This is a genomic window from Massilia sp. 01N410 (assembly GCF_056399665.1).
Window position 1 is genome coordinate 115,060 of sequence record NZ_JBFTRV010000012.1, and the last position, 55,565, is coordinate 170,624.

General features: G+C 66.2%; 56 protein-coding genes and 1 riboswitch (2 of these 57 only partly in view). Of the genes, 33 read left to right on the forward strand and 23 right to left on the reverse strand.

The window, feature by feature from the left end:
* Together AC1DOP_RS17010 and petA are read right to left on the reverse strand one after the other, a co-directional pair.
* A protein-coding gene (locus AC1DOP_RS17010; RefSeq protein ID WP_442122966.1) for a cytochrome b crosses the window boundary here: on the reverse strand, window positions 1–222 show its 5' portion. 1,188 nt of this gene lie to the left of the window's left edge; 222 of the gene's 1,410 nt are visible here — the first part of the coding sequence; its start codon is at window positions 220–222; the stop codon falls past the left edge of the window.
* Between the two features lies 1 nt (window position 223).
* On the reverse strand, window positions 224–838 hold the full coding sequence (petA, locus tag AC1DOP_RS17015; RefSeq protein ID WP_442122967.1) for a ubiquinol-cytochrome c reductase iron-sulfur subunit: 615 nt from the start codon (window positions 836–838) through the stop codon (window positions 224–226).
* Window positions 839–1,093: 255 nt separating this feature from the next.
* On the opposite strand from petA, the gene mscL reads away from it, so the two are divergent.
* Genes mscL through AC1DOP_RS17035 form a run of 4 tightly spaced genes read left to right on the forward strand, consistent with a single transcriptional unit; the run spans window position 1,094 to window position 3,813 of the window.
* On the forward strand, window positions 1,094–1,522 hold the full coding sequence (mscL, locus tag AC1DOP_RS17020) for a large conductance mechanosensitive channel protein MscL (RefSeq protein ID WP_442122968.1): 429 nt from the start codon (window positions 1,094–1,096) through the stop codon (window positions 1,520–1,522).
* Window positions 1,523–1,532: 10 nt separating this feature from the next.
* Window positions 1,533–2,696, forward strand: a complete 1,164-nt coding sequence (locus AC1DOP_RS17025; protein ID WP_442122969.1) for a Do family serine endopeptidase — start codon at window positions 1,533–1,535, stop codon at window positions 2,694–2,696.
* Between the two features lie 26 nt (window positions 2,697–2,722).
* A complete protein-coding gene (locus AC1DOP_RS17030) occupies window positions 2,723–3,415 on the forward strand; it encodes a DUF2461 domain-containing protein (RefSeq protein WP_442122970.1) in 693 nt (230 codons plus the stop codon).
* 14 nt (window positions 3,416–3,429) lie between these two features.
* Window positions 3,430–3,813, forward strand: a complete 384-nt coding sequence (locus AC1DOP_RS17035; RefSeq protein ID WP_442122971.1) for a cupin domain-containing protein — start codon at window positions 3,430–3,432, stop codon at window positions 3,811–3,813.
* Window positions 3,814–3,876: 63 nt separating this feature from the next.
* On the opposite strand, the gene AC1DOP_RS17040 is transcribed toward AC1DOP_RS17035, so the two are convergent.
* The 5 genes from AC1DOP_RS17040 to AC1DOP_RS17060 form a co-directional block, all read right to left on the reverse strand.
* Window positions 3,877–4,908: an NAD(P)H-dependent glycerol-3-phosphate dehydrogenase gene (locus tag AC1DOP_RS17040; protein WP_442122972.1), complete on the reverse strand. Its 1,032-nt coding sequence runs from the start codon at window positions 4,906–4,908 to the stop codon at window positions 3,877–3,879.
* Between the two features lie 13 nt (window positions 4,909–4,921).
* On the reverse strand, window positions 4,922–5,377 hold the full coding sequence (locus tag AC1DOP_RS17045) for an SH3 domain-containing protein (protein ID WP_442122973.1): 456 nt from the start codon (window positions 5,375–5,377) through the stop codon (window positions 4,922–4,924).
* Between the two features lie 99 nt (window positions 5,378–5,476).
* Window positions 5,477–5,950, reverse strand: a complete 474-nt coding sequence (gene secB, locus AC1DOP_RS17050) for a protein-export chaperone SecB (protein WP_442122974.1) — start codon at window positions 5,948–5,950, stop codon at window positions 5,477–5,479.
* Window positions 5,951–6,087: 137 nt separating this feature from the next.
* Complete coding sequence (gene grxC, locus AC1DOP_RS17055) at window positions 6,088–6,357, reverse strand: glutaredoxin 3 (RefSeq protein ID WP_442122975.1); 270 nt, start codon at window positions 6,355–6,357, stop codon at window positions 6,088–6,090.
* A gap of 19 nt (window positions 6,358–6,376) precedes the next feature.
* On the reverse strand, window positions 6,377–6,781 hold the full coding sequence (locus AC1DOP_RS17060; protein WP_442122976.1) for a rhodanese-like domain-containing protein: 405 nt from the start codon (window positions 6,779–6,781) through the stop codon (window positions 6,377–6,379).
* 93 nt (window positions 6,782–6,874) lie between these two features.
* Between AC1DOP_RS17060 and gpmA the strand changes: the two genes are divergently transcribed.
* From gpmA to AC1DOP_RS17140, 16 genes are all read left to right on the forward strand, one after another.
* On the forward strand, window positions 6,875–7,621 hold the full coding sequence (gene gpmA, locus AC1DOP_RS17065; protein WP_442122977.1) for a 2,3-diphosphoglycerate-dependent phosphoglycerate mutase: 747 nt from the start codon (window positions 6,875–6,877) through the stop codon (window positions 7,619–7,621).
* Between the two features lie 2 nt (window positions 7,622–7,623).
* A complete protein-coding gene (locus AC1DOP_RS17070) occupies window positions 7,624–9,060 on the forward strand; it encodes a murein hydrolase activator EnvC family protein (protein ID WP_442122978.1) in 1,437 nt (478 codons plus the stop codon).
* A gap of 9 nt (window positions 9,061–9,069) precedes the next feature.
* Window positions 9,070–10,566, forward strand: a complete 1,497-nt coding sequence (locus AC1DOP_RS17075; RefSeq protein ID WP_442122979.1) for a S41 family peptidase — start codon at window positions 9,070–9,072, stop codon at window positions 10,564–10,566.
* Between the two features lie 10 nt (window positions 10,567–10,576).
* Window positions 10,577–11,329, forward strand: a complete 753-nt coding sequence (locus AC1DOP_RS17080; RefSeq protein WP_477252377.1) for a HesA/MoeB/ThiF family protein — start codon at window positions 10,577–10,579, stop codon at window positions 11,327–11,329.
* Between the two features lie 150 nt (window positions 11,330–11,479).
* The gene (gspG, locus tag AC1DOP_RS17085) at window positions 11,480–11,932 is read left to right on the forward strand and encodes a type II secretion system major pseudopilin GspG (protein ID WP_442122981.1); all 453 of its coding nucleotides are present in this window, start codon (window positions 11,480–11,482) and stop codon (window positions 11,930–11,932) included.
* A 78-nt stretch (window positions 11,933–12,010) separates the two neighbouring features.
* On the forward strand, window positions 12,011–12,502 hold the full coding sequence (locus AC1DOP_RS17090) for a GspH/FimT family pseudopilin (RefSeq protein WP_442122982.1): 492 nt from the start codon (window positions 12,011–12,013) through the stop codon (window positions 12,500–12,502).
* A 5-nt stretch (window positions 12,503–12,507) separates the two neighbouring features.
* Complete coding sequence (gene gspI / locus AC1DOP_RS17095) at window positions 12,508–12,888, forward strand: type II secretion system minor pseudopilin GspI (RefSeq protein ID WP_442122983.1); 381 nt, start codon at window positions 12,508–12,510, stop codon at window positions 12,886–12,888.
* A gap of 20 nt (window positions 12,889–12,908) precedes the next feature.
* Window positions 12,909–13,565 (forward strand): PulJ/GspJ family protein, encoded by a 657-nt coding sequence (locus AC1DOP_RS17100; RefSeq protein ID WP_477252380.1) that lies wholly within the window; start codon window positions 12,909–12,911, stop codon window positions 13,563–13,565.
* A 20-nt stretch (window positions 13,566–13,585) separates the two neighbouring features.
* A complete protein-coding gene (gene gspK, locus AC1DOP_RS17105; protein ID WP_477252382.1) occupies window positions 13,586–14,665 on the forward strand; it encodes a type II secretion system minor pseudopilin GspK in 1,080 nt (359 codons plus the stop codon).
* A gap of 35 nt (window positions 14,666–14,700) precedes the next feature.
* Entirely contained in the window at window positions 14,701–15,909 is a 1,209-nt protein-coding gene (gene gspL, locus AC1DOP_RS17110) for a type II secretion system protein GspL (RefSeq protein ID WP_477252384.1), read from the forward strand.
* Entirely contained in the window at window positions 15,906–16,424 is a 519-nt protein-coding gene (gspM, locus tag AC1DOP_RS17115) for a type II secretion system protein GspM (RefSeq protein WP_442122987.1), read from the forward strand. Before gspL ends, gspM begins: the two co-directional genes overlap by 4 nt.
* Window positions 16,421–17,194 carry a type II secretion system protein N gene (gene gspN, locus AC1DOP_RS17120; RefSeq protein ID WP_442122988.1) on the forward strand — a complete coding sequence of 258 codons (774 nt, stop codon included), beginning with the start codon at window positions 16,421–16,423 and terminating at the stop codon, window positions 17,192–17,194. The genes gspM and gspN overlap by 4 nt, the downstream gene beginning before the upstream one ends.
* On the forward strand, window positions 17,194–19,560 hold the full coding sequence (gene gspD, locus AC1DOP_RS17125) for a type II secretion system secretin GspD (RefSeq protein ID WP_477252387.1): 2,367 nt from the start codon (window positions 17,194–17,196) through the stop codon (window positions 19,558–19,560). Before gspN ends, gspD begins: the two co-directional genes overlap by 1 nt.
* A 6-nt stretch (window positions 19,561–19,566) precedes the next feature.
* Window positions 19,567–20,994, forward strand: a complete 1,428-nt coding sequence (gene gspE / locus AC1DOP_RS17130; RefSeq protein WP_442122990.1) for a type II secretion system ATPase GspE — start codon at window positions 19,567–19,569, stop codon at window positions 20,992–20,994.
* A complete protein-coding gene (gene gspF, locus AC1DOP_RS17135; RefSeq protein ID WP_442122991.1) occupies window positions 20,994–22,214 on the forward strand; it encodes a type II secretion system inner membrane protein GspF in 1,221 nt (406 codons plus the stop codon). Before gspE ends, gspF begins: the two co-directional genes overlap by 1 nt.
* 11 nt (window positions 22,215–22,225) lie before the next feature.
* The gene (locus AC1DOP_RS17140; RefSeq protein WP_477252390.1) at window positions 22,226–22,963 is read left to right on the forward strand and encodes a type II secretion system protein N; all 738 of its coding nucleotides are present in this window, start codon (window positions 22,226–22,228) and stop codon (window positions 22,961–22,963) included.
* A gap of 3 nt (window positions 22,964–22,966) precedes the next feature.
* Here the strand turns inward: AC1DOP_RS17140 and AC1DOP_RS17145 are convergent, their stop codons facing one another.
* From AC1DOP_RS17145 to AC1DOP_RS17195, 11 genes are all read right to left on the reverse strand, one after another.
* A complete protein-coding gene (locus AC1DOP_RS17145) occupies window positions 22,967–23,698 on the reverse strand; it encodes a helix-turn-helix domain-containing protein (RefSeq protein WP_442122993.1) in 732 nt (243 codons plus the stop codon).
* A gap of 18 nt (window positions 23,699–23,716) precedes the next feature.
* Window positions 23,717–23,878 (reverse strand): hypothetical protein, encoded by a 162-nt coding sequence (locus tag AC1DOP_RS17150; RefSeq protein ID WP_442122994.1) that lies wholly within the window; start codon window positions 23,876–23,878, stop codon window positions 23,717–23,719.
* Between the two features lie 50 nt (window positions 23,879–23,928).
* Entirely contained in the window at window positions 23,929–25,263 is a 1,335-nt protein-coding gene (gene hslU, locus AC1DOP_RS17155) for an ATP-dependent protease ATPase subunit HslU (RefSeq protein WP_477252436.1), read from the reverse strand.
* Between the two features lie 23 nt (window positions 25,264–25,286).
* Window positions 25,287–25,823 carry an ATP-dependent protease subunit HslV gene (gene hslV / locus AC1DOP_RS17160; protein WP_442122996.1) on the reverse strand — a complete coding sequence of 179 codons (537 nt, stop codon included), beginning with the start codon at window positions 25,821–25,823 and terminating at the stop codon, window positions 25,287–25,289.
* Window positions 25,824–25,923: 100 nt separating this feature from the next.
* Entirely contained in the window at window positions 25,924–27,297 is a 1,374-nt protein-coding gene (locus AC1DOP_RS17165) for an STAS domain-containing protein (protein ID WP_477252393.1), read from the reverse strand.
* Window positions 27,298–27,490: 193 nt separating this feature from the next.
* Window positions 27,491–27,943, reverse strand: a complete 453-nt coding sequence (dksA, locus tag AC1DOP_RS17170) for an RNA polymerase-binding protein DksA (protein WP_442122998.1) — start codon at window positions 27,941–27,943, stop codon at window positions 27,491–27,493.
* A 204-nt stretch (window positions 27,944–28,147) separates the two neighbouring features.
* The gene (locus tag AC1DOP_RS17175; protein WP_477252395.1) at window positions 28,148–29,206 is read right to left on the reverse strand and encodes a CobW family GTP-binding protein; all 1,059 of its coding nucleotides are present in this window, start codon (window positions 29,204–29,206) and stop codon (window positions 28,148–28,150) included.
* 113 nt (window positions 29,207–29,319) lie between these two features.
* The gene (gene xerC, locus AC1DOP_RS17180) at window positions 29,320–30,258 is read right to left on the reverse strand and encodes a tyrosine recombinase XerC (RefSeq protein WP_477252397.1); all 939 of its coding nucleotides are present in this window, start codon (window positions 30,256–30,258) and stop codon (window positions 29,320–29,322) included.
* Window position 30,259: 1 nt separating this feature from the next.
* Entirely contained in the window at window positions 30,260–30,937 is a 678-nt protein-coding gene (locus AC1DOP_RS17185; protein WP_442123001.1) for a DUF484 family protein, read from the reverse strand.
* 100 nt (window positions 30,938–31,037) lie between these two features.
* Window positions 31,038–32,309, reverse strand: coding sequence for a porin (locus AC1DOP_RS17190; protein WP_477252399.1), 1,272 nt, complete (start codon window positions 32,307–32,309; stop codon window positions 31,038–31,040).
* Window positions 32,310–32,498: 189 nt separating this feature from the next.
* Window positions 32,499–33,563 carry a porin gene (locus AC1DOP_RS17195; protein ID WP_442123003.1) on the reverse strand — a complete coding sequence of 355 codons (1,065 nt, stop codon included), beginning with the start codon at window positions 33,561–33,563 and terminating at the stop codon, window positions 32,499–32,501.
* Window positions 33,564–34,027: 464 nt separating this feature from the next.
* Between AC1DOP_RS17195 and AC1DOP_RS17200 the strand changes: the two genes are divergently transcribed.
* Window positions 34,028–35,647: a tetratricopeptide repeat protein gene (locus AC1DOP_RS17200; protein ID WP_477252401.1), complete on the forward strand. Its 1,620-nt coding sequence runs from the start codon at window positions 34,028–34,030 to the stop codon at window positions 35,645–35,647.
* A 21-nt stretch (window positions 35,648–35,668) separates the two neighbouring features.
* Here AC1DOP_RS17200 and dapF read toward each other — a convergent pair whose 3' ends face one another.
* The 3 genes from dapF to AC1DOP_RS17215 are packed head-to-tail and all read right to left on the reverse strand — an operon-like array spanning window position 35,669 to window position 38,256.
* Window positions 35,669–36,532 carry a diaminopimelate epimerase gene (gene dapF, locus AC1DOP_RS17205; RefSeq protein WP_477252403.1) on the reverse strand — a complete coding sequence of 288 codons (864 nt, stop codon included), beginning with the start codon at window positions 36,530–36,532 and terminating at the stop codon, window positions 35,669–35,671.
* A gap of 12 nt (window positions 36,533–36,544) precedes the next feature.
* Window positions 36,545–37,408: an LpxL/LpxP family acyltransferase gene (locus tag AC1DOP_RS17210; RefSeq protein ID WP_442124470.1), complete on the reverse strand. Its 864-nt coding sequence runs from the start codon at window positions 37,406–37,408 to the stop codon at window positions 36,545–36,547.
* On the reverse strand, window positions 37,405–38,256 hold the full coding sequence (locus tag AC1DOP_RS17215) for a lysophospholipid acyltransferase family protein (RefSeq protein ID WP_477252405.1): 852 nt from the start codon (window positions 38,254–38,256) through the stop codon (window positions 37,405–37,407). The genes AC1DOP_RS17210 and AC1DOP_RS17215 overlap by 4 nt, the downstream gene beginning before the upstream one ends.
* Before the next feature lie 182 nt (window positions 38,257–38,438).
* Here AC1DOP_RS17215 and metK point away from each other — a divergent pair, with 182 nt between their 5' ends.
* The 4 genes from metK to metF all read left to right on the forward strand — a co-directional run bounded on the left by metK (window position 38,439) and on the right by metF (window position 42,524).
* Window positions 38,439–39,608: a methionine adenosyltransferase gene (gene metK, locus AC1DOP_RS17220; protein WP_442124472.1), complete on the forward strand. Its 1,170-nt coding sequence runs from the start codon at window positions 38,439–38,441 to the stop codon at window positions 39,606–39,608.
* Between the two features lie 127 nt (window positions 39,609–39,735).
* Window positions 39,736–39,807: riboswitch (S-adenosyl-L-homocysteine riboswitch) on the forward strand.
* A 28-nt stretch (window positions 39,808–39,835) separates the two neighbouring features.
* Window positions 39,836–41,251 (forward strand): adenosylhomocysteinase, encoded by a 1,416-nt coding sequence (ahcY, locus tag AC1DOP_RS17225; protein WP_442124473.1) that lies wholly within the window; start codon window positions 39,836–39,838, stop codon window positions 41,249–41,251.
* Window positions 41,252–41,338: 87 nt separating this feature from the next.
* Complete coding sequence (locus AC1DOP_RS17230) at window positions 41,339–41,692, forward strand: phage holin family protein (RefSeq protein WP_442124502.1); 354 nt, start codon at window positions 41,339–41,341, stop codon at window positions 41,690–41,692.
* Window positions 41,679–42,524, forward strand: coding sequence for a methylenetetrahydrofolate reductase [NAD(P)H] (gene metF / locus AC1DOP_RS17235; RefSeq protein WP_442124474.1), 846 nt, complete (start codon window positions 41,679–41,681; stop codon window positions 42,522–42,524). The genes AC1DOP_RS17230 and metF overlap by 14 nt, the downstream gene beginning before the upstream one ends.
* 51 nt (window positions 42,525–42,575) lie before the next feature.
* Here metF and AC1DOP_RS17240 read toward each other — a convergent pair whose 3' ends face one another.
* Window positions 42,576–43,139, reverse strand: a complete 564-nt coding sequence (locus AC1DOP_RS17240; protein WP_442124475.1) for a 5-formyltetrahydrofolate cyclo-ligase — start codon at window positions 43,137–43,139, stop codon at window positions 42,576–42,578.
* Between the two features lie 93 nt (window positions 43,140–43,232).
* Between AC1DOP_RS17240 and AC1DOP_RS17245 the strand changes: the two genes are divergently transcribed.
* From AC1DOP_RS17245 to AC1DOP_RS17265, 5 genes are all read left to right on the forward strand, one after another.
* Window positions 43,233–45,260, forward strand: coding sequence for a lytic transglycosylase domain-containing protein (locus AC1DOP_RS17245; RefSeq protein WP_477252409.1), 2,028 nt, complete (start codon window positions 43,233–43,235; stop codon window positions 45,258–45,260).
* Between the two features lie 23 nt (window positions 45,261–45,283).
* Window positions 45,284–46,273 carry a complex I NDUFA9 subunit family protein gene (locus tag AC1DOP_RS17250; RefSeq protein WP_442124477.1) on the forward strand — a complete coding sequence of 330 codons (990 nt, stop codon included), beginning with the start codon at window positions 45,284–45,286 and terminating at the stop codon, window positions 46,271–46,273.
* A 9-nt stretch (window positions 46,274–46,282) separates the two neighbouring features.
* Window positions 46,283–46,999 carry a glutathione S-transferase family protein gene (locus AC1DOP_RS17255; RefSeq protein WP_477252411.1) on the forward strand — a complete coding sequence of 239 codons (717 nt, stop codon included), beginning with the start codon at window positions 46,283–46,285 and terminating at the stop codon, window positions 46,997–46,999.
* Between the two features lie 14 nt (window positions 47,000–47,013).
* On the forward strand, window positions 47,014–48,102 hold the full coding sequence (locus AC1DOP_RS17260; RefSeq protein WP_442124503.1) for a tRNA nucleotidyltransferase/poly(A) polymerase-related protein: 1,089 nt from the start codon (window positions 47,014–47,016) through the stop codon (window positions 48,100–48,102).
* 93 nt (window positions 48,103–48,195) lie between these two features.
* Window positions 48,196–48,858 carry a GNAT family N-acetyltransferase gene (locus AC1DOP_RS17265; protein ID WP_442124479.1) on the forward strand — a complete coding sequence of 221 codons (663 nt, stop codon included), beginning with the start codon at window positions 48,196–48,198 and terminating at the stop codon, window positions 48,856–48,858.
* A gap of 5 nt (window positions 48,859–48,863) precedes the next feature.
* On the opposite strand, the gene AC1DOP_RS17270 is transcribed toward AC1DOP_RS17265, so the two are convergent.
* Window positions 48,864–49,364, reverse strand: coding sequence for an Lrp/AsnC family transcriptional regulator (locus tag AC1DOP_RS17270; protein ID WP_442124480.1), 501 nt, complete (start codon window positions 49,362–49,364; stop codon window positions 48,864–48,866).
* A gap of 165 nt (window positions 49,365–49,529) precedes the next feature.
* Here AC1DOP_RS17270 and AC1DOP_RS17275 point away from each other — a divergent pair, with 165 nt between their 5' ends.
* From AC1DOP_RS17275 to AC1DOP_RS17285, 3 genes are all read left to right on the forward strand, one after another.
* Entirely contained in the window at window positions 49,530–53,093 is a 3,564-nt protein-coding gene (locus AC1DOP_RS17275) for an indolepyruvate ferredoxin oxidoreductase family protein (RefSeq protein WP_442124481.1), read from the forward strand.
* A gap of 61 nt (window positions 53,094–53,154) precedes the next feature.
* Window positions 53,155–53,964 (forward strand): questin oxidase family protein, encoded by an 810-nt coding sequence (locus tag AC1DOP_RS17280; RefSeq protein ID WP_477252414.1) that lies wholly within the window; start codon window positions 53,155–53,157, stop codon window positions 53,962–53,964.
* Between the two features lie 78 nt (window positions 53,965–54,042).
* A protein-coding gene (locus AC1DOP_RS17285; protein WP_442124483.1) for a S41 family peptidase crosses the window boundary here: on the forward strand, window positions 54,043–55,565 show its 5' portion. Its footprint extends 61 nt past the window's final position; 1,523 of the gene's 1,584 nt are visible here — the first part of the coding sequence; the start codon lies at window positions 54,043–54,045; the stop codon falls past the right edge of the window.

The following is a 55,565-nucleotide window of genomic DNA, read 5'->3' on the forward strand; positions in this document are numbered from 1 at the left end:
GTGCATGGTCAGGAAGATGCCGGTGACGATCTGCAGCACCAGCACCAGCATGGCCAGCGAGCCGAAGATATACCAGACGTTGAAGTTCTTCGGGGCGTAGTACTTGCCCCATTGATCGTTCCACAGCTTCGACAGGGGGAAGCGGTCGTCGACCCAGGCCAGCGCTTTCTGGCTCTTCGGCGCATCGGCCGGGAGTTTGGTTTCCTTGAAAGCTGCGCCCATCTTATGCCTCGCCTTTCTCGTCTTTGCCGATCAGGATCTTGTTATCGGACAGGTACATGTACGGGGGGACGTCGAGATTGGCCGGCGCCGGCTTGTTCTTGAAAACGCGGCCGGCCAGGTCGAAGGTCGACCCGTGGCAAGGGCACAGGAAGCCGCCGTGCCAGTCGTCCGGCAGGTTCGGCTGCGGACCTTCGGCAAAGCGGGAAGAGGGCGAGCAGCCCAGGTGGGAGCAGATACCGACCGCGACCAGCACTTCCTTGTGCTCCTGGCGCGACCGGGTTTCGTTCTTGGCGTAGGAAGGCGTCTCCATCTGGTACGGCTTTTCCGATTTCGGATCGGCGACCAGATTGTCGTTCTTCGGCAGACTCGCCAGCATTTCAGGGGTACGGCGCAGGACCCAGACGGGCTTGCCTCGCCATTCCACCACTTTCAGTTCGCCAGGCTTGACGTCGGAGATGTCCACCTCGACCGGCGCGCCGGCCGCCTTCGCTCGCTCCGAAGGCTGGAAAGTACTTACCAGAACTCCGGCCGTTGAAACACCGACAACGCCGCCCGCCGCGCATGTAGCCACGAGCAAGCCTCGCCGGCCTGTATCGACCTGCTTCTCATTACTCATACCAACTCCATTCGTCAAATGCGAAATGCTGCAATGCAATAGATTGCAAATAGGTAAAAACCTTTATTGCAACAGTCGATTATATGTGAACAGTTTTGCAAATTAAAGAAAAAACGTTCTTACGGTCATGATGACTTCCAAATGTGCATTTTCCCGTCTGCCTTGCCGGGGCAAAGCGAACATTCTGAGGCTGGAGCAACCCGGCCTTTCGGGTATCATCATTGGAGGATGTCCAACACGTAAAGGGAGGCGTAAATGGGAATGATGCAGGAGTTCAAGCAATTCGCGATGAAGGGCAATGTCGTCGACCTGGCCGTCGGCGTGATCATCGGCGGGGCGTTCGGGAAAATCGTCGATTCGCTGGTGCAGGATGTGATCATGCCACCGATCGGCAAGATCTTCGGCGGTCTCGACTTCGCCAGTTATTACTTGCCTTTGAACGGACAGGCGTATGGTCTGCCGCTGGCCGAGGCGAAGAAGGCCGGTGCGGTGCTGGCCTACGGTAATTTTCTGACCGTCTTGCTGAACTTCCTGATCCTGGCCTTCATCATCTTTCAGATGGTACGGCTGATGAACCGGATGCGTAGCACCTTCGTCAGCAAGGAAGAAGCGGCGGCAGCGGCCGCCACCGCGGAAGAAATCCTGCTGCTGCGCGAAATCCGCGACTCGCTGAAGAGCCGATAAAGTAGCTGGCATGCGGCGCACCTGGCTCCTGTTCGCGCAAACCGTCACGATCGTCCTCGGCATCTATGCCGTGATCGCGGCCTTGCGTCCGGAGTGGCTGGGAGCGCTGTCGGTGCAGCGGGCGCCGACCCAGGTCGGGATCGGCGGTCCCGGCCGCGGGGTGCCGGTGCTGCAGGCGCCCAATGGCGCGGCGCCGGGCAGCTACCGCGATGCCGCGGCGCGCGCGATGCCGGCGGTGGTCAATATCCTGACCAGCAAGGCCCTGCGCGAAACCCACCCGCTGCTGAAGGATCCCTTCTTCCGCCGCTTCTTCGGCGACAAGCTGCCGCCGCAGGAACAGATGGCCAGCCTGGGCTCGGGCGTGATCGTCAGCGCCGACGGCTATATCCTGACCAATTACCACGTGGTCGAAGGCGCCGACGAGATCGAGGTCGGCCTCGCCGATGGCCGCAAGGCCGCGGCCAGCATCGTCGGCACCGATCCGGAAACGGATCTCGCCGTGATCCGCATCAAGGCGGACAAGCTGCCGGTGATCGTGCTGGGCGATACGAATGCGGCGCGGGTCGGCGACGTCGTGCTGGCGATCGGCAATCCCTTCGGCGTCGGCCAGACCGTCACCCTCGGCATCATCTCTGCGCTGGGCCGCAACAACCTGCACATCAACCACTTCGAGAATTTCATCCAGACCGACGCCGCGATCAACTTCGGCAACTCGGGCGGCGCCCTGGTCGACACCCATGGCAACCTGCTCGGCATCAATTCGGCGATCTATTCCCAGACCGGCGGCTCGGTCGGCATCGGCTTCGCGATTCCCGTCTCGACGGCCAAGAACGTGCTCGATTCCATCGTCAAGCACGGCCAGGTGGTGCGCGGCTGGATCGGCATCGAATCCCAGGACATCACGCCGGAACTGGCCGACAGCTTCGGCCTCGGGCGCGACAGCGGCGCCATCATCGCCGGCGTGGTGCGCGGCGGCCCGGCCGACCGCGCCGGCATGCGCCCCGGCGACATCCTGCTGGCGGTGGACGGCAAGAAGGTGTCCAGCACCAACGACATGCTGAACCTGATCGCCGAGCTGCCGCCCGGCGGCAAGTCGAAGATGACGGTGATGCGCAAGAACCGCCAGTCCACCCTCGACGTCACGGTCGGCCGCCGCCCGCGCCAGACCCCTTGACTCCTTTTGTTGAATAAGAAAAACTTATGCATCTGCGCGACCTGACGCAATTCCTCACCGAACTCAAGGACAACAACAACCGTCCCTGGTTCCTCTGGAACAAGCCCCGCTACGACATCCTGCGCACCGAGTTCCTCGAGACGCTGACGCAACTGATCCGGGAAATCTCGAAGTTCGACCGCCAAGTGGCGGCCTGCGATCCGAAGAAGGCGATGTTCCGCTTCCAGCGCGATACCCGCTTTTCGCACGACAAGACGCCATATAAAACGCATTTCTCGGCCGGCATCGCGCCGGGCGACAAGCGCCGTCCCAGCGAAGCCGGCGGCCCGACCTATTACTTCCACATCGAAGCCGACGGCACCCTGCTGTTCGGCGCCGGCGAATACTTGCCGCCGGCACCGCGCCTGAAGGCGATCCGCGAACACGTGGTCAACGATGCGACAGGTTTCAGCAAAATGTTGAAGAATAAACATCTGCGCGAGACCTATGGCGACCTGAACCCGGAAGACAAACTGCAGCGTCCGCCGAAAGGCTTCGACCCGAACCATCCGCTGGTCGAATACCTGAAGCTCAAGAGCTATTTCGTCTGGATCGAGGTCAAGCTCGACGTCAACGCACCGGAAAAACTGGTGCCCCAGCTCGCGCAAGGTTTCAAGGACGCCACCGCGCTGGTCAACTGGCTGCGCGGGGTGCCGCAGACATTTGACGAGACAGCGTAATTAAGGAGAACACCATGGCCTTGCAGCATGCAAGATCCGGCGAATGCATCGCACTTGAGCGGGGCGAAGACGACATCGCGAACTTCACATCGATCGCACTGATCAAGACCGATCATATGGAACTGATCCGGCTGGTGCTGCCGAAAGAGAAGCCGCTGCCCGAGCACCGGGTCGAAGGGGAAATGACGCTGCTGTGCCTGGAAGGAGAGATCGCGTTCGACGCCCACGGCCGTACCACCATCCTGCGGCCGAACGAAATGGTCTACCTGGCCGGTGGCGAGCCGCATGCCGTGCGCGCCAACCAGGACGCCGTGGCCCTGATGACCATCCTGCTGCACCCGGGCGACAACAGCGGCGGGCCGACCCACCGCGACGCACGCCCGGCGTCGAACGGCTGAATTTTCACCGAACGCGGTGGGGCATCTCAGGCCAGTGGCCTGGGATGCGTGCCCACATACCAATCAAGCCAACTCGTTGCGCGGATCGCGCGCCAGCAACTGATCCACGGTTTCCTGCACCGAGGCGCCATCGAACAGCACGCCGGCCACCGCATTGGTGATCGGCATGTCCACGCCGAGCTTCGCCGCCAGTTCGCGCACGGCCTTGGCGCAGGGCACGCCTTCGGCCACGTGGCCGAGTTCCTTGACGATGGCGTCGAGCTGCTTGCCCTGGGCCAGCGCCAGGCCGACGCGGCGGTTGCGCGAGAGGTCGCCGGTGCAGGTCAGGATCAGGTCGCCCATGCCGGTCAGGCCCATGAAGGTGGCCGGCTGGGCGCCGAGGGTGATGCCGAGGCGGGTGATCTCGGCCAGCCCGCGCGTGATCAGGGCCGCGCGCGCGTTCAGGCCCAAGCCCAGGCCGTCGGCCGCGCCGGTGGCGATGGCCAGGATGTTCTTCACCGCGCCGCCCACTTCCACGCCGACCATGTCGTCGCAGGCGTACACGCGCACGCTGCCGCCGTGCACCAGGGAGACCACGCGTTCGCGCAGCTCGGCCGAGCTGGACGCCACCGTCAGTCCGCAAGGCAGGCCGCGCGCCACTTCCTGGGCAAACGACGGGCCGGACAGGGCCGCGCCGGGCACGCTGTCACCCAGCACTTCGCGGACCACCTGGTGCGGCAACAGGCCGGTGCCGTATTCGAAACCCTTGCACAGCCAGACGACGTTCGGGATGTTGCGGCCCTTGAGCTGTTCGAGCAGCGGGCGCAGGCCGGCCACCGGGCAGGCCGCGATCAGCAGCGGCGTGGTGCCGGGGGCGGCTTCGGTCACGTGGGCCAGCGCCGCCTCGAAATCGGCGGACACGCGCAGCGACGGCGGCAGCGGATGGCCGGGCAGGTAAGCGAGGTTGTCGCGCGCCGCTTCGGTGGCGGCCATCTGCTCGGGGTTGCGGCCCCACAGCAGGACGTCATGACGGGCGGCCAGCGCGATCGCGACCGCCGTGCCCCAGGCGCCGGCGCCGAGGACAGTGATGGGTTGGGATTGTTTGGTTTCGTGCATGTGGTGGGCAGGGTCAGATTCCCCAGACGTCGGACGCCCTGACGTAGCCGGCGATGCCGTCGCGGTGGCGCACGCGCACCCACGGGCCGGCTTCCGGATCGACCAGTTCGAGCAGGACGTTCTTATCGGCCGTCATTACGACGGGGGCATTGTCTTCCGGTGCGGCGCGGACGCGGGCGGAAGCCACGCGCACGATCACATTGCGTTTGGCGGACAGGCCGCGCGCCTCGGTCCAGGCGAGATCGCCGGCGGCGTCGCGCACCTTGACCCAGTCGCCATAACTGATCATGACCTCGACCGGCATGCCGCTCGGGGCGATGAACAGCTTGCCGCCCTTGATGGACGGGGCGTCGTACAGGATCACGGAATGCGCGCCCACCGTCTTGAAGTCGAATGCCGCGGCCGCACAGGACGCCAGCATCAGGATGCTGCCTGCGATGACACGGTAAGGGAAACGGACGCAGAGCATGACAGGCCTTTGGGAAAACGACACGCGCCAAAAGGCAGGACGGGAACAACAAGCTCCCGGCTTCGCCTGGTGCAGGCAAAGCCGGAAGCCCGGGAGGTATTACTGGTTGCCAGCCGGGGTGCCAGCCGCGGCAGCCTGTTCGGCCAGCGCCTGGCGGCGCTGCTGGTAGAACACTTCGAAGTTGATTTCAGCCAGGTGCACGGGCGGGAAGCCGGCACGGGTGATGAAATCGGCGATGTTGCTACGCAGGTAAGGATAGATGATGTTCGGGCAGCCGATGCCCAGCAGCGGATCCATCTGGTCGGCCGGGATGTTGCGGGCTTCGAAGATGCCGGCCTGCTTGCCCTCGACCAGGAAGGCGACCTTGTCCTTGACCTTGGCGGTCACGGTGATGGTCACGGTCGATTCGTAGATGCCATCGGCGATCCCTTCGGCGCCGACGTCCAGCGAGACCTCGATGGTCGGCGCTTCCTGCTCGAGGAAGATCGCCGGGGAATTCGGTTGTTCCAGCGACATATCTTTCAGGTAGATACGCTGGATTTGGAACACGGGTTGCAGGTTTTCGTCAGCCATGGAACGCTTTCGTTAATTATGTAAAGGGCAAGTCTCGCCCGTGCTTGAGTGTCAAGGCGTCGGCAATTGTATCAAAACCAACTCGGATTCAATAGCGTTGCCGGCGCCCCGCCGTCAAGTGCGTTTCAGGCTCGGGTTCAGGCTGCCTCGCCCTTCAGCAGCGGATCCAGGCGGCCGGCCTGGTCGAGCGCGTACAGGTCGTCGAAGCCGCCGACGTGGGTGTCGCCGACGTAGATCTGCGGCACGGTGCGGCGGCCGGTGCGTTGCATCATGATGGCGCGCTGTTCCGGGTCGAGGTCGACGCGGATGCGCTCGATGTCGGTCACGCCCTTGGCTTCCAGCAGGCGCTCGGCGCGCACGCAATAGGGGCAGGCCGCGGTGTGGTAGAGAACGACATGTGCAGTCATCGGTAATCCTTTCGAACAGTTATTTGGTCACGGGCAGGCCGGCAGCCGTCCAGGCCGCGATGCCGCCATCCAGGCTGTAGACGTCTTCGAAGCCGGCCGCCTTGAGCTGGCGCGCCGCCTTGTCGGCACGGGCGCCGCTCTGGCAGACCACGATCACGGTCTTGGTTTTCGACTTGTCCAACTCGCCGATGCGATTGGCCAAGTCTGCCAGCGGAATGTTTTTTGCGTCGCGCAAGTGGCCTGCGGCGAACTCCTCGCTGCTGCGCACGTCGATCACGGCCGTGGCTTTGCCACGGTTCATCATCTGGGTCGCTTGCAGGTGGGTGGCGCGGCGGCCGCGCGGAGCGATCGCGGGCCACAGCAGGGCAGCGCCGGAAATCACGGCGATCGCAACAACGAAGATATGGTCAAGGATGAATTTCACGAAGTTTCCGTCGGTTGAACTGAATTGAATCGTCGCATTATAAAATAGAAGCTGGATCGATATTTCCCGCCAATTTTTTTATCTGAAGAGCCTATGTACAAAATCGTATTCATGCGCCACGGCGAATCCACGTGGAACCTGGAAAACCGCTTCACCGGCTGGACCGATGTCGACCTGACCGAGAAGGGCGTCAAGGAAGCCAAGACCGCCGGCCGCATGCTGCGCGAAGCCGGCTTCACCTTCGACCTGGCCTATACCTCGGTCCTGAAACGCGCCATCCGCACGCTGTGGCTGGCCATGGACGAGATGGACATGATGTGGCTGCCGGTCAAGAACGACTGGCGCCTGAACGAGCGCCACTACGGCGCCCTGCAGGGTCTGGACAAGGGCGAGACCGCCGCCAAGTTCGGCGACGAGCAGGTGCTGGTCTGGCGCCGCAGCTACGATACCCCGCCGCCGGCGCTGGAAGACACGGATCCGCGCACCTCGTTCAACGATCCGCGCTACGCCGGCCTGGACAAGGCACAGATCCCGCTGACCGAATGCCTGAAGGACACCGTCGCACGCGTGATGCCGGCCTGGGATGAAGAGATCGCGCCGGCCATCCGCGCCGGCAAGAAGATCCTGATCTCGGCCCACGGCAACAGCCTGCGCGCCGTGATCAAGATGCTCGACAACATCAGCGACACCGACATCGTCGGCCTCAACATCCCGAACGGCACCCCGCTGGTGTACGAACTGGACGAGAACCTGAAGCCGATCCGCCATTACTACCTGGGCGACCAGGAAGCGATCGCGGCCGCCATGGCTGCCGTGGCCAACCAAGGTAAGGCAAAGTAACCTTGCAACTTCCTGCATTGAAGTCCGCCGGCAGTGCGCTGCTGTGCGGCCTGCTCGCCTGTGCGCTGTCCATAGTGACGGCCCAGGCCGCGCCACGCCAGACCGTCCGTAGCAAGGAGAAGGCGCAGGCCGAGGCCCAGCGCGCCGGCATCCAGCAGAAGCTGAATGCGCTGAGGAAGGACATCAGCCGCACCGAGAGCGAAAAGGACGACGCGGCCGACGAACTGGCCGAATCGGAAGAGGCGATCTCGGACGCCAACCGCTCGCTGCGCGAACTGGCCGGCGAGCAGGCTGCGACCAATACCAAGCTGCAAGACCTGGCTGCCCAGCAGGAGCGCCTGGCGCAGACCATCGCCGCGCAGAAGCGGCAGCTGTCCAAGATGCTGCGCGAGCACTATATCGCCGGTAACGAAGACCGCATCAAGCTGCTGCTGTCGGGCGACAACCCGAACCGCATCAACCGCGACCTGCAGATGATGGCCTATGTGTCGCAAGCCCAGGCCAAGCTGCTGACCTCGCTGCGCGAGAACCTGGCGGCGGTCGAGGCCAACCATGCCGAGACCCAGAACGCCAAGGACGAACTCGAAGAAATCGCCCAGGAGCAGCGCGACCAGAAGGCGCTGCTGGAAAAGGAAAAGGCCAAGCGCGCCGGCCTGCTGTCGAACCTGTCGAGCAAGCTGGTGGCCCAGCGCAAGCAGGCGACCAAGCTGGAGCAGGACGAACAGCGCATGAGCGGCCTGGTCGACCGCCTGACCCGCCTGATCCACGAACAGGAACTCGCCGCCGCCGCCGAGCGCAAGCGCCAGCAGGAATTGGCCGCCGCGCGCGCCAAGGCCGCGGCCGAAGCGAAGGCGCGCGCACTGGCGCGTGCCAAAGAACAACAGGCCGAACGCGAGCGCCTGGCGCGCGAAGCGGCCAAGCACGGCAAGCCGTATAAACCGCCGGCGCCGGTCAAGGAAGAGCCGCAGGTGGCCGAAGAGCCGGCCGAAACCAAACCGGCGCCGCGCTCGGCCGATACCGCGCTGGCCGCCGACCTGCCGAGCGGCACCTTCGAGAGCCTGCGCGGCCGCCTGAGCGCGCCGATCTCCGGCACCATCGCGGCCCGCTTCGGCGCCAAGCGCGCCGACGGCCCGGTATGGCGCGGCATGTTCATCAAGGCGCCGGAAGGCACCGACGTGCGCGCCATCGGCCCGGGCCGGGTCGTGCACGCGCAATGGATGCGCGGCTGGGGCAATATGATCATCGTCAACCACGGCGGCGAATACCTGTCGATCTACGGTTTCAACGAAACCCTGCTGAAGCACGTCGGCGATTCGGTCAAGGCCGGCGAGGTGATTGCGAGCGCAGGCAGCACCGGCGGTAACGGAGAATCGGGTCTATACTTCGAACTCAGGCATCTGGGCAAACCGATCGATCCGGCCGGCTGGGTCAAATTCTAGGGAACAGGAATGGGCAAGAAACTCAAGAACCTCGGTCTGGTCGGCATCGGCATGGTGGCCGGCATCGCGGCCTCGGTCCAGTTCTCGGCGCTGGCGCAGAAGGGCGCGCCGTCAGGTATCGCAGCGCCCCTGCCGCTGGATGAGCTGCGCCAGCTGGCCGACGTCTATGGCCTGATCAAGAGCGACTACGTGGAGCCGGTGGCGGACAAGAAGCTGCTGTCCGACGCCATCGCCGGCATGGTCGCCTCGCTCGACCCGCACTCGGTCTACCTCGACGAGAAGGACTTCGCCGAGATGCGCGAAACGGTGGCCGGCAAGTTCGTCGGCGTCGGCGTCGAGGTGGCGATGGAAGACGGCTACGTGAAGATCGTCTCGCCGATCGAGGACACCCCCGCCTTCAAGGCCGGCATCAAGGCCGGCGACCTGATCACCCGCATCGACAACGTGCCGGTCAAGGGCCTGACCCTGGACGAGGCGATCTCGCGCATGCGCGGCGAACCGCACAGCAAGGTGATGCTGACCATCGCCCGGCGCGGCGCCGACACGCCCTGGGTGGTGCCGGTCGAGCGCGAAGAGATCCGCGTGGCGAGCGTCAAGGCCAAACTGGTCGAGCCGGGCTATGCCTGGCTGCGGATCAGCCAGTTCCAGGAAGAGACCGTCGACGAGCTGGTCGAGAAGGTCAGGGGCCTGTATGCCCAGAACCCGAACATCAAGGGCCTGGTGCTGGACCTGAGGAACGACCCGGGCGGCCTGCTGCCGAGCGCGATCGGCGTGTCGGCCGCCTTCCTGCCGCAGAACGAGGTGATCGTCTCCACCAAGGGGCAATTGCCGGAATCGAACGCCACCTTCTACGGCCGCCGCGATTTCTACGCCAAGCCGGGCAGCGACCCGCTGGCGAAGCTGCCGGCGGCGCTGAAGACGGTGCCGATGGTGGTGCTGGTGAACACCGGCTCGGCCTCGGCGTCCGAGATCGTGGCCGGCGCCCTGCAGGACTACAGGCGCGCCATCGTGATGGGCAGCCAGACTTTCGGCAAGGGCTCGGTGCAGACCCTGCGCCAGCTGACCGAGAACACCGCGGTCAAGCTCACCACGGCGCGCTACTACACGCCGAAGGGCCGCTCGATCCAGGCGCGCGGCATCGTCCCCGACCTCAAGGTCGACGAGACCGCGGAGGGCGACGGCCTGAACGCGCTGCGCGTGCGCGAAGCCGACCTCGACCGTCACCTGTCGAACGAGGGCGATGCGAAAGCCGTGGGCAAGAACGGCTCGGTCAGCGCCAAGCGTGACGAACTGGAGGAAGAGCAGCGCACCCTGGCCATGCTGAAGAGCGCCGCCCCGCCCGAATTCGGCGGCAAGGACGACTTCCAGCTGGCCCAGGCCATCAAGCACTTCAAGGGCCTGCCGGTCAAGCTGGCCAAGGCCGACCCGGCGGACGACGCCCCGGCGCCGGCCGCACTGCCGGGCACCGAGCAGAAGCCGCCCGAGGTGAAGGGCACGAAGAAGTGACCGGGAAGTAATGGACGACCGCCAGCTGCTGCGCTATTCGCGCCATATCCTGCTCGACGAGGTCGGCATCGAAGGCCAGCAGCGGGTGCTGGATGCGCGCGTCCTGATCGTCGGCGCCGGCGGCCTCGGTTCGCCGGCCGCGCTCTACCTGGCGGCCAGCGGCGTCGGCCACATCATCCTGGTCGACGACGACGAGGTCGATCTGACCAACCTGCAGCGCCAGATCATGCACACGACGGCGCGGATCGGCCGGCCCAAGGTCGAGTCCGGTCGCGAAGCATTGATGCAGATCAATCCCGAGATCGAAGTAACGGCCCTGCGCGAGCGCGTGCAAGGCGAGCGCCTGCGCGAACTGGTGGCCGCCAGCGACCTCGTGCTCGACTGCAGCGACAACTTCGCCACCCGCCAGGCCGTCAACCGCGCCTGCGTGCAGGCCGGCGTGCCGCTGGTGGCCGGCGCCGTGATCCGCTTCGACGGCCAGGTCTCGGTATTCGACGTGCGCGACCCGGCGTCTCCCTGCTATGCCTGCCTGTTCCCCGAGGACAGCCGCTTCGAAGACGTGGCCTGCAGCACCATGGGCGTGTTCGCGCCGCTGGTCGGCGTGATCGGCGCGGTGCAGGCGGCCGAGGCCCTCAAGCTGCTGGCCGGCTGCGGGCGGCCGCTGACCGGGCGCCTGCTGATGCTGGACGGCCGCGGCATGGAGTGGACCGAGGTGCAGGTGGGGCGCAATCCCGGCTGTCCGGTGTGCGGCGGACGCGCCTGATCGTTCCAATAATAGAGGGGATGGGCACACTGACAAGCAGTGCAGTGCCCTTGCTCCTGGCTTACAATTGGAAAGTCTTCCGAATGCGGAGCTATGCGCATTCGGCCTTATACTAGATCGGTTCTTCCGACTACCATCCAACAATATTCTATGCAGAACATTACGCATCGCATGTCGCAGCGGCGCCGCCAGGGCGGCTTCACCCTCGTCGAGATCATGGTCGTCGTGGTCATCATCGGCATCCTCGGCATGCTGGTCGTGCCCAAGCTGCTGGGCCGTACCGGCGAGGCGCGCGTGACCGCCGCCAAGACCGACATCGCTACCATCATGCAGGCGCTCAAGCTGTACAAGCTGGACAACCAGCGCTATCCGACCACCGAGCAGGGCCTGCAGGCCCTGGTCCAGAAGCCCACCACCGGCCCGGCCGCGAACGGCTGGAAAGAGGGCGGCTATGTCGAGAAGCTGCCGAAAGACCCGTGGGGCAATAACTACCAGTACCTGTCGCCGGGCCTGCATGGGGAAGTCGACGTGTTCTCGCTGGGCGCCGACGGCCAGCCGGGCGGCACCGGCGAGGATGCCGACGTCGGCTCCTGGGACAAATAAGTCAAGCTGATAAACGGGCCCGGTCTATAAGCTCATCCGATAAATCGCCGGGCCAGCAGCCTGAGGAGATCAAGCCCGATGCCTAAGCACGCGCGCGGACGCGCCGGGATGGCGGTCCGTGGCTTCACGCTCGTGGAGATCATGGTCGTGATGGTCATCATCGGCATCACGCTGGGACTGGCCTCGCTCAACGCGATCCCCAGCCCGCGCCAGGACCTGCAGGCCGAGGCCCAGCGCCTGACCCTGCTGCTGCAGCTGGCGCGCGACGAGGCGATCGTGCGCAACCGCCCGGTCACCTTCGAAGCCACGCCCGAGCGCTACCACTTCCTGGTCCGCAACGAGACGCGCTGGGAACCGATCGGCGGCGGCGACGACCTGCTGCGCGAGCGCGATTTCAAGAACGCCCCGATCACCCTGCTGCTCGATCCGGCCAGCGCCGGCACCGTCAATCCGCTGCGCATCACCTTCGGCCGCGAGCCGGTCGACAAGCCCTTCGTGCTGGTACTGGCCAGCGGCGGCAACCGGGTCGCGATCCGCGCCGACGGCGTCGGCCACTTCACGGTCGAATGAGAAGCATGAAAACGTCCCGCTCCCACGGTTTCACCCTGCTCGAAGTGCTGGTGGCGCTGGTCATCGTCGGTACTGCGCTCGGCGCCGGCCTGCGCGCGGTGGGCAGCCTGACCGCCAACAGCAGCGGCCTGCGCTCCTCGCTGATGGCGACCTGGTCGGCCGAGAACCGCCTCGTGCAGATCCGCCTGGGCAAGGAATTCCCGGAAATCGGCAAGCGCGGTTTCGACTGCCCGCAGGGCGATTTGCACCTGGTCTGCCAGGAAGAAGTGTTCGCCAGCCCGAACCCGCGTTTGCGCCGCGTCGAAGTCTCGGTATTCGACATCGACAATCCGAACCGGCGCATCGTCAAGCTGGTCCAACTTGTCCTAAGGCCGCGTCTACTATGAAACCCGGGTCCGTGAAATTCATGCGCCGACGCGGCTTCACCCTGGTCGAACTGCTGGTGGCGATCAGCATCCTCGCCATCGTCGCGGTGCTCGGCTGGCGCGGGCTGGACGGCATCATCCGCGCGCGCGTGGCGCTGACCAACCAGATGGAGTCCACGCGCGGCATGCAGCTGGCCTTCGCCCAGATGCAGAGCGACTGCGAGCACATCGCCGGACGCGACGTGCTCGACCGCCGTCCCTACCTGCTGACCGGGACCGACCGTTTCACGATGGTGCGCGAGGTGTTCACCGAGAACCAGCCCTCGCGCCTGCAGGTGGTGGCCTACCGCGTCATCAACGGCAGCCTGATACGGCGCGAGACCGCCGCCGTGCGCGACCTGGCCCAGCTCGACGGCATGTGGCAGGCCGCGATCAGCGACACCGACACCAGCGGCGCCGTCGCGCTGCAGGCCGGCGTCACCGGGATGCAGGTGCTGACCTGGGAGAACCGCGCCTGGCGCCAGTCGACCAGCGCGGCCACCACCGGCGGCGCGGCCGCCGCCGCCGCCAACGGTACGCCGCCGGCACAGCAGGACCCGAATACCGTGCCGCTGCCGCCGACCGGGCTGCAGGTGGCGCTGCAGGTGCAGGGCCAGGATGTACCGATGACCAAGTCTTTCCTGCTGGGGGAACCATGAGACGGCCACGAATCGGGGGCATGCGTGAACGCGGCGTCGCCGTGATCACCGCGCTGCTGCTGACCACGCTGGCGATCTCGATCGTCGCCAGCTTGTTCTGGCAGCAGCAGGTGCAGGTACGCTCGATGGAGAACCAGCGCCTGACCCTGCAGACCAAGTGGATCCTGCGCGGCGCCCTCGACTGGGCCAGCCTGGTGCTGTTCCAGGACGGCCTCGACCACCGTGACTACACCGCGCTCGACCACGTCTGGGCCACGCCGCTGGCCGAAACCCGGCTCGACCAGTACATCGAACGCGAGCGGGTCCAAGGCGAAAATTTCGATGCTACGCTGTCGGGCAACATTATCGACGCATGCTCGCGTTACAATCTGCGCAACCTTGCCGACAAGGGCCAGGTGGACGCCGGCCAGATGGAGATCTTCGGCCGCCTGCTGCGCAACCTGCAGATGGACCAGCAGCTGGCGGCGCGGGTCGCCGCCTTCGTCGCCGCCGGCCAGCCGCTGGAGGCGGCCACGCCAGAGGGCGGGACACCGGCCGGCGGCACACCGACGGGCGGGACCAGCGGCGAGGGCGGGAACATCGGACAGGGCGTGGCAAGCGGCGCGGCGGGAGGTACGGGCGGCACCGCCAATCCGCCGACCGGCAACCTGGCGCGCGCGTCGCGCAGCAGCGTGGCCGGCTCGCCGATGAAGTTCCTGGCGGTAGATGATTTGCTGACGGTGCCGGGCTTCACGCCGGCCATGGTCGCGCGCCTGCGGCCCTTCGTGATCGTGCTGCCGGACGTGACGCCGGTGAACGTCAACACGGCGCCGGCGGAAGTGCTGGCATCCCTGGTGCCGAACATGTCGGTGTCGGAAGCGAATTCGCTGGTCGTACGGCGGCAGCGCGCAGCCTGGCGAGACATTAATTATTTTTCGTCAGAAATTGGAGAGAGCAGGCCGATCACGCCGGGTGCTGCGAGCGTCAAGAGCGACTGGTTCCTGGTAGACAGCCGCATCCGCCTCGACCGTGCTGCCCTGGACGCCGAGGCGCTGATCCATCGCTTTCCGACCCTGATTGCCGGTGGCGGCGCGCAAGTGGTGTGGATCCGCCAATACTAAGACAAGAGCGGCGCTCTGAAAGAAAGAGAGACAGATTGACTACACTGTATATCCGGCATCCCGCCCGCGCGGAAGGCGAACATGCGCTGAGCCGCTTCGCCCTCGTGAACGACGGCGGCGTCATCGAGCAGCAGGGCGAAGGCCCGCTGCGCAACCTCGGCGACCTGGTCGGTGGTAACCGGGTCGTGCTGCTGCTGGCCGGCACCGATGTCAGCCTGCTGTCGGTCCAGGCTCCGCCGCTGACCGGCGCGCGCCTGAAGGCGGCGCTGCCCGGCCTGGTCGAAGAACACATCCTGGGCGATCCGGCCGACCACGTGCTGGTGGCCGCGCCCCAGCAGCCGGACGAGACCCGTCCGATCGCCGTGGTCGACCGCGACTGGCTGGAAGCCATCGTGCGCAGCCTGCTGGCCCAGGGCGCGCGCTCGGTCGCCGCCGTGCCGGCCCAGCTCTGCCTGCCGCTGCAGCCGGGCAGCGTCTCGGCTGCCATCCAGGGCGCCGAACTGACCCTGCGCCAGGGCCTGTTCCAGGGCTTCGGCCTGGCGCTCGACGCCGTCCCGGCAGTGGTGCTGCAGACCGCGCGCGCCTTCAGCGGCGACGCCCCGCTGGTGCTCTACGTGCCGGCCAGCCAGCTGGGCGAATACCAGGCCCTTGCTTCGGAAGCCGGTCCCGGCATCGCCCTCGAAACCGACGACTGGGCGCACTGGATCGCCGGCTCGAAGAGCACCGCGCTCGACCTGGTGAGCGGCCTCGGCGCCGCCGGCAGCCAGCCGCGCGACTGGCGCCGCTGGCGCTGGCCGATCCGCCTGGCCTTGCTGGCGCTGGCGGTCAACCTGATCGGCCTGAACATCGAATGGCTGCGCCTGAAGCGCGAAGCCGAGACCGTACGCCAGTCGATGACCCAGACTTTCCGCTCGGTGTATCCGAACCAGACCACGATCCTCGATCCGGTGGCCCAGATGCGCCAGAACATCGCGCGCGCCCGCGCCAGCACCGGCGACGTCGCGCCCGACGAATTCACCTGGATGGCATCGGCCCTCGGCGAAGCGACGCGGTCTCTCGCGCGTCAGCCCGGCATTGCGTCAATCGAATACCGCGAACGCGCGCTGTCGGTGAAAGTCAAACCCGAAACCGTCGACCCCGGTTTGACGGGCCAGTTGCGCAGCGCCCTGGCCGCCCGCAACATGAGTCTCGACGAGACCGCACCGGGCAGCTGGGTGATCCGCAGCACAGGAGTCAAGCAATGAGTTTCGCCACCACCATCGCCCAATACCGCGAGCGCGCCACCGCGCTCTGGCTTTCGCGCACCGAACAGGAACGGCGCTTCCTGGGCGTCGGCGGCGCCGTCGTGCTGCTGGCGCTGCTCTACCTGATCCTGGTCGACCCGGCCGTCGAGGGCCGCGCCCTGCTGAACCGCAGCCTGCCGCAACTGCGCCAGCAGGCCGCCGAACTGCAGGTCATGGCCCAGGAAGCGACCAAGCTGGCGCAGGCGCCGGCGATCCAGGTGGCGCCGCTCACCCGCGAGACCGTCAGCACCAGCCTCAGCGGACGCAGCCTGACGCCGCAATCGCTGTCGATGACGGGCGAGTACATCAAGCTGCAACTGAATAACGTGTCGTTCGCCAACCTGGCAAGCTGGCTCGACGAACAGCGCCGCAGCAACCGCGTGCTGGTGCAGGACGCCGTCGTGACCGCCTTGCCGGCGGCCGGCCAGGTCGATGCCAGCCTGACGCTGCGCCAGAACACCGGCAACGCTCAATGAGGCAGGCGCTGCTGTGGATCGGGCTGAGCGTGCTCGCGGTCGCCGTCACGATCCTCGTGTTCCTGCCGGCGGCGTGGCTGGGACCGATGGTCGAGCGCCAGACGGGCGGACGTTTGACTCTGGGGGATGCGCAGGGTACGCTGTGGCGCGGCTCGGCCTTCGTGGGCGGCGCCCCGGGCGAGGGCGGGGCGGTGACGCCGCTGCTGCCGGGCCGGTTCAGCTGGCGGCTGTCGCCGCTGGTGCTGTTCGGCCAGGTCAGCATGGAACTGGCAAACGACAAGGCGCTGGCGCAGCCGGTCAGGATCAGCGGCAGCTGGTCGCAATGGCAGGTCAGCGCCGGCGAACTGCTGCTGCCGGCCGAGGGCCTGGCCGGGCTGGGCGCGCCGCTGAACACGCTGGCGCCGTCGGGCGTGATCAGGCTGTCGTGGAATCTGCTGGACATCGCACGCCAGGGCCAGGCGGTGGCCGTGCAGGGACGGACCGTGCTGTCGCTGACCGATATGGGGTCGCGCATGAGTCCGGTAAAGCCGCTCGGCAGCTACGAGCTGGCGATGGACTGGCGCGGACAGCGGGCGGACTTGTCCCTGCGTACCGTGCGCGGCGCGCTTTTGCTCTCTGGTAGTGGTACGCTGGAAAACGGCCGGCTGCGATTCTCGGGCCAGGCGCAAGCGGCCGAAGGATACGAAGACTCGCTGGGCAACCTGCTCAACCTGCTGGGCCAGCGCCGAATGGTGAACGGCAAGAACATAATCGCATTAGAGTTCAGATAATGAAAAACACCCACCGTAGCACCCTGCAACTTCCGGCCCTGCGCCGCATCGTCGCCGGCGCCATGCTGTGCTGCGCCGTCGTGACGGCCGTTGCGCCCGCGCCCGCCTTTGCCCAGGAAGGCGGCGGCGCCGCGCTCAACTTCGTCAACGCCGACATGGAGTCGGTGATCAAGGCGGTCGGGCACTACACCGGCATGACCTTCATCATCGACCCGCGCGTCAAGGGTACGCTGACCCTGGTGTCGGAGCGCACCCTGAGCAAGGCCCAGGCCTTCGCCCTGCTGACCTCGGCGCTGCGCCTGCAGGGCTATGCGGTGGTCACCGGCGACGGCTACGCGAAGGTGGTGCCGGAAGCCGAAGCCAAGCTGCAGTCCTCGCCGACCCAGGTCGGGGTCGGCGGCTCGAAGGCGCGCGGCGACCAGATCGCGACCCAGGTCTACCGCCTGCAGCACGAATCGGCGGCCAACCTGACGGCCGTGCTGCGCCCGCTGATCTCGCCGAACAACTCGATCATGGCCGATCCGGGCAACAACAGCCTGGTCATCACCGACTACGCCGACAACCTGCGCCGCCTGTCGAAGATCATCGCCGCGCTCGACGCGCCGTCCACCGGCGACCTCGACGTGGTGCCGATCCGCAACGGCATCGCCAGCGACGTCGCGACCCTGGTCACGCGCCTGATGGAGCCGAGTCCGGGCGGCGACGCCGGCCGCGTCACCGTGCTGGCCGATCCGCGCACCAACGCGGTGATCGTCCGTGCGCCCTCGGCGGCGCGCGCGAACATGGCGAAAAGCCTGATCGCCAAGCTCGACCAGCCGACTGCCGAACTCGGCAACATCCACGTCGTCTACCTGAAGAACGCCGACGCCAGCAAGGTCGCGCAGACCCTGCGCGCGGTGGTGTCGCAGGATGCCTCGGCGGTGCCGGTGCAGCAGCAGGGCACCTCGGGCGGTTCGATCCAGTCCGCCGGCGCCGGCGGCACCGGTGGCGCCGGCGGGCTCGGCGGCCAGCAGGGCCAGCAGAGCAGCGTCGGCATGGGCGGCACCGGCAATACCTTCGCCCAGCAGGGCCAGGCCACGGCGGCCGGCGGCGGCGGCGGCCAGGGCTCCGGCTTCATCCAGGCCGACGCCTCGACCAACAGCCTGATCATCACCGCGCCTGACGCGGTCTACCGCAACCTGCGCGCCGTCATCGACCAGCTCGACGTGCGCCGCGCCCAGGTCTACATCGAGGCGCTGGTGGTCGAGATCACCTCGAACAAGGCGTCCGAGTTCGGCGTGCAGTGGGTCGGCCTGTCCGGCGACAACACCAGCAGGTACCGCGTGGGTGGCCTGCAGTCCTTCAACAGCGGCCAGTCCAACAACATCATCAACCTGGCGGCGGCCGCGGCCGGCGGCCTGGGCGGCACCGGCACCACCGGCGGCACCAGCAGCAGCCTGCCGTCGCTGAGCGGCCTGTCGGTCGGTATCTTCCGCCAGATCAACGGCAAGCTGGGCCTGGGCGCGATCGCCAGCGCCCTTGAAAGCGACGGCAACGCCAATATCTTGTCCACGCCGAACATGATCACGCTGGATAACGAGCTGGCAACGATCAAGGTCGGCCAGAACATCCCGATCATCACCGGTTCGTTCACGACCGGTGCGAGCGGGGCCAGCAATCCGTTCCAGACGGTCGACCGCAAGGACGTGGGCCTGCTGCTGAAGGTGCGCCCGCAGATTTCCGAAGGCGGTACGATCAAGCTCTCGATCTACCACGAGAATTCGGGGATCGACAATTCGGTTCCGACCAACTCGGGCGGCATCATCACCACCGTCCGCGCGATCGAAAGCAACGTGCTGGCCGACGATGGCCAGATCATCGTACTCGGTGGCCTGATCTCGGATGACGAAGGCCACAACGTCGAAAAGGTGCGTGGCCTGGGCGACCTGCCGATCATCGGCAACCTGTTCAAGTACCAGACGCGCAGCCGCGTCAAACGCAACCTGATGGTTTTCCTGCGTCCCGTGGTGGTGCGCAGCAAGGAACAGAACACCAGCGTCTCGATGGACCGTTATGAGCTGATGCGTGCCACCGGCGAGGCCAGCCAGCCGGTCGACGATTCGGTCCTGCTGCGCAACCTCGGTGCGCCGATGCTGCCTCCATTAACCAATGGCCAGCCGCCCGCGGGCGGTGCGATGGCCACGATGCCGCCGCCGGCGCCGGTTGCGCCGCGGCCGGGCGCCGCCACCGGTCCGGGCACCAACCAGCCGGTCCGGCCTGGGCAGTCCCAGCAGCCGCAGTACCGCCCGGTGCAGCCGGCCCAGTCTCCGGCCCAGCAGCCCGCCCAGCAGCCCGAATACCGGCCGGCATCGCCGACCCAGAATTGATGAACCATGACTAACCTGTTGCCCTACGCATTCGCACGTGACTACGGCGTGCTGGCGCGTTCCAACGGCGACCCTTCGCAGGCCGTCGAAGTGCTGGTCTCGAACGCGACCAAGCCGGCCGCGATCGCGGAAGTCTCGCGCCGTTTCGGCCGCATCGCCCTGCACCGCATGGACCGCGCCGAACTGGAAGCGGCGATCGCCGCCGCCTACGCCAATGCCGGCGGCGACGCGTCCCAGGTGGCCGACGAATTCGATGCCGACCTGGACCTCACCAAGCTGCTGCAGGACGTGCCGGCCATCGAAGACCTGCTGGAATCGTCCGACGACGCCCCGGTGATCCGCATGATCAATGCGCTGCTGACCCAGTCGCTGCGCGAAGGCGCCTCCGATATCCATATCGAGCCCTTCGAGCAGACTTCCGTGGTGCGCTTCCGCATCGACGGCGCGCTGCGCGATATCGTGCGGCCGCGCAAGGCGATCCACGCCTCGCTCATTTCGCGTATCAAGATCATGAGCCAGCTGGACATCGCCGAGAAACGCCTGCCGCAGGACGGCCGCATCACCTTGCGGGTGGGCGGCAAGCCGGTCGACGTGCGCGTCTCGACCCTGCCGACCGGCCACGGCGAGCGCGCCGTGCTGCGTCTGCTCGACAAGGAAGCGGGCCGCCTCGACCTCGGCCACCTCGGCATGAGCGAGAGCCTGCTGCCGCAGTTCGACAGGATGATCAACCAGCCGCACGGCATCGTGCTGGTGACGGGCCCGACCGGTTCCGGCAAGACCACCACGCTGTACGCCTCGCTGTCGCGCCTGAACGCGACCACCACCAACATCATGACGGTGGAGGATCCGATCGAATACGACCTGCCGGGCATCGGCCAGACCCAGGTCAACGCCCGCATCGACATGACCTTCGGCAAAGCCCTGCGCGCCATCCTTCGCCAGGACCCGGACGTGATCATGATCGGCGAGATCCGCGACCTCGAAACCGCGCAGATCGCGGTCCAGGCTTCGCTCACCGGCCACCTGGTGCTGGCGACCCTGCACACCAACGATGCCGCCTCGGCCGTCACCCGTCTGCTGGACATGGGCATCGAGCCCTTCCTGTTGTCGTCATCTCTGCTGGGCGTGATGGCGCAGCGTCTGGTGCGCAAGCTCTGTCCCTACTGCAAGAAGCAGGATGGCAACGGCCAGTGGCAGGCGGTCGGCTGCGAGCGCTGCGGCCATACCGGCTACCACGGCCGGGTCGGCGTCTACGAACTGCTGGAAACGAACGAGCAGATCCGCGCGCAGATCCACAACCAGGTGTCGGAAGCCGAGATCCGCGACACCGCGCTGAAGTCCGGCATGAAGACCATGCGCGAGGACGGCGAACGCTGGGTCCGCGACGGCGTGACCACGGAAGCCGAGCTGGTCCGCGTGACGAAGGCTGACTGATGCCGGCATTCCGCTATGAAGCCGTCGATACCGGTGGCGTCACCCGCAAGGGCGTGCTGAACGCCGACAGCCCGCGCGCCGCACGCGCCGACCTGCGCCTGCAGGGTCTGACGCCGCTGAGCGTCGAGGCCATCGCGGCCCAGGTCGATGAGAGCGGGGCGACCCGTTCGCGCGGCTTCGGCGAACGCCTGTCCCAGGTCGAGCTGGCCCTGTTTACGCGCCAGCTGGCCAGCTTGCTGGAAGCGGGCCTGCCGCTCGAACAGGCATTCACGGCCCTGCTGGAACAGGCCGAGCGCCCCTACATGCGCGACCTGATCGCCTCGATCCGTTCCGAGGTGATGGGCGGCGCCTCCTTTTCCAGCGCGCTGTCGCGCCATCCGCGCGACTTCGCCGAGATCTACCGCGCGCTGGTCTCGTCCGGCGAGCAGATCGGCCAGCTGGCGCGCGTGCTGGCGCGCCTGGCCGACTATATCGAGCGCCGCAACGCGCTGGTGCAGCGGGTGCGGCTGGCGTTCACCTATCCGGCCATCGTTACCGTGGTCGCGTTCGCGATCGTGATCTTCCTGCTCACCTACGTGGTGCCGCAGATCGTCTCGGTGTTCGCCAACACCAAGCAGAAGCTGCCTTTCCTGACCATCATGATGCTGGGCGTGTCGAACTTTACGCGCGCTTACGGCATCTATGTGGGATTGGCCATCGTCGGGGCCTGGATCATGTGGCGCCGGGCGCTGCGCAATCCCGCGCTCAAGCTGCGCTGGCATGCCTGGCTGCTGGATGCCCCGGTCTACGGCCGCTTCGAGCGCAGCCTGAACACGGCGCGTTTCGCCAGCACCCTGGCGATCACCACCGGTTCCGGGGTGCCGATCCTGCGCGCGCTGGAAACCAGCCGCGACACGCTGTCGAACGTGGCCATGAAAGGGCTGGTGGAGGACGCGACCGCCAGCGTGCGCGAGGGCGTGAGCCTGGCGCGGGCCTTGTCGGTCCAGAAGTATTTCCCGCCGATGCTGGTGCACATGATCCGCGCCGGCGAGATCACCGGCGAATTGCCGGCCATGCTGGAGCGCGCCGCCGATTCCCAGCAGGCCGACCTGGAGCGCCGTGCACTGACCATCGCCGGCCTGCTCGAGCCGGTGCTGATCCTGGCCATGGGCCTGGTCGTGCTGCTGATCGTGCTGGCGGTGCTGATGCCGATCATTGAAATCAACCAGTTGGTGCGCTGATAAGGAAATTGATGAACAAGCGTTTGCCCCTCGTTTTGAGCCTGCTCGGCGTGATCCTGCTGGCGGCCTCGCTCGCCTACTGGATCATGCAGCTGTACAAGCCAGTGCAGCGCCCGATCGCCGCGGTGCCGCGCACGAGCATGCCGGAGCCGTCGATCGATGCTGCCGCAACCTTGTTCGGTGGACAGGCCGCCACCGCCAGCGCAAGCAATTACCAGCTGACCGGCATCGTTGCCGCCGGGCGCGACAGCGTGGCCATCATCGTGGCCGAGGGCTCGCCGCCGAAGGCGCTGAAGGTGGGCAAGGAAGTGGCGCCGGGCATTACCCTGGCCGAGGTGCATCCGCGCTATGTGATGCTGTCCGATGGCGGCGTCATGAAGCGGCTCGACCTGGCGGCCGACACCAAGCCGGCGGCGTCCATGGACGGCGCCGCGGTTCCTCCGGGAGCGCCGGCGGCAACACCCAATGGGCCACCGCCGCTACCGGTCGGCGCCACGCCGGAGCCGCCAATGGCGCCGGGTGCAATCCAGCAGTCGACCCAGAGCCAGGAGTTCGGCAACCAGGCCGAGCCCACCCAGCAGCATGAGGCGCCGCCGCCGGCCAACCCGAACGCCGCGCCCGCCAACCAGAACAATCAAAACAATCCGAACGTGAACAACCCGCCCCCGCCCCCGGCGCCGGTACAGATGCCGCCGCCGACCCGCTCGACCGGCAGCCCGGCCGGTGGCGCGGTGCCGACCACGCAATAAACCTTAACGGCGGAGTGCCGTAAAGGCGGAGAATTCCCAGGAGCGGAACCCCACCAGCAAGGTAAAACCGTCGCGTTCGCGCGGCGGCAGGCGGCGGTCGTTGCGGTGCAGGCGCGCCAGTTCGCCGGCCAGTTGGTGGATTTTTTCCACCAGTTCGCCGGCGCTGGCCAGCGACAGCCGCGCCGGCAGGCACATCAGCGCTTCTCCCGGGCCGTCGAAGCGGCCGTCGAAATAATCCCCCACCACATGCTCGCGGAAATAGCGCTGCACCGGGCCGTCCGGCAGCCAGCGGAAGGCGTTCGAGACGCGCAGGCTGTAGCGGTTCAGGGGTTTCAGTTCGATCAGTCCCAGCCGGTCCAGCTCGGCCAGCAGGCCGATGCATTCGGGCTCGGTCAGGCGGTAGGTCTCGACGATCTGCTCCAGGCTCCAGTGCCCGAGGCAGCAGATCGCCATCAGCAGCAGGCGCGGATTGGCGACCAGCGAGGTTTCCTGATTGAGGGTGAGGGTGTCGGCCTGGGGCCGGGCGTCGGCCGCGCGGCGCAGCACGTCTTCGAGGGCGATGCCGGCGGCCTGGCAGATCTGGGCCAGGCGGGATAGCGTCATGTCCTTCTGGCCGAACATGCGCTTGATGCTCGATTCGCTCATCGCGATGCGGTCGGCCAGCATCTTGTAGGTGATGCCCGCGGCGCGCAGCTCGGCGCGCAGGACGTCCAGCAGCATGTCGGGTGAGCTCATGGGCTTTGTCGTTTGTGCTTACTCGTCGTCGGCTTCCAGCTTGACCTTCTTCAGCGCGCGCTTGGCGGCCAGCCTTTCGCTGGCGACCGGCTTCTCGTGGGAGCCGGCCGAGCGCTGCTTGGCGAAGCCGGCGAAGGGGTTGCGCGGCTTGAGCGGTGGTGCCGGTTGGACACGCAGCATCATTCTCTGCCGGGTTGCAAGCGCCTTGTTCGCCATCTTCGCTCCTTTGATTACAACACGTAACGCGACAGGTCTTCGTTGACCGCCAGCTTGTCGAGCCGCTCGTTCACGTAGGCGGCGTCGATGACCAGGGTCTGGCCCGACTTGTCGCTGGCCGAGTACGAGATCTCCTCGAGCAGCTTTTCCATCACCGTGTACAGGCGGCGGGCGCCGATGTTCTCGGTGCGCTCGTTGACAGAATACGCGATCTCGGCCAGGCGGTGGATGCCTTCCGCTGCGAATTCCAGGCTCACGCCCTCGGTCGCCAGCAGGGCCTCGTACTGCTTGGTCAGGCTGGCGTCGGTGGAGGTCAGGATGCTCTTGAAATCTTCGACCGACAGCGCTTCCAGTTCGACGCGGATCGGGAAGCGGCCCTGCAGTTCCGGGATCAGGTCGGAAGGCTTGGACAGGTGGAACGCGCCCGAGGCGATGAACAGGATGTGGTCGGTCTTGATCATGCCATATTTCGTGTTCACCGTCGTGCCCTCGACCAGCGGCAGCAGGTCGCGCTGCACGCCGGCACGCGAGACGTCGGCCCCGCCCTGCTCGGAGCGCGAGGCGATCTTGTCGACCTCGTCCAGGAACACGATGCCGTTCTGCTCGACGGTCTGGATCGCCTTCTGCTTCATCTCGTCTTCGTTGACGAGCTTGGCGGCTTCCTCGTCGATCAGGATCTTCATCGCGTCCTTGACCTTCATCTTGCGCGGCTTCTTGCGGCTTGCTCCGACGCCGGCGAACATCGACTTGATCTGCTCGGTCATCTCTTCCATGCCCGGCGGCGCCATGATGTCGACCTGGGGTGCGGCGTCAAGCACTTCGATCTCGATTTCCTTGTCGTCGAGGGCGCCTTCGCGCAGGCGCTTGCGGAAGGTCTGGCGGGTGGTGTCACCATCCTTCGATTCGGTGCTGGCGACGTTGAAGCCGAAGTCGCGCGCCGGCGGCACCAGGATGTCGATCACGCGGTCCTCGGCGGCGTCTTCGGCGCGCTGGCGGTTCTTCTTCATTTCGCTGGCGCGGGTCTGTTTGACGCCGATGTCGATCAGGTCGCGGATGATGGTGTCGACGTCGCGGCCGACATAGCCGACCTCGGTGAACTTGGTCGCCTCGACCTTGATGAAGGGCGCATCGGCCAGCTTGGCCAGGCGACGCGCGATCTCGGTCTTGCCGACGCCGGTCGGGCCGATCATGAGGATGTTCTTCGGCGTGATCTCGTGGCGCAGGGGTTCAATCACCTGCTGGCGGCGCCAGCGGTTACGCAGGGCGATCGCCACCGCGCGCTTGGCCTTGCCCTGGCCTACCACGTGCTTGTCGAGTTCCGAAACGATTTCGGCGGGGGTCATGTTCATGTGATGGTTGTTCATTGATCAGCTCAGTCCAGCGTCTCGACGATGTGGGACAGGTTCGTATAAATGCACAGCTCGCCGGCGATGGTGAGCGCCTTCTTGACGACGTCCGCCGGGGACAGGTCGGTGTTTTCCTGCAGGGCCTTGGCGGCCGACTGGGCGTACACGCCGCCCGAGCCGATCGCGCCGATGCCGTCCTCGGGCTCGAGCACGTCGCCGTTGCCGGTGATGATCAGGGTCTTCTCGCGGTCGGCGACCAGCAGCATCGCCTCCAGGCGGCGCAGGATGCGGTCGGTGCGCCAGTCCTTGGCCAGTTCGACCGAGGCGCGCAGCAGGTTGCCCTGGTGTTTTTCCAGTTTGGCCTCGAAGCGGTCGAGCAGGGTGAAAGCGTCCGCGGTACCGCCCGCGAAGCCGCACAATACCTTGCCCTGGTACAGCTTGCGCACCTTGCGCGCAGAGCCCTTCATGACGACATTGCCCAGGGTGACCTGGCCGTCGCCGCCGAGCGCGACTTGTTCGCCGCGCCGCACGCTCAGAATGGTCGTGCCGTGAAATTGTTCCATAGTTGCCTCGTGGTTGATTGCCAACCGCAGGTGGGGCTACTCCATACAATTACAAGGTGAAACTGTCGGGTCCGGCAGCCGGCTTACGGTTCGATATTGTTCAGTATTTGTGTGCGTACAGGCGCGCGACTTCTCCCACGCCGAGCAGGCGCAGCAGGGCGGCCACGAGGTGGTTCAGGTCGCGCAGCTCGATGCTGCGCGGCGCATCGGCGTTGCCGCTGCCCTTGCCATGCGCGGCCAGCTGGCGCAGGCGGGCGCCGAACACGGTGGCCGCCACGTAGTCCATGCGCGCCAGGCGCGAGCAGTCCAGCACGAGGGAGGGATGCTGGGCGGCATAGGCATCGATCGCCGCCAGCAGCGCCGCGCTGTCGCCCTCGACCAGGCCCGGCAGCAGGAAGCGGTCGCCGGCGGCCGCGCTGCCGTCCGTGGTGGCGCCGACGCTGACGGCGGCCCGCGCCGGCGCCTCGAAGGAGGGCGGCGAGACCTCGAAGGTGACGCAGTAATCCATGGCCGTCTCTTCGAAATCCTTTTCGCGGTTCAGCAGCAGCAGCAGTTCGAGCAGCAGCAGCCAGGGCGCTTCGCCGGAGCCGCGCTCCCCGATCGCCAGCATCGGGCGCAGCACGGCGATCAGGTGGTCGGCGCCGGCCACGGCCAGTTCGCGGCCGCTGCGGCGCAGGGTCTGCAGGGCATCGAGCAGGACCGCGCAGCCCTCCGCGGTGGCGCTGGCGACGGCGCCGAATTCCAGGCGCACCAGCGGGCCGGCGGCGGGCGCCAGCACCCTTGCCAGCTGGACGCCGGCAGTGGCGTCGAGCCGGCCCGGCAGGGTGGCGGTCGGGGTCACGCCGGCGAAGGGCTGGCCGGCCGCCTGCGCCGCCGGCGGCGCGTTCGGCGGCAGCCAGGCCGGCGGCGAGGTCTCGAAATGGCTGGCGTAGTCGATCGCGATGCTCTCGAACGCGGCCTCGCGGCCGGTGACCTGGTAGAGGTCGAACAGCATCCACCAGGGCTGGCGCTCATTGCGGCAGGGGCTGCCGAGGCAGGCGCGCAGGGCCGCTTCGGCAGCCTCGCCCTGGCCGTTGGCATACAGGATGGCCGCTTCCTCGACGGCCGGCGCGCTGGAGGGCGCCGCGGCGGGGTCCGGCGTGCCTTCCTCGGCCAGCAGGCCTTCCGTGTTCAGTTCGAGCAGGGAGGCGCTCGGCAGGCCCGCGGCGACCGCCGGCGTGCGCCGGTTGCCGGCCCAGGCCCGGTCGTCGAAGATGTCGGAAGCCATCTCCAGTTCGATCTCGTCGATCTTGGCGGCGGTGGCGCGCGCGATCTCGCGCTGGCGCTCGCGCTCGGCTTCGGTGTCGAGCCGCATGCGGGTGGACGGCGCGAAGGCGCTGGCAGGACCGGCGCTGTCGATGGCGGCGCGCGGGCGTGCGCCGGCCTGCGCCTCGGGCGCATCGTCCTTTTTCTTGAGAAAGGAAAAGAATCCCACGTCGGTCCTTGTCTACCGTTTTTCACCGGTCGAGACAGTAGCACGACGGCCTGCGGCACGTGGCGCGCACGCCTGAGCTGCGTCAATCGACAGGCTAGCCGACGCTAGTGTATCCCATGGGAAATTTATCTGGCGTCCAAATAAAAAAAGCATGCGATGGGCGCATGCTTTTTTCAGGGCAGACCGTCACGGTTCAATCACCGTACAGTTTCTGCTTCAGTTCGCGGCGCTGCTGGGCTTCCAGCGACAGCGTGGCGGTCGGGCGGGCGATCAGGCGCGGAATGCCGATCGGCTCGCCGGTTTCCTCGCACCAGCCGTATTCGCCGGCTTCGATGGAAGCCAGCGACTGCTGCACTTTCTTGAGCAGCTTGCGCTCGCGGTCGCGGGTGCGCAGTTCGAGCGCGTGTTCTTCCTCGATCGTGGCGCGGTCGGCCGGATCCGGCACCAGCACCGTTTCACGCAGGTGCTCAGTCGTCTCGCCGGCGTTCTTCAGCAGTTCCTTCTCGAGTTCCTGCAGGCGGTTCTTGAAGAACGCCAGCTGGGCCGGATTCATGTAGTCGTCGTCGCTCATGGCCCGAATTTCCTCTTCCGTCAGGAGGCGGTCTTCGGGCTGCGCCACGGTATTCGGTTTCGTTGTTTTAGTCATGACTTCACTTACCTTTGATACGACAGAGTTTCCATTTTATCAGCTTACTCAGCGGTACTTTATGACAGTGTGCGCGCTGATTCGCTGCCGTGACGGCAGGGCTTGCTGCCCCGCCTGTCCCGCTGCCTGGCGGGACTGTTCAGTCGTTTGACTACCGGCCTGCACAGTCAGCTTGGCTGACCCGCAATACAGAACCGGAGTAGTTTATACCAAACATTGTTCTAATCCTCGGATAAAGACGTCTTTTGGTAAATTTTTACCAATAAAGACCATTTTGCTCCCGCGCGGCTCCTGATCGCCCCACTTTGCACCCAGGTCGCTGCCCATGATTTGATGCACGCCCTGGAATACGACCTTGCGATCCGCGCCGGCCATCGACAGCACACCTTTATAGCGCAGCATATTCGGGCCGAACACCTGCACCATGCTGCCGAGGAACTGGTCGAGGCGTTCCGGATCGAAGGCGCGCTCGCTCTTGAACACGAAGGCGGCGATGTCGTCGCTGTGGTGGCTGTGGTGATGGTCGTGGTGATCGTGGCTGTGGTCGCAGGCCTCGGTGTGGACGTGATCGTGGTCGTGCTCATGTCCGTGATCGTGGGCTTCGTCGGCGGTCAGGAAGGCCGGGTCGAGTTCCAGCTTGTCGTTCAGGTTGAAGCCGCGCAGGTCGAGCACTTCCTGGATCGGCGCGCGGCCGAAGTCGGAGGTGGAGATCGGCGCACGCGGATTGATGCGGCGGATGCGCGCCTTGAGTTCCTCGACGGCGGCGGCGTCGACCAGGTCGGTTTTCGACAGCAGGATCTTGTCCGCGAAGCCGACCTGGCGCTGGGCCTCCTCGTGGCGGTCCAGCTGGTCCATGCCGTGGCGGGCGTCGACCACGGTCACCACGGCGTCGAGCAGATAGTGAGCGCCAACTTCCTCGTCGACGAAGAAGGTCTGGGCCACCGGACCGGGATTGGCCAGGCCGGTGGTCTCGATCACCACGCGGTCGAACTGCAGCTTGCCGGCATCGCGCTTGCGCGCCAGGTTGCCGAGGGCGACGATCAGGTCCCCGCGCACCGTGCAGCAGATGCAGCCGTTGTTCATCTCGACGATCTGCTCGCCCGAATCCTGCACCAGGATTTCGTTGTCGATGTTTTCCTGGCCAAATTCGTTTTCGATCACGGCGATCCGCAGGCCGTGGTTTTCCTGCAGGATGCGGTTGAGCAGCGTGGTTTTGCCGGCGCCGAGGAAGCCGGTCAGGATGGTACTGGGGATCAATTCCATATTTCGCTATCCGATCAAAGTGGGGCCGGACGGCCGCCGAGAATCGGGGGATTATGCCGGAATTTATCGAATGTCACCACCGAGCACGACCGTGCGTGCGCCCGCTTCGGTCCTTACTTGGCTTTGGCGCGCGGATGCGCCTTGTCGTAGACCGCCGCCAGGTGCTGGAAATCGAGCGAGGTATAGATCTGGGTCGAGGTGATGCTGGCGTGGCCCAGCAGTTCCTGGACCGCGCGCAGGTCGCCCGAGGATTGCAGCAGGTGCGAGGCAAAGGAGTGGCGCAGCACGTGGGGATGGACGTGGACCGGCAGGCCGGCCTTCAGCGCATGGGCTTTCAGGCGGTGCTGGACCACGCGCGGCGTGACGCGGGCGCCGCGCGCCGACAGGAACAGGGCCTGGCTGCCGTCGCTGCTGGGCGGACGCACCGCCAGCCAGGCCGCGATCGCTTCCAGCGCCGGGCCGCCGACCGGCACCCGCCGCATCTTGCTGCCCTTGCCGGTGACCACGACTTCTCGCGCCCCCAGCTCCAGCCAGCCGAGCGAGGCCGGCGCGCCATCCCTGGCGGCGACGAAGCCGAGGTCCAGTCCCACCAGTTCCGAGACCCGCAGGCCGCTCGAGTACAGCAGCTCGAACATCGCGCGGTCGCACAGTTCGGCCGGTTCGGGGTGGCCGCGGCGGTTCGCTTCCATCAGGCGCACGGCGTCGTCGACCGGCAGGGCTTTCGGCAGGCGCCTGGCGCGGCGCGGCGCACGCACGCCCTCGACGGGGTTGGCGGGAAGAAGCGTGTGGCGGGCCAGCCAGTTGAAGAAGCCGCGCCAGCCGGACAGCTTGCGCGCGATCGAGGTCGGGCTCTGGCCCTCGGCATGCAGTCTGGCGGCGAAGCGGCGGATCTCGAAATGGCTCAGCCTGGTCCAGTCGCTGTGGCCGGCCAATGCGGACAGTTCGGCCAGGTCGCGCGCATAGGCGGCGATGGTATGGCTGGAGAGCTTGCGCTGGATGCGCAGCTCGTCCAGGTAGCGGCCGGTCCAGTCGTCGGCGGCCGGGCTGTCCATCTCAGGCAGCGCGCAGGGGGCAGAGGGCGGCGCTGGCCGTCTCGCCGATGTGGACCAGGAAGTCGGTCGCCATGCTGGCGCCGAAGCGTTCGGCATCCGGCGAACCGAGCACCAGCAGGCCGAAGGCCGAGCCGCCGGCGCGCAGCGGCACCAGCACGGTCGAGCGTACGGAGGCGCTGTCCTCGAGCCAGCGCACGGCGTCGAAATCGCGGTTCGGGCCGCAATACGGCGCACGCAGGCCGTTGGCGAACAGGCGGACGTCGTCGGACACGTCGCTCGCATACCACTCGTCGGCATGGCCCGGACCCAGGTTCCACAGGCGCAGGGTCGCCTGCGGCACCACGAAATGCTTGATCAGGCCGTCGACCACGGCGCGCGGCATCGCGGCCGGCGCTTCGTCGGGAGCGCCGGCTTCCAGCAGCTGGCGGGTCCAGCCGTGGAAACGGTTGGCGATCGCCGCGTTTTCCTCGGCATGGCGCACCAGTTGCGACATGCGCAGTTCGAGCGCCTTGTACTTGTCGCGCATCACTTCCATCTGGCGTTCCTGCAGCGAGACGGCGCGGCCGGTCAGTGGGCTCGACAGTTTTACCTCGCCCAGCAGGCCGGCGTATTCTTCAAAAAACTGCGGGTGGTCGACCAGGTATTGGGCGATGGCAGCGGGATCCAGCGTTACGGTCATTGCACGGTCTTGCGAAAAAGGTGGACCGCTCATTTTACCTGACTGCAAACGCCGTAAGCAGATAAACATCGCCGTTCCGCCCGTCGCCGTGGCGCCGGCGTCAGAAGCGGTAGCGCATCCCCAGCTGGAAGGCGCGCCCGTCCTCGCCCGGCTTGGGCGTGAAGCCGCCCGGCGCCCCCGCCGTGGCCGGACTGTACTGGGCCTCGTTCCGGTTGCGGATGAAGGAGGCCACCGCGTAGATGTCGGTGCGCTTCGACAGGAAGTAGTTGTAGCCGAGAGCGAACAGGGTGGCATCGCTGTCGGACACCGTGCGGTCGTTCTGGTGCGCGACCGAGGCCAGGATGCGGCCCGGCCCGATGCGGTAGTGCAGCCCGACCTGGTAGCCCACCGCATCGATCTGGCTGTTGAAGCTGATGTTGTCGATGAACACGGTGCGCAGGGCGGCGGCGGTGGCCGGGCCGAGCGGCGCGAGCTGGGGCGCGATCTGAGCATCCCAGCCGGCGATATAGGTGGGCAGCAGGGTCGAATGACGGTTGCGCTGGTCGTGCCAGCCGGCGAAGAATTTCCAGTCGTTCCAGGCATACGAGCCGCCGATCGTCGAACTGCGCAGGCTGGGCGCGCCGTTCGGGTCGTAGCCGTGGTTGTGGCCGATGCCGACATCCCAGCCGTTCGCCTTGTAGGTGATGGCCGCGCCCCAGAACCTGTTGTACAGGCCGTAGTAGCCGGAACCCCGGCCCGCGATCATGACCGAGGCGCCGATGCCGGAGGGCAGGGCGATCCGGTACTGCAGGGAACGCTGGGAGCGGATGTCGGCGCCCAGCGCCTGGAAGCCGGCGGTGCCGCCGGTGATGCTGCCCCAGGTGCCGCCGGTGCCGACCTCGAAGGTGTCGGCGGCGGCGAAGACTTCGTAGCCCGGCGTGTACATGCGCCCGACCAGGACCGCGCCCAGCGGCGTGATCATGCCGACCATGGCGGTGCGGTCGAACAGGGCGTTTTCCGGATTGACAGCCGGGCCGCCGGGCGGCTGCAGCGCGCGGCGCACGGCGCTCAGGAGGTTGGGCGGCAGGGCGCCCATGCCGCGCGTCAGGTAATAGCCCTGGTTCTCGTTGATCAGGACCGGCTGCTGCTTGCCGGTGTCGAGTTCGACGCGCGCCTCCAGGTTGAACACGGCTTTCATGCCGCGGCCGAGGTCTTCGCTGCCCTTGACGCCGAGCCGCGAGCCGTCTTCGCCACCACTGATGATCTTGGGGTGGGAGCCGCGCTGCCACATCAGGCCCGCATCGGCGATACCGTAGAACTGAACGCTGGTCTGGGCCAGCACGAGGGTCGGAACACAGGCGCCGGCGAGCGCGCCCAGCAGGATCTTCTTCATCGCATCTCCCATGGCAAATCGGACCGCATCGACATCATCGGATGCCCATCAATTCGCGCCGGCCAATACTGCTCAGCCGCGTAAGCGTTGCGCGAATCGCACAAGGCCTGGATGCAACAAGGGCGGACCTGGTTGCCCAGGCCCGCCCTTGCGGACTTCAGCTAAACGGGAGCAAGCTCCCGGTTTGGCTTAGAACGAGTGGTTCACGCCCACGTCGTAGTGGTTGACAGTCGGGGTGCCAGCCAGGTTGCCGGTGGCGACGTTGACGATGTCTTTCTTACGCGATGCGTCCACGTACAGGTAGGTACGCTTCGACAGGTTGTATTCGTAGCCCAGCGAGTACTGCTTGGTCGAAGCAGTGTTGTCGATGTGCTTGCGGCCGTAACCAGCCAGCACCTTGCCCGGACCGACGGCGTAGGTCGCACCGACCAGCCATGCCTTGGTCGTCGGACGCAGGGTGTTGGTGTGCTCCTGGTCCTGGTGGGTGTAGGTAGCCATCAGCTTCAGTTCCGGGGTAGCGGCGACCGAACCGGCGACCGACCACACCTTGCTTTCGACGGCGTTACGCTCGTAAGCCACCATCGCGGCTGCCGGACCGTTGTTGTAGGTCGCAGCGACCGAGAACGGGTTCACGGTGCCTTCGGCATTGACGCCGTACGAAGCAGCGCCGGCGCCGATACCGGTCAGCGAGCCGCCGGTCGATTCCTTGGTTGCCCACGAAGCGTTCACCTGGAAGCCATTGGCGACCGGCGAGTTATAGAAGATCGCATTCGAGATGCGGTTGTTGTTCGGCGAACCGCCGCTGGTGTTGGTGTCCAGCGGAGCCGAGTTGAAGCCGGCGACCGAGATGTCGGTGTAGAAACCGGCCGGCGACGGCAGGCCGTGCCACGGCTCGAACGAACCGACGACTTCCTGGAACGGGGTCAGGCCACGGCCCAGGCGGACCATACCGAAATCACCTTGCAGACCGACGCGGGTCTGGCCCTGGAACAGCGGACGGCCGTTGTTCTCGGTGGTGCCGGTGTCCGGCTCGTAACGCATTTCGATCTGGAACAGTGCCTTCAGGCCGTTGCCCAGGTCTTCGGTACCTTTGAAGCCCAGGGTGTTCGAGGCACGCTTGCCGATGTTCAGGGTCTGGTCGGTACGCTTGATCAGGCCGGCGTCGATGTTACCGTAGATCGTCACAGCGGTTTGAGCTTGCGCCACACCGGCGAATGCGCCCAGCAGAGCGACTGCCAAGAGTGATTTTTTCATCTAATTGTTTCCTTATAAAGTGAATCGCAGGAATCCAGAGAGCATTGAGACTTATTCTTGTTGCTGAACACTCGGATGTGTGAACTTTAGTTTCTCAATGCGTCAAGATTGTCGGATTTGTCAATTATGACGGCTCCACTTGGTCGAAAGCCAATAAATCCAATCGTGCTGTTGTATTTTCGAAACGCCTGGGTTCGTGCAGCAGGGAAATCTTAAGCCTTGTTTAAGTTTCCGGGCGTCATCATGCCAGCCAGGCACAAGCAGTGATATTTGTGCAGCCTCAAATGCACATGGAATCGCAAACGAATCGCCCCTGAGCCGGCTATAGACTCTGGCCCATCCGTCAACCGCACACCGGATCACACAGCTTGGCGAACTGATCCGTCACGTATTCACCGTGATTTGCATGCTTCTGTACGCATCTGCGGCGGCGTTTCCATTACCGATACGTAGTAAGACAAGCGATGGCAAACCGTGAAGAGCTAGCAATCATCCGTGGCGCGCGCGCCGGCCGGGCCGAAGCCCAGCTGGCGCTCGGCCGGCTCTACCTGTTCGGCAGCACCGGTCTGCCGAAGAGTCTGCCCACCGCCCTGCACTGGTTGGATCGTGCTGCAAGGCAAGGTTGCGCCGAGGCATGGCAGCTGATCGGCAACCATATACCCCTCGACCTCGCCCGGCAGAGTTCCGAGTCCGTCACCGGCTGGTACGAGCGCGCCTACGACGGCGGCCTGGCGCGAGCCGGGCTCGTCTATGCACAGCTGGTGCTGGGCGGCGAGCGGGTGGCGCCGGGGCAGCGCGCCAAGGCCCTGCGTGCGCTCGAGGACGCCGGCCGCGGCGGCTTCCCCGAGGCGCAGTGGCTGCTGGCGCGCGAACATGGGGCCGCGCCGCGCGCGGGCGGGCTGGAGCGCGGCATCCCGGCCGGCGGCTTGCCGGCAGCCGGACCCGCCGCCGGTGCCACGGAGCGCAGCCCTGCCACGATGCCGCGCACCGCGGCGCCGGACCGCAACGGGCAGCGCTGGCTGCGGCGCGCCGCCGACAATGGCGTCACCGCGGCCCAGTTCGCCTTGCTGGAACAGGAATGGGAGGCCGGCAGGCACCAGGCCTATCTCGAGCGTGCGCTGCCGCTTGCGCGGTCCCTGGCCCATTCCGAGGTGGCGCAGGACCGGGCCTGCGCGCGCCTGGCACCGGACGAGGTCACCCTGCTGTCGCGCTGCGCCCGCCTGGTCGACGAGGGCACCGTCGTCCACGACGTCGAGCCCGACGAACTGCATGCCTTCTGGGAACTGGCCGCCGCCGAGCAGGACCGCTACGCCCAGTTCGCGCTGGGCCTGTGGTCCGCGCGCATGCGCATCGACGGCCGCCGCGTTGCGGGAAGCGGCGCGGGCAGCAGCGGCGCGGCCAACTTCAAGAAGGCGGTGCGTTGGCTGCTGCAGGCCGGCGAGCAGGGCCTGGCCGAAGCCTGGTATGCGCTGTCGCGCATCTATGTGAAGCCGGAGTTTTCCCAGCGGAATGTAGTCGAGGCCCAGAAATACCTCGAGCGGGCCGCCGAGATGGGTTACCGCGACGCCCAGCTGGAATGCGGCAACGCCGCCTGGCGTGCGCGCCGCGAGAACGAGGGTAACGATGTGCGCGCCGTGTTCTGGCTGCAGAAGGCGGCTGTGCAGGGCTGCGCCAGGGCGGCCGCCATGCTGCACAAGATCGCGCCGCGCGGCCCGGGCGCCTGGCAGGACCTCGATGCGATGCTGGCGGGACGCGACCTGTCGGACTTTCCGCTGCTGGCGGCGCGCCTCGAACTGGCGCTGGCCTTCGGCCTGAGCCGCGCCGAGGCGCTGCTGCTCGAGGTCCGGAATGCGGATCGCGGCCATTGCCTGGTGATCGACATCCGCGCCAGCTACGGCCGCAGCCGGCGCCGTCTGGTGACGGTGGAAAGCGCCCAGGAGCGCCAGTTACTCGACCGCATCGGGCGCCTGTTCGAGAGCGTCGACTGCGGCCCGGGCGGGCCGGAAGGGAATTATCGCCAGCGCCTCTACCGTCTGCGGACCCTGCTGCCAGAGAGCTCTTTGGACCTCGACCTGGCAGCTTGACGACGCGTCAGACGCCGGTGATCAAAGCGTGATCTCGCCCTCGAACACGGTCTCGGCGGGGCCGCTCAGGTAGACCGGCTGGCCTTCGCCGGCCCAGGCGATGCTCAGACGGCCGCCGCGCGCCTCGACCTGGACTGGCGAGTCCAGCAGGCCGCGCCGGATGCCGGCCACGACCGCCGCGCAGGCGCCGGTGCCGCAGGCCAGGGTTTCGCCGGCGCCGCGCTCGAACACGCGCAGCTTCACGTGGCCGCGGTCCAGCACCTGCAGGTAGCCGGCGTTGACCCGCTTCGGGAAGCGCGGGTGGTGTTCGATCTGCGGACCGGTCTCCGCGACCGGCGCATTGTCGACGTCGTCGACCACCTGCACCGCGTGCGGATTGCCCATCGAGACGACCGATACCACCACGGTCTGCTCGGCACCGCGCGCGCGGACCGTCAGCGGCCACAGGGTGTCGCGGCCCTGGGCCACGCCGTCCAGGCCGCTGGCGTCGAAGGGCACCTGCGCCGGCTCCAGCACGGGCGCGCCCATGTCGACCGTCACGCTGCCGTCTTCTTCCAGGCGCGGCGTGATGATGCCGGCCATGGTCTGCACACGGATGCTGCGCTTGTCGGTCAGGCCCTTGTCGCTGACGAAGCGCACGAAGGCGCGCGAGCCGTTGCCGCACTGTTCGACCTCGCCGCCGTCGTTGTTGAAGATGCGGTAGCGGAAATCGCAGCCTGGATCGAGCGGACGTTCGACGATCAGGATCTGGTCGGCGCCGATGCCGAAGCGGCGGTCGGCCAGGCGGGCCCACTGCGCGGGGCTCAGCTCGACCTGCTGGTTGACGGCGTCGATGACGATGAAATCGTTGCCGGCGCCGTGCATCTTGGTGAATTTCAGTTTCATGATGGTTCCTGTTTATTCGTAGAGCGACGGCTCGCCGTTCGGCCGGGTCTTGAAGCGTTTATGGGTCCAGAAATACTCGGCCGGGCTTTCGCGCACCCGTTCCTCGATGAATTCGTTCATGCGGCGGGTGGCGTCGATCATGTCCTCGCCCGGGTAGTTTTCCCAGGACGGATAGAAGACGACACGATAGCCCTTGTAGTCGGGCAGGAAGGTGGCGATCACCGGGATCACTTTCGCTTTGGTGGCCGCCGCCAGCCGCGGCAGGGCGGTGAGCGTTGCCGCCGGGATGCCGAAGAAGGGCACGAAGGTGGCATCCTTTTCGCCGAAATCCATGTCCGGCAGCATGAAATAGGGCAGGCCGTCGCGCAGCGCGCGCAGGATCGGTTTGATGCCCTCCTCGCGGGTGAACAGGCGCACCGGGCCGAAGCGCTCGCGGCCGTAGCGCAGCAGGCGGTCGAAGGCCTCGTTCTTCTGCGGCGAATAGATCGTCGACACCGGGATCACGCGCGCCGCGACGCCGGCCACGTCGAGGCAGACGAAGTGCGGGCACAGCAGGATGGTCGGACCGCTTTCCATTTCGGCCTGGGGCACCGACGGCTCGATGTGGATCAGGCGGCGCAGGCGCGGGATCGGCGCCCACCAGAGCAGCGAGCGCTCCAGGATGCTGCGCGAATAGCCCTGGAAGTGGCGCCTGGCGATGGCGATCCGTTCCGCTTCGCTCAGTTCGGGCATGCACAGGCGCAGATTGGTCAGGGCGATCTTGCGGCGTTTCGGGATCGCGTAGTACATCAGCCAGCCGACGGCGTTGCCGATGCGGCCCAGGATCGGCAGCGGCAGGAAATGCAGCAGCCACAGAAAAGCAATCAGGACCCTCATGCGACCGCCTCGGCTTCCGGGGCCGCCACGCCCTGGGGACGCTTGTAGCGGTTATAACTCCAGAAATACTGGGACGGGCAATGCGCGATCAGCGCTTCCATCGCGCGGTTGATGCTGGCGGCCTGCTCGGTCGCGGTGCCGGACAGCTCGCCCTCGAAGGGCACGAAGCGGATCACGTAGCCGCGTCCGCCCGGCAGGCGCTCGGCATAGGTCAGCAGGATGTCGGCCTTGCCCAACTGGGCCAGCTTGGCCGGCAGCGTCATGGTGTAGGCCGGACGGCCGAAGAAGGGCGCCCACACGCCTTCGCCTTCCTGCGGCACCTGGTCCGGCAGCACGCCGACCGGCTGGCCGCCGCGCAGCGCCTTGACCAGCATGCGCACGCCCGACAGGTTGGCCGGGGCCAGGTGCATGTTCTGGCGCGCGCGCGCGCCTTCGACCAGGGGTTTCAGCGCGCTCTTGCGCGGCGGGCGATACATGACCGTCAACTCCTGGCGCAGCGACACTTGCTGGGCGGTCAGCTCGAAACAGCCGAGGTGTGGCGTCAGGAACACAATCCCGCGCCCGGAGTCGAGCTGGCGCTGGACCAGTTCCCAGTTCTCCATCGTGACGTGGCGGGTGACGCGCTCCTGTTGCGCGCACCACACAAATGGCAGCTCGACGATGGCTTTGCCGGACTCGGCGATGGCGCTGCGCAGATGGGCGCCATAGCCGGCCAGCTCGAGATTGCTGCGCAAACGCCGCCGGTAAGAGGGAGAAATGAGGTAAACGAGCCAGCCGAGCGCCGCGCCCAGCGCGTGCAGCACGGGGAGGGGAAACACGGACAGGAAGCGGAACAGGAAAACGAGCATTTATTGATTCAGGGTAGAGGTGATGCGGCTTGCTTCACCAAAATTTTTTAAGGAGCGTAAAATACCACTTTGAGCAGGATCCGCGGAGTTAATGACAACTTGCGAAGCGGAATATAAATATCGCTAAAGCGTCGCAGGGCCTTGGTACTGCGGCATTTATCTCAACAGTATCAGGAGCCTCAATGTCTTCCAACGACTACCTCTTCACTTCCGAGTCCGTCTCGGAAGGCCATCCGGACAAAGTTGCCGACCAGATTTCCGACGCCATCCTCGACGCCATCCTCGAGCAGGATCCGCGCGCACGCGTGGCCGCCGAAACCCTGTGCAACACGGGCCTGGTGGTGCTGGCAGGAGAGATCACGACGCACGCAAACGTCGATTATATTCAAGTTGCGCGCAACACCATCAAGCGCATCGGTTACGACAACACCGATTTCGGCATCGACTACAAGGGCTGCGCCGTGCTGGTCGCCTATGACAAGCAGTCGCCGGACATCGCCCAGGGCGTCGACGAAGGCGCCGGTATCGACCTCGACCAGGGCGCCGGCGACCAGGGCCTGATGTTCGGCTACGCCTGCGACGAAACCCCGGAACTGATGCCGGCCGCGATCTATTACGCACACCGCCTGGTCGAGCGCCAGTCGCAGCTGCGCAAGGACGGCCGCCTGCCGTGGCTGCGTCCGGACGCCAAGTCCCAGGTCACGCTGCGCTACGTGAACGGCCGTCCGGTCGCGGTCAACACCGTGGTGCTGTCGACCCAGCACGCGCCGGAAATCAGCCACAGCCAGATCGAAGAAGCCGTGATCGAAGAGATCATCAAGCCGGTGCTGCCGAAAGAATGGCTGCAGGACACCCGCTACCTGGTCAACCCGACCGGCCGCTTCGTCATCGGCGGCCCGCAGGGCGACTGCGGCCTGACCGGCCGCAAGATCATCGTCGACACCTACGGCGGCGCAGCCCCGCACGGCGGCGGCGCCTTCTCCGGCAAGGACCCGTCCAAGGTCGACCGCTCGGCCGCCTACGCCGCCCGCTACGTGGCCAAGAACGTGGTCGCCGCCGGCCTGGCGCGCCAGTGCCAGGTGCAGGTCAGCTACGCGATCGGCGTGGCCAAGCCGATCAACATCACCGTCTACACCGAAGGCACCGGCGTGATCTCCGACGAGAAGATCGCCGAACTGGTGATGGAACACTTCGACCTGCGCCCGAAAGGCATCGTGCAGATGCTGGACCTGCTGCGCCCGATCTACCAGAAATCGGCCGCCTACGGCCACTTCGGCCGCGAAGAGCCGGAGTTCACCTGGGAGCGCACCGACAAGGCGGCGGCACTGCGTGCTGCGGCTGGTTTGGCCTGACAGCGTAGCAAAAACAGCTTGGCGGGAATGACGGCTCAGCCAACGTCATTCCCGACCTGGCCGGCCGCCATGGCGGGAATCCAGGTTCTTCAGCACACCAGCGACATCCGCCCGTGCTAAACTAAGCAATTCCGAGGAGCGTTGCGACGAAAGTTTCGACTTTCGCCAGGCTCGGATATCAACACCGCGCTCACGTTACTTTTTTCTTAACTTGAAAGGAGGGCGTGATGAGCGCCGTACTCAAAGACACTTCCCAGGATTACCTCGTTGCCGACATCGGTCTTGCCTCGTGGGGCGAGAAGGAAATCCGCATTGCCGAAACCGAAATGCCGGGCCTGATGGCCATTCGCGAGGAATACGCCGCCAGCCAGCCGCTGAAGGGCGCGCGCATCGCCGGTTCGCTGCACATGACCATCCAGACCGCCGTGCTGATCCGCACGCTGGAAGCCCTCGGCGCGCAAGTGCGCTGGGCCTCGTGCAATATCTACTCGACCCAGGACCACGCCGCCGCCGCCATCGCTTCGGTCGGCACCCCGGTGTTCGCGATCAAGGGCGAAACCCTGGACGAGTACTGGGAATACACCCACCGCATCTTCGAATGGCCGGGCGACAACCACGCCAACATGATCCTGGACGACGGCGGCGACGCCACCCTGCTGCTGCATCTGGGCGTGCGCGCGGAGAAGGACGTCTCGGTGCTGGACAAGCCGGGTTCGGAAGAAGAGATCTGCCTGTTCAACGCGATCAAGGGCCGTCTGGCCGTCGATCCGCAGTGGTACTCGAAGCGCCTGCCGGAAATCAAGGGCGTGACCGAAGAAACCACCACCGGCGTGCACCGCCTGTACCAGATGCACCAGGAAGGCAAGCTGGCCTTCCCGGCAATCAACGTCAACGACTCCGTCACCAAGTCGAAGTTCGACAACCTGTACGGCTGCCGCGAATCGCTGGTGGACGGCATCAAGCGCGCGACCGACGTCATGATCGCCGGCAAGATCGCCGTGATCGCCGGCTACGGCGACGTGGGTAAAGGTTCGGCCCAGGCCATGCGCGCGCTGTCGGCCCAGGTCTGGGTCACCGAGATCGACCCGATCTGCGCCCTGCAGGCCGCGATGGAAGGCTACCGCGTCGTGACCATGGACTACGCCGCCGAACACGGCGACATCTTCGTCACCTGCACCGGCAACTACCACGTCATCACCGAGCAGCACATGCTCAAGATGAAGGACCAGGCGATCGTCTGCAACATCGGCCACTTCGACAACGAAATCGAAGTCGCCGCACTGAAGAAATATCAGTGGGAGAACATCAAACCGCAGGTCGATCATATTATTTTCCCGGACGGCAAGCGTATCATCCTGCTGGCCGAAGGCCGCCTGGTGAATCTGGGCTGCGGCACCGGTCACCCGTCCTATGTGATGAGCTCGTCGTTCGCGAACCAGACCATCGCCCAGATCGAGCTGTTCGCCAACACCGACAAGTACCCGGTCGGCGTGTACACGCTGCCGAAGCACCTGGACGAGAAGGTCGCGCGCCTGCAGCTCAAGAAGCTGAACGCCCAGCTGACCACGCTGACAGAGGAGCAGGCTGCGTACATTTCAGTGTCCAAGGAAGGTCCGTACAAGCCCGACCATTACCGTTATTAATTAATAACTGGTAATCTCTTCGGTGACATGGCGCCGCCCAAAGCGGGTGGCGCCCCGGATTCCTACGCCTTCACGAAAGACACCGACATGCGCCTGCTCCTGACCTGGTTGATCAACGCCGCAGCCCTGATGGCGCTGCCTTACCTGATGCATTCCGTGACCGTCACCAACATCGGCACCGCCCTCGTGGCCGCGCTGATCCTCGGCCTGGTCAACACCATCATCCGTCCCGTGCTGGTCGTCCTGACCCTGCCGGTGACCCTGGTGTCGCTCGGACTGTTCATCCTGGTGATCAACGCGCTGCTGTTCTGGCTGGTGGCGCATCTGGTCGACGGCTTCCATGTCGCCGGATTCTGGTCGGCCTTCCTGGCGGCCATCCTGTACAGCGTGATTTCGTGGGCGCTTTCTACCTTACTCCTGAATAAAGATGGAAACCCCTAATATCAGCATCGAGTTTTTCCCGCCCAAGACTCCCGAGGGCGCGGAAAAACTGCGCGCGGCGCGCCAGAAGCTGGCGGCGCTGCAGCCGAAATACTTTTCGGTGACCTTCGGCGCCGGCGGCAGCACCCAGCAGGGCACGCTCGACACCGTGCTCGAGATCCAGTCCGAAGGCCACGCCGCGGCGCCCCACCTGTCCTGTGTCGGCGGCACCCGCGAATCGATCCGCACCATCCTGCGCGAGTTCCAGTCGCACGGCATCCGCCGCCTGGTCGCCCTGCGCGGCGACTTGCCGAGCGGTTATGGCGGCGCCGGCGAGCTGCGCTATGCCAGCGACCTGGTCGAGTTCATCCGTGCCGAGACCGGCGACTGGTTCCACATCGAAGTCGCCGCCTATCCGGAGATGCATCCGCAGGCGCGCTCGCCGCAGGACGACCTGCAAGCCTTCGCCCGCAAGGTGCAGGCCGGCGCCAATGCGGCCATCACCCAGTACTTCTACAACGCCGACGCCTATTTCCAGTTCGTCGACAACGCGCAGAAGATGGGCCTGGACATCCCGGTCGTGGCCGGCATCATGCCGATCACCAACTTTACCCAGCTGATGCGTTTCTCGGATATGTGCGGCGCCGAGATCCCGCGCTGGATCCGCCTGAAGCTGGCCAGCTTCGGCGACGACAGCGCCTCGATCAAGGCCTTCGGCCTGGACGTGGTCAGCCAGCTGTGCGAACGCCTGCTGGCGGGCGGCGCGCCCGGCCTGCACTTCTACAGCATGAACCAGGCGGTGGCCACCACCGCCATCTGGCAGCGCCTGCAGGGAACGCAGACGGCGGCCTGATCCTTGCCGCCGATCGCATGCCCGCGCGCCGCAAGGCCGCGGGCATTTTCTTTAGGTCACCTTGCTGATCTCGGTGACGATCACGTCCAGCGGCACGTCGTGCGGCGCATGGCCGAACTGCGCTTCCTGGTTGCTGTAGGCAATGCCCAAGGTGCGCGGGCGCGGCGGCAATTCCAGGGTGCGGTCGTAGTAGCCGCCGCCATAGCCCAGCCGGTAAGCGTCGGCATTGAAGCCCAGGCAGGGAATCAAGAGGGCAGGGGGACGCTCGATAAAGCGCAGCTGGGCCGGCACCGCGACGCCCATCTCGTCCGCGATCATCGGCTCGCCCGGCGTCCACTCCGTGAACGTGAGGGGGGCGTTGCGTTCCATCACCACGGGCAGGGCCAGGCGCACGCCGGCCAGCGCCAGCTCCGCATAGGCGGCGCGCAGGTCGGGCTCGCCGGCCAGCGGCCAATACACCCCGAGGGTATCGATCTGGCGCAGGCGCCACCAGGCAATCACCTGGGCGCCGATGTGTGCGTCCCATTGGACCTTGATTGCCGGGTCGAGCGCCCCACGTGCAGTCTTGAGCGCCTTGCGCAGCGCCGCCTTTGCCGCCTGGCTGTCGCCCGCCACGCTTGAGGCGTCATCTGGCAAGCTCGAGAGGGGGCGTGTTATTCTTGATTCGCCGGTCATGAGTTAAATGAAGCGTACATTAAGGTTGGTTTGATGTTTCTTTTGAAATTGTTAGCCGGCGCAAGTGTTGCCGCCACGACCCTGCTGTCGTTCGCGACGGCGTCCGCCCAAACGGCTCCGCCGCCTGCCGCCGCACCTGCTGCATCCGCCTCACCCGCGATCGCTCCCGTGGCCGCGCTGCCGCAGGCTGCGACCGACGCCGCCCGCGAGCAGGATGCCATTTTCCTGCAATTGCGCGAGGCCGCGCGCCAGAACGATGCGGGCAAGGCCGCCGAGCTGGCGGCGCGCCTGCCCAACTACGCAATTCCCTCGTATGTCGACTATTATCGGCTCAAACCGCGTCTGAAGGACGCATCGAACGAGGAAGTCCTGGATTTCCTGAAGCATTACGAGGGCAGCGCCATTGCCGACCGCCTGCGCAACGACTGGCTGCTGGAACTCGGCCGCAAGCGCGACTGGGTCAATTTCGACCGCGAACTGCCGCTGTTCGTGAAGAACGACGACTACCAGGTCAAGTGCTATGCGCTGCTGTCGCGCGCCGTGAAAGGCCAGAACGTGGCCGGCGAGGCGCGCGCCCTGCTCGACAATCCGCCGCTGTACGGCGAAGCCTGCGCCGCCCTGGTCGCCCAGCTGGCGCAGTCCGGCCAGTTCACGCAGGCGGACCTGCTGGCCCAGCTGCGCCTGGCCGGCGAGATGCACGCCACCGGCCCCTCGCGCCGCACCGCGCTGCTGCTGGGCGCCTCCGACACCCGTGCCGCCCAGGCAGTCGACGTGCCGGCACTGGCGATGGCGCGCGGCATCGGCAGAAGCCGCGCCGATCACGAAATCTACCTGGTCGCGGTCGGCCGCATGGCGCGCACCAGCCTCAAGCTGGCCACGGTCGCCCTGAACAAGAACGCGTCCAAATTGTCCGCCGAGGAAAAGGCGATCGGCTGGTCGAACATCGCCCTGGCCGCTTCGCTGGTGCTGGCGCCGGAAGCCTACGATTACTGGCAGCGCGCCGCCGGCGCGCCCCTGTCGGAGTTCCAGGCCGAGTGGAAGACCCGGATCGCGCTGCGCCGCGGCGACTGGAAGATTGTGAAGGCGACCATCGACGCCATGCCGGCCGAGCAGCGCGCCGAGCCGGCCTGGGTCTACTGGCGCGGCCGCGCCGACCTGGCCCAGGGCCGCAAGGAGGATGCGCAGGCGCTGTTCCGCCGCATCGCCGACCAGAACAGTTTTTATGGGCAACTCGCGCTCGAGGAAATCGGCCAGCAGATCACGATCCCGCCCAGCGCAGTGGGACCAATCGCGCCCACCGCGGCCGAGCTGGCGCAGATGGCCGCCAATCCCGGCTTCAGGCGCGCCCTGAAATTCTTCGGCATGCGCCTGCGCTTCGAAGGCACGCGCGAGTGGAACTGGGCGCTGCGCGACTTTTCCGACCGCCAGCTGCTGGTCGCGGCAGAGTACGCGCGCCAGAACGAGATCCTGGACCGCATGGTGAACACCTCGGAGCGCACCCGCACCGAGTTCGACTATACCCAGCGCTTCCCGGCCCCGCACGACGACATCCTGCAACCCACCGCGCAGGGGTTGGGCCTGGACCAGGCCTGGGTCTACGGCCTGATCCGCCAGGAATCGCGCTTCATCTCCGATGCCCAGTCCGGCGTCGGCGCCTCCGGCCTGATGCAGGTGATGCCCTCGACCGGCAAGTGGGTGGCCGAGAAGATCGGCATGACCGATTACGGCCATGGCATGCTGAGCGATATCCGCACCAATATCCTGCTCGGCACCAATTACCTGAACATGGTGCTGAACCATGCGGAAGGCTCGCAGGTACTGGCCACCGCGTCGTACAACGCCGGCCCCGGCCGCACCCGCGCCTGGCGCGGCCTGCTGAACGCGCCGATGGAAGGGGCGGTGTTCGTCGAAACCATTCCTTTCGAGGAAACGCGCAACTACGTGCGCAACGTGATGTCGAACGCAACGAACTACGCCGCACTGTTCGAGAAACGTCCACAGTCGCTCAAGGCCCGCCTGGGGACGATCATGCCGCGTGGTGGTAGCATGGGCTTGCCATGATCGGCCTGCCTTAGGAGATTGCCATGCGCGATCTGTCGGTAGTGTTGTTCGGAGGAACAGGATTCATCGGCAGCCATCTCGCAGCGCGGCTGGCCGAGCACGACATGACCATCGTGGTGCCGACCCGCCACGAAGCGCATGCCATGCACCTGATGCCGCTGCCGGGCGTCGACATCGTCCAGGCGGATATTCACGACGATGCCGTCCTGCGGCGCCTGGTAACGGGCCGCGATGCCGTCATCAATCTGGTCGGCATCCTGCATTCGCGCCAGGGCATGCCCTACGGGCCGCAGTTCCGCCACGTCCACGTCGAGCTGCCGCGCCGCATCGCCAGTGCCTGCGCCGCCGCGGGCGTGCCGCGCCTGCTGCACATGAGCGCGCTGGGCGCGGCCCGCGACGGCCCCTCGATGTACCAGCGTTCGAAGGCCGACGGCGAACTGGCGGCCGCCAGCGAAGCGGGCGTGGCGGCGACCATCTTCCGTCCCTCGGTGGTGTTCGGCCCGGGCGACAATTTCATGAACATGTTCGCGCGTCTGCAGCGCCACCTGCCGGTGGTGCCGCTGGCCTGTGCCGATGCGCGCTTCCAGCCGGTGTACGTCGGCGACGTCGCCGAAGCCTATGTGCGCGCCCTGTTCGACGACGCCACCCGCAGGCAGACCTGCGAGCTGGGCGGTCCCGGCATCTATACCCTGGCCGAGCTGGTCAGGCTGGCCGGGCACTGGTCCGGCCATCCGCGCCCGGTGCTCAGGCTGCCCGACGCCCTGGCGCGGCTGCAGGCCGGCTTCTTCGAGCTCCTGCCCGGCACGCCGCTGATCACCCGCGACAACCTGGATTCCATGAAAGTCGATAATGTTGTCAATCCGTCCCATCAGGTCTTGACAGCGGAGGCGCTCGGAATCAAGCTCACGGCGCTCGAGTCCGTCGCGCCGTCCTACCTGGCGCCCACCGGACAACTCGACGAGCTGCGCTCCCGGGCGCGACATGCTCACACGGAACACCCCCATCCGAAATAGAAAGAGACCATGCAGACCATCGAACTCGATCCCACGCTTTCTCAGACCCTCGACCAGGCGCGCCAGGCCGGCCTGACCCTCGTCATCGGCAACAAGAACTATTCGTCGTGGTCGATGCGCCCCTGGGTGGCGGCGGTCGCGGCCGGGATCCCGTTCACCGAAGTCCGCGTGCTGCTCGACCAGCCGGACACCGCCGCCAACATCGCGCGCTTTTCGCACGCCGGCCGCGTTCCCGTGCTGCTGGCCGGCGAGATGACGATCTGGGACAGCCTCGCCATCTGCGAATACCTGGCCGAGCAGTTCCCCGATAAGCACCTGTGGCCGCAGGACGTGGCGGCGCGCGCGATGGCGCGTTCGGTGGCCGCCGAGATGCATTCGGGCTTTGCCGACCTGCGCACCTCGATGTCGATGAGCATCAAGGCGCGCCTGCCGGGCCGCGGCCGCACGCCGGGCACCCAGGCCGACATCGGCCGCATCTGCGAGATCTGGGAAGAGTGCCTGGCGCGCTTCGGCCACCACCGCTTCCTGTTCGGCGATTTCTCCATCGCCGACGCCTTCTACGCGCCGGTGGTGATGCGCTTCAAGACCTACGGCGTGGCGCTGGCGCCTGCCCTGCAGGCCTATTGCGACCGCATGCTGGCCCATCCGGCGGTGGCGCGCTGGGTCGAGGAAGCGATGGCGGAAACGGAAATCGCCACCGTCCACGAAGACGAGCTGCCGGAGTGACTGGCTTGACGACGATGCAGGCCTATGTCGTCGGCGGCGCGGTGCGCGATGAACTGCTGGGGCTGCCGGTGCAGGACCACGACTGGGTCGTGGTCGGCGCCACGCCCGAGCAGATGGTGGCGCAAGGCTTCCGTCCGGTCGGCAAGGATTTCCCCGTCTTCCTGCACCCCGACACCCACGAGGAATACGCGCTGGCCCGCACCGAGCGCAAGACGGCGCCCGGTTACCACGGCTTCGTCTTCCACACCTCGCCCGACGTCAGGCTGGAAGACGACCTGATCCGGCGCGACCTGACCATCAACGCGATGGCGCGCGCCGCCGACGGCAGCATCGTCGACCCCTATGGCGGCCGCCAGGACCTGGAAAACCGCATCTTCCGCCACGTGTCGGAGGCCTTCGCCGAAGACCCGGTGCGGATCCTGAGACTGGCCCGCTTTGCCGCGCGCTTCCCGGCATTCCGCGTGGCCGAGGCCACCAATGCGCTGATGCGCAGGATGGTCGAGGAAGGCGAGGTCGATGCCCTGGTGCCGGAACGTGTGTGGCAGGAACTCTCGCGCGGGTTGATGGAGCAGAAGCCCTCGCGCATGTTCGCCGTGCTGGGCGACTGCGGCGCTTTGTCCCGCATCCTGCCGGAGCTCGATGCCGATACGCCGCTGATGCAGGCCATCGACCACGCCGCCGGACGCGGACTCGAGCTGCCGGTGCGTTTTGCCGTCCTGATGCACGGCCTCGGCAAGGAGATTCCCGACATTTGCAAGCGCCTGCGCGTGCCCGTCGACTGCCGCGACCTGGCCGTCATGACGGCGCGCGAGCGGGACATCATTGGCCGCGCACCGTCCCTGGACCCGGAAGCCGTCGTCAGCCTGTTCGAACGCAGCGACGGCTTCCGCAAGCCGGAGCGCTTTGCCCAGATGCTGCTGGCCGCCGAATGCGCGGCGCCCGGCCATGAGACGCACGCACCGCGCCTGCTGAAGGCCCTGGAGGCGGCGCGCGGGGTGAACGCCGGGGAGATTGCCGGGCGCTGCGCGGAGAACAAGGCGGGGATTCCGGCGGCTGTGCACGCGGCGCGGGTAGGGGCGGTGCAGGCGGCACTGGACGATTAGCCCCGTCGCCGCACGTTACAAATCCTCCGCAGCAGTCTACTCAGCCAATCCGTTACAATGACGATTGGTGCAGTGCACAAAAACGAATAAACGATGCAGGATAACCCCCTACGCCGCTGGCTCAGCAACCTGACCGGCAAACACGGCCGCCAGCCGGTACTGGTCAAGGCCTTGAGCAAGCGCGACCATCGTCGCGTGCTGCGGCATTTCCTCGCCCTCGACAGCAACGACCGCCTGCTGCGCTTCGGCAGCATGCTGCGGGACGAGCAGGTCATTGCCTACGTCAACAAGATCGATTTCTCGAAAGACATCGTGTTCGGCGTGGTCAACCGCATGTTCCAGCTGGCCGGCGTCGGCCACCTGGCCTTCATCTCGCGCGAGGCGCATCCGGACAGCATCAATTACACCGACAAGGAAAAAGTGGCCGAGTTCGGGGTCTCGGTGGCGGCATCGGCGCGCGGGCAGGGCGTCGGCACGCGCCTGTTCGAGCGCGCCGCCATGCATTGCCGTAATTCGGACGTCGACACCCTGTACATGCAGTGCCTGTCCTCGAACCGTACCATGATGCACATCGCCAAGAAGGCCGGCATGGAAATCAAGCGGGAATATGGCGAGGCGGACGCCCACCTGCACCTGCCGCCGCCCAGCCCCTCGAGCGTGCTGGCCGAGGCGCTGGAAGAGCAGGTGGCGAAGATCGACTATGCGGTCAAGCGGAATACACGCGCCGCCTTGAAGTGGCTGTCGCCTAAAAAATAGGCGCTCTAAACGATGGGCAGCGCCGTCGTTTCCTTGATCTTCTGCAGCGCAAAGCTGGACTTCACGTCCAGCACCGCCGGGTGGCGCAGCAGCGTTGCCATCATGAAGCGCGAGAAATGCTCCATGTCTTCCACGTGGACGCGCAGCAGGAAATCCATCTCTCCCGTCATCGCATAGCAATCCACCACTTCCGGCCAGGTCGATACGGCCTGGGCGAATTCGAAGCGCGGCGAGGTCGCCGGCACGCGTGCGTTCGGCGCGCCCTCGGCATGCTTTTCCAGGCGCACGTTCACATAGGCCAGCAGGCCCAGGCCCAGCTTGTCGGCATCGAGCAGGGCCACGTACTGTCGGATCACCCCGGCCTCCTCGAGCCGCTTGATGCGGCGCAGGCAAGGCGATGGCGACAGGTTCACGCGCTCGGCCACGTCCTGGTTCGACAGGCGGCCATCGGCTTGCAGAATGGCAAGAATCTTCCGATCGGTTTTATCCAGCTCGATCTTTGACATGAATTTCCCTTGGTCTTCGGATGTTCCGCAATTTTATTGCGCAAATCACTCGGCGGGGGGAATTGATTGAAATTTTATGGCGAGCGCTCAGGCCTATACTCGCAGACAGACCGAAGTGGCCAGCGTGAACCGGCCGCGCGCATAAAAGATTACAACGGAGACACAATGAACGCACCCCTGGACCGCTCCCAGCTGGAGCCGGCGCAGCCGTCGCCTGCCCACGAGATCACGCTGGACGACAAATGGACGCTCGAACGCGGCCGCGCCTTCATGACCGGCACCCAGGCACTGATCCGCCTGCCGATGCTGCAGCACGAGCGCGACCTCAAAGACGGCCTGAACACTGCCGGCTACATCACCGGCTACCGCGGCTCGCCCGTCACCGCGGTCGACCAGACCGCCATGAAGGCGAAGAAGCACCTGCAAGCGCATAACGTTCACTTCCACCCGGGCATGAACGAAGACCTGGCGGCGACCGCCGTCTGGGGCACCCAGCAGACCAATCTGTTTGAAAACGCCAAGTACGACGGCGTGTTCGCCATGTGGTACGGCAAGGGCCCGGGCGTGGACCGCTGCGGCGACGTCTTCAAGCACGGCAACAACGCCGGCTCCGCCAGGCATGGTGGCGTGCTGGTGCTGGCCGGCGACGACCACGCGGCCAAATCCTCCTCGACCGCCCACCAGTCCGACCACATCCTGCACCACGTCGGCATGCCGGTGCTGTTCCCCTCGTCCGTCCAGGAATACATCGACTACGGCCTGCATGCCTGGGCGATGAGCCGCTACAGCGGCCTGTGGGTATCGATGAAGTGCGTGACCGACATCATCGAATCCGGCGCCGTGGTCGACCTCGATCCGGACCGCGTGCAGCCCGTGATCCCGAGCGATTTCGAGATGCCGCCAGGCGGCCTGAACATCCGCTGGCCGGACGCCGTGCTGGACCAGGAAGTGCGGATGAACAATTACAAGTGGTACGCGGCGCTGGCCTATGCGCGTGCCAACAAGCTGAACCAGATCGTCTGGGACAGCCCGAAGCCGAAGATCGGCATCATCACCGCCGGCAAGAGCTACCTGGATACCCGCCAGGCCCTGGCCGACCTCGGCATCGACGAGCAGGCGGCGGCCGACATCGGCCTGCGCGTCTATAAAGTCGGTATGACCTGGCCGCTGGATTCCGTCGGCGTGCACGAGTTCGCGCAAGGCCTGGACGAGATCATCGTGGTCGAAGAAAAGCGCCAGGTGCTGGAGTACGCGCTGAAGGAAGAGCTGTACAACCTGCCGGACGGCGAGCGTCCGCGCGTGGTCGGCAAGTTCGACGACAGCGGCGAATGGGATATCAAGAACCGCTCCGGCCAGGGCGACTGGCTGCTGCCGGGCACCTACGAGCTGAACCCGGCCCAGATCGCGCGCGCCATCGCTTCGCGCATTGGCCACTACTGCGCCGGCCATCCAGTGGCCGAGCGCGTCGCCCAGCGCATCGCCTACCTGGAAGCCAAGGAAGCCGTGCTGAAGGCGATTCCGGTGAAGGCCAATCCGGAAACCGACCGCATTCCCTTCTTCTGCTCGGGCTGCCCGCACAACAGCTCGACCAAGGTGCCGGAAGGTTCGCGCGCCCTGGCCGGCATCGGCTGCCACTACATGGTCTTGTGGATGGACCGCGAGACCTCGACCTTCACGCAGATGGGCGCGGAAGGCACGACCTGGATCGGCCAGGCCCCGTTCACGGATGAAAAGCACGTGTTCGCCAACCTGGGCGATGGCACCTATTTCCACTCGGGCGTGCTGGCGATCCGCGCCTCGGTCGCGGCCAAGGTCAACATCACCTACAAGATCCTCTATAACGACGCGGTCGCGATGACCGGCGGCCAGACCCACGACGGTCCGCTGGATCCGGCCAAGATCAGCCGCCAGCTGGCCGCCGAAGGCGTCAATCCCATCATCGTCGTCACCGACGAGCCGGAAAAATACCCGGCGGATTACCCCTGGGCCGAAGGCGTCACCGTGCGTCACCGCGCGGAGCTGATGGACGTGCAGCGCGAACTGCGCGAGATGAGCGGCGTGAGCGCGATGATCTACGACCAGACCTGCGCCTCCGAAAAACGCCGGCGTCGCAAGAAGGGCGAATTCCCCGACCCGGCCAAGCGCGCCGTGATCAACGAAGCCGTCTGCGAAGGCTGCGGCGACTGCTCGAAGCAGTCGAACTGCCTGTCGGTCGAGCCGCTGGAAACGGAACTGGGCCGCAAGCGTCAGATCAACCAGTCCTCGTGCAACAAGGATTTTTCTTGCGTCACCGGTTTCTGCCCGAGCTTTGTCACCGTCGAAGGTGGCGGTCTGAAGAAACCGAAGAAGGCCTCGTCCGCCGAGGCGACGCCGCCGGCATTGCCCGCGCCGCGCATCCCGGCGACATTGGCCCCCTTCGGTATCCTGGTGACCGGCATCGGCGGCACCGGCGTGGTGACGGTTGGCCAGATCCTGGCTGTCGCCGCCCACGTCGAGGGCAAGGGTGCGCTGGTGCTGGACATGAGCGGCCTGGCCCAGAAGGGTGGTCCGGTGATGTCGCACGTGCGCCTGGCCGATAAGCAGTCCGACCTGCACTCGACCCGCGTCGGCACCGGCAGCGCGGACCTGGTGATCGGCTGCGACCAGATCGTCACCGCCAGCCGCGACGCCCTGTCGCGCATGGGAGAAGGCCGCACCCGCGCCTTCGTCAACAACAGCGGCGCCACCACCGCGGCCTTCATCAAGAACCCGGACTGGCAGTTCCCGGCCGAAGGCTCGAAAGGCGCCATCGTCCAGGCTTGCGGCAAGGACAACGTCGATTTCGTCGACGCCGGCCAGATCGCCACCGCGCTGATGGGCGATGCCATCGCCACCAATATGTTCATGCTCGGCTATGCCTTCCAGAAGGGCCAGGTGCCGCTGCAGGAAGCCTCGATCATGAAGGCGATCGAACTGAACGGCGTGTCGATCCCGTTCAACAAGGCCGCCTTCAACTGGGGCCGTACCGCCGCCCACGACCTGGCCTCCGTCACCAGGCTGACGACCCCGGCCAAGGTGATCGAGTTCAAGCGCAGCCAGTCGCTCGAGGACATCGTCAAGCGCCGCGTCGAACTCTTGAGCGCCTACCAGAACGCTTCGTATGCCGCTCAGTACAAGGCCTTCGTGGACCAGGTCCTTGCCGCCGAAGCGAAGATTGGCAAAGGCACCCGCCTGAGCGAAGCCGTGGCGCGCTACCTGCACAAGCTGATGGCTTACAAGGACGAGTACGAAGTCGCGCGCCTGTACACCGACCCGGCCTTCATGCAGAAGATCGGCGCCATGTTCGAAGGCGACGTGAAACTGAAGTTCCACCTGGCGCCGCCGCTGCTGGCGAAGAAGGACAAGCAGGGCCATCTGATGAAGCAGGAATTCGGTCCGTGGATGATGAAGGCGTTCGGCGTGCTGGCGAAATTGAAAGGCCTGCGCGGCACCGCCTTCGACGTGTTCGGTTACACCGAGGAGCGCAAGATGGAGCGCGCCCTCATCCAGGAATACCGCCGCACCGTCGAGGCCCTGCTGCCGAAGCTGACTGCCGAGAACCTGGCCCAGGCCGTGGCGATCGCCAGCATCCCGGAAGACATCCGCGGCTTCGGCCATGTGAAGGAGCGGAACCTGGCTGCGGCCAAGCGCAAGGAGGCTGAGCTGTTGGCGGGATTTCATGCGGGTGATGCGGTCAAGCGCGTCGCTTGATTAGCCAGGCCGTCGTCCCCGCACTCACTACCGTCGTTCCCGCGCAGGCGGAATAGCGCCAGTGGCGCTATTCCGCCGCAGCGAACTCGATCCCCACGACTACCTGGGCAGCAGCGGCGACTATCCGCGCTTCGTGAGTTTCTTCCAGGACCGCATCCGCGAGGCGGGTGTCGACGCCGTGCTGCACGACTGGGTGCCGACCCTGATTCCGGGCCTGGCGGCGTCCGCCTTCCACGCCATGATCCGCCTGGCCTATGCCATCGAGGGCGGGCTCGAGGACGAGATCGCGCTGGCGCTGGCTTACTGGGCCAGCGAATACGTCACCCTGCCGCTGTCGCTGGAGCCGGCCGAGGGCGGGCTCGAACAGATCGCCGACAGGCTGCGCCTGAAACTGGACCAGCACGTGTTCAAGCCGGGCATCATCATCGACAGGATGCTCGAGATCGCCTGGGACCCGGCGCTGGCGGGGGCGGTGGTGCAGCCGCTCGCTGCGCCCACCCTGCGCGAAGTGGCGGGCTTCGCCCTGCGGGCCTATGTGCAGCGCGAAGATTTCACCTTGCTGCACATCGTCACCGGCTGCCACGCCTTCCGCATCGTGCAGCGCTATGCCAACGACAAGGCGCTGGCCCTGCGCTACCTGTGGCAGGCGGCGCTGGCGGCCTGGCTCACGGTCGTGGTCGCTCCGGCAAGCCGGCGGGCATCCGGCGACAGCTGGCCCGAGATCGGCGAGCAGGCGATCGCGGAGCGGGCGCTGCTGTCCAGCGACGACCACGTCATCAAGCTCTGCTATTCCGCGCTGTGCGAATACCGGGAATACGGCGATCTCGCCTATCTCCGTGCGGCCGCCCGCAAGCTGGCGCTGGACAGTTAGATCGCAGCGAATGTCGCGCCGCCCCAACTGTTACAGTTGCTTGCAATTGACGGGCCCGGCGCGTCTATAATCGGGCGCATGAGCCCGTCATATGCACGCACCGGCCGTCCGGCCATCCTCTCCCGTTTCCTTGCGTCTGCCCTCGCGGCCCTCGTCCTGCTGTCCGGCTGCGGAGGAGGTGGCGGCGGAGGTGGCGCATCCCTGAGCACCCCGGTCGGCGGCACGCCAACGGATCCGGGCACCCCGGTCACCCCGACGATCCCGGGCACGCCGGCGGATCCGATCCCGACCGATTTCATGAACTACGCCAACATGTGCGCCGCGCCGCGCACGGGCGTGGATGCGCAGGGCCTGGCCTTCCCGGATCGCCAGGGCGCCCTGCAGGACGAAATGAAATTCCTGCGCGGCTGGGCCGACCGCTACTACCTGTGGTACGACGAGATCCCGTCGACCGTGCGGATGGCCGACTACGGCAACACCCTCGACTATTTCGCGGCGCTGAAGACGCCGGCGCTGACGGCCTCCGGCAAGCCGAAGGACCGTTTCCACTTCACCTATACGACCGCCGAGTGGGATGCCTTGACCACGGCCGGCGAGGAAGTCGGCTACGGCCTGACCTGGTCGCGCAATTCCGCCTCCGCGCCGCGCACCTGGCTGGCGTCCATCGTCGAGCCGGGCTCGCCGGCGGCGAACGCGGGCCTGCAGCGCGGCGACATGCTGGTGGCGGTCGACGGCATCGACTTCATCAATACCACCGGTACCAGCGCTGTCGCCACCATCAATGCCGGGCTGTTCCCGGACAATGCGGGCGAATCGCACCGCCTGCAGGTCCAGCGCGGCGGCACGACTTTCGAGGTGACCCTGGTCTCGCAGGTGGTCGCCAGCGCGTCCGTGAAGAACACCAAGGTGATCGATACCGCGACCGGCAAGGTCGGTTACCTGACCTTCGACGACCACAACGCGGTGGCCGAGAAGCAGCTGATCGACGCCTTCAACCTGTTCAAGAGCCAGGGCGTGAGCGACCTGGTGCTGGACATGCGCTACAACGGCGGCGGCCTGCTGTACGTCGCCAGCGAACTGGCCTACATGGTCGCGGGACCGGCCTCGGCCGGCAAGACCTTCGAGCGCCCGGTCTACAACAACAAGACGGCGCCGGACGCACCGATTCCCTTCCGTAACACGGCTTACGGCTTCTCGTCGCCGAACCCGGCGCCGGCGGGAGCCGCCTTGCCTTACCTGGGCCTGAAGCGCGTGACCGTGCTGACCACCGCGGGCACCTGCTCGGCCAGCGAAGCCGTGATCAACGGCCTGCGCGGCGTCGACGTCGAAGTCGACATCATCGGCGGCCAGACCTGCGGCAAGCCCTACGGCTTCACCCCGGTCGACAACTGCGGCACGACCTATTTCTCGATCGAGTTCCAGGGCGTGAACGCCAAGGGTTTCGGCGACTTCGCGGACGGCTTCGCACCGACCTGCAAGGTGGCCGACGACCTCAACCACGCCCTCGGCGACACGGCCGAAAGCCTGCTGTCCGCAGCCCTGGCCTACCGCGCCACGAATGCCTGCCCGGCATCCGGCACGGGACGCGCGAGCGCGGTGCC

Excerpts from the sequence above, each read along its gene's own strand:
- AC1DOP_RS17190 (WP_477252399.1), bottom strand. The coding sequence starts at position 32,309 with ATGAAGAAGATCCTGCTGGGCGCGCTCGCCGGCGCCTGTGTTCCGACC.
- gspE (WP_442122990.1), top strand. The coding sequence starts at position 19,567 with ATGACTAACCTGTTGCCCTACGCATTCGCACGTGACTACGGCGTGCTG.
- gspK (WP_477252382.1), top strand. The coding sequence starts at position 13,586 with ATGCGTGAACGCGGCGTCGCCGTGATCACCGCGCTGCTGCTGACCACG.
- AC1DOP_RS17185 (WP_442123001.1), bottom strand. The coding sequence starts at position 30,937 with ATGACCGTAACGCTGGATCCCGCTGCCATCGCCCAATACCTGGTCGAC.
- gpmA (WP_442122977.1), top strand. The coding sequence starts at position 6,875 with ATGTACAAAATCGTATTCATGCGCCACGGCGAATCCACGTGGAACCTG.
- AC1DOP_RS17025 (WP_442122969.1), top strand. The coding sequence starts at position 1,533 with ATGCGGCGCACCTGGCTCCTGTTCGCGCAAACCGTCACGATCGTCCTC.
- gspN (WP_442122988.1), top strand. The coding sequence starts at position 16,421 with ATGAGGCAGGCGCTGCTGTGGATCGGGCTGAGCGTGCTCGCGGTCGCC.
- AC1DOP_RS17270 (WP_442124480.1), bottom strand. The coding sequence starts at position 49,364 with ATGTCAAAGATCGAGCTGGATAAAACCGATCGGAAGATTCTTGCCATT.
- gspG (WP_442122981.1), top strand. The coding sequence starts at position 11,480 with ATGCAGAACATTACGCATCGCATGTCGCAGCGGCGCCGCCAGGGCGGC.
- AC1DOP_RS17045 (WP_442122973.1), bottom strand. The coding sequence starts at position 5,377 with ATGCTCTGCGTCCGTTTCCCTTACCGTGTCATCGCAGGCAGCATCCTG.
- AC1DOP_RS17140 (WP_477252390.1), top strand. The coding sequence starts at position 22,226 with ATGAACAAGCGTTTGCCCCTCGTTTTGAGCCTGCTCGGCGTGATCCTG.
- hslV (WP_442122996.1), bottom strand. The coding sequence starts at position 25,823 with ATGGAACAATTTCACGGCACGACCATTCTGAGCGTGCGGCGCGGCGAA.
- metK (WP_442124472.1), top strand. The coding sequence starts at position 38,439 with ATGTCTTCCAACGACTACCTCTTCACTTCCGAGTCCGTCTCGGAAGGC.
- dapF (WP_477252403.1), bottom strand. The coding sequence starts at position 36,532 with ATGAAACTGAAATTCACCAAGATGCACGGCGCCGGCAACGATTTCATC.
- AC1DOP_RS17245 (WP_477252409.1), top strand. The coding sequence starts at position 43,233 with ATGTTTCTTTTGAAATTGTTAGCCGGCGCAAGTGTTGCCGCCACGACC.
- mscL (WP_442122968.1), top strand. The coding sequence starts at position 1,094 with ATGGGAATGATGCAGGAGTTCAAGCAATTCGCGATGAAGGGCAATGTC.
- AC1DOP_RS17040 (WP_442122972.1), bottom strand. The coding sequence starts at position 4,908 with ATGCACGAAACCAAACAATCCCAACCCATCACTGTCCTCGGCGCCGGC.
- gspF (WP_442122991.1), top strand. The coding sequence starts at position 20,994 with ATGCCGGCATTCCGCTATGAAGCCGTCGATACCGGTGGCGTCACCCGC.
- dksA (WP_442122998.1), bottom strand. The coding sequence starts at position 27,943 with ATGACTAAAACAACGAAACCGAATACCGTGGCGCAGCCCGAAGACCGC.
- AC1DOP_RS17200 (WP_477252401.1), top strand. The coding sequence starts at position 34,028 with ATGGCAAACCGTGAAGAGCTAGCAATCATCCGTGGCGCGCGCGCCGGC.
- AC1DOP_RS17090 (WP_442122982.1), top strand. The coding sequence starts at position 12,011 with ATGCCTAAGCACGCGCGCGGACGCGCCGGGATGGCGGTCCGTGGCTTC.
- AC1DOP_RS17080 (WP_477252377.1), top strand. The coding sequence starts at position 10,577 with ATGGACGACCGCCAGCTGCTGCGCTATTCGCGCCATATCCTGCTCGAC.
- AC1DOP_RS17215 (WP_477252405.1), bottom strand. The coding sequence starts at position 38,256 with ATGCTCGTTTTCCTGTTCCGCTTCCTGTCCGTGTTTCCCCTCCCCGTG.
- metF (WP_442124474.1), top strand. The coding sequence starts at position 41,679 with ATGGAAACCCCTAATATCAGCATCGAGTTTTTCCCGCCCAAGACTCCC.
- hslU (WP_477252436.1), bottom strand. The coding sequence starts at position 25,263 with ATGAACATGACCCCCGCCGAAATCGTTTCGGAACTCGACAAGCACGTG.
- AC1DOP_RS17195 (WP_442123003.1), bottom strand. The coding sequence starts at position 33,563 with ATGAAAAAATCACTCTTGGCAGTCGCTCTGCTGGGCGCATTCGCCGGT.
- AC1DOP_RS17230 (WP_442124502.1), top strand. The coding sequence starts at position 41,339 with ATGCGCCTGCTCCTGACCTGGTTGATCAACGCCGCAGCCCTGATGGCG.
- AC1DOP_RS17250 (WP_442124477.1), top strand. The coding sequence starts at position 45,284 with ATGCGCGATCTGTCGGTAGTGTTGTTCGGAGGAACAGGATTCATCGGC.
- AC1DOP_RS17100 (WP_477252380.1), top strand. The coding sequence starts at position 12,909 with ATGCGCCGACGCGGCTTCACCCTGGTCGAACTGCTGGTGGCGATCAGC.
- AC1DOP_RS17260 (WP_442124503.1), top strand. The coding sequence starts at position 47,014 with ATGCAGGCCTATGTCGTCGGCGGCGCGGTGCGCGATGAACTGCTGGGG.
- AC1DOP_RS17035 (WP_442122971.1), top strand. The coding sequence starts at position 3,430 with ATGGCCTTGCAGCATGCAAGATCCGGCGAATGCATCGCACTTGAGCGG.
- AC1DOP_RS17175 (WP_477252395.1), bottom strand. The coding sequence starts at position 29,206 with ATGGAATTGATCCCCAGTACCATCCTGACCGGCTTCCTCGGCGCCGGC.
- ahcY (WP_442124473.1), top strand. The coding sequence starts at position 39,836 with ATGAGCGCCGTACTCAAAGACACTTCCCAGGATTACCTCGTTGCCGAC.
- AC1DOP_RS17075 (WP_442122979.1), top strand. The coding sequence starts at position 9,070 with ATGGGCAAGAAACTCAAGAACCTCGGTCTGGTCGGCATCGGCATGGTG.
- AC1DOP_RS17145 (WP_442122993.1), bottom strand. The coding sequence starts at position 23,698 with ATGAGCTCACCCGACATGCTGCTGGACGTCCTGCGCGCCGAGCTGCGC.
- secB (WP_442122974.1), bottom strand. The coding sequence starts at position 5,950 with ATGGCTGACGAAAACCTGCAACCCGTGTTCCAAATCCAGCGTATCTAC.
- gspI (WP_442122983.1), top strand. The coding sequence starts at position 12,508 with ATGAAAACGTCCCGCTCCCACGGTTTCACCCTGCTCGAAGTGCTGGTG.
- gspD (WP_477252387.1), top strand. The coding sequence starts at position 17,194 with ATGAAAAACACCCACCGTAGCACCCTGCAACTTCCGGCCCTGCGCCGC.
- petA (WP_442122967.1), bottom strand. The coding sequence starts at position 838 with ATGAGTAATGAGAAGCAGGTCGATACAGGCCGGCGAGGCTTGCTCGTG.
- AC1DOP_RS17275 (WP_442124481.1), top strand. The coding sequence starts at position 49,530 with ATGAACGCACCCCTGGACCGCTCCCAGCTGGAGCCGGCGCAGCCGTCG.
- AC1DOP_RS17265 (WP_442124479.1), top strand. The coding sequence starts at position 48,196 with ATGCAGGATAACCCCCTACGCCGCTGGCTCAGCAACCTGACCGGCAAA.
- AC1DOP_RS17255 (WP_477252411.1), top strand. The coding sequence starts at position 46,283 with ATGCAGACCATCGAACTCGATCCCACGCTTTCTCAGACCCTCGACCAG.
- grxC (WP_442122975.1), bottom strand. The coding sequence starts at position 6,357 with ATGACTGCACATGTCGTTCTCTACCACACCGCGGCCTGCCCCTATTGC.
- gspM (WP_442122987.1), top strand. The coding sequence starts at position 15,906 with ATGAGTTTCGCCACCACCATCGCCCAATACCGCGAGCGCGCCACCGCG.
- xerC (WP_477252397.1), bottom strand. The coding sequence starts at position 30,258 with ATGGACAGCCCGGCCGCCGACGACTGGACCGGCCGCTACCTGGACGAG.
- AC1DOP_RS17150 (WP_442122994.1), bottom strand. The coding sequence starts at position 23,878 with ATGCTGCGTGTCCAACCGGCACCACCGCTCAAGCCGCGCAACCCCTTC.
- AC1DOP_RS17030 (WP_442122970.1), top strand. The coding sequence starts at position 2,723 with ATGCATCTGCGCGACCTGACGCAATTCCTCACCGAACTCAAGGACAAC.
- AC1DOP_RS17210 (WP_442124470.1), bottom strand. The coding sequence starts at position 37,408 with ATGAGGGTCCTGATTGCTTTTCTGTGGCTGCTGCATTTCCTGCCGCTG.